The sequence below is a fragment of the Nonomuraea sp. NPDC050643 genome (assembly GCF_040654715.1).
GTDB lineage: Bacteria > Actinomycetota > Actinomycetes > Streptosporangiales > Streptosporangiaceae > Nonomuraea.
The window spans coordinates 1-57,671 of sequence record NZ_JBFAIM010000008.1; the positions used below are offsets into that span (position 1 = coordinate 1).

Genomic DNA, 57,671 nt, shown 5'->3' on the forward strand with positions numbered 1-57,671 from the left:
GCTCGTCCAGCGGCGGCCGGTGGCTCGCCCGCCGCCAGGCCGCCCGCCACGCGGCCAGCGGGAACGCCTGCGCGGTCGGCCGGTCCATGCGCAGGTCGATGAGCGGGCCCGTGGCCGGCGCGGGCTGGACGGGCTCCCGGTCGGCCGTCGGCCGCTGCCGTACCTCGGCCGACGGGCCGGACACGTACGTGCCCGAGCCATGCCGGCCGGCGACGTACCCCTCGGCCAGCAGGCTCTCGTACGCCGCCAGCGCCACCCCGCGCGAGACCCCCAGCACGCCGGCCAGGGTGCGGGTGGACGGCATCCGGGTGCGGGCGGCGAGCTGACCCCGGACGATGGCCTGGCGGAGCTGGGCGGCGAGCTGGTCGTGCAGCGGCTCGGACAGATTGCGATCAAGATGTATCGGAACGTTGAGCCTTTGCGGATGACGCATGAAATATCCCCCAGTGGAAGCTGGAACCGAACCCCCTCCCTCAGTAGGCGTGACATTCCGTTCCATCCGCGTGCCGCGCCTCACCGGGGCCGGTACGCGCAGCGCACCCCGGTCTGCACCGTGGCCCGCAACTCCTCGCCGATCGCCTGGTCCACCGCCGCGATGCGCGTCAGCGCCCGCCTGATCGCCTTGCCGACCGCGATCCTGGCGCGCTCGTCGTTCCCCGTGAACGGCCGCACCCGCCCGCCGATACCGGTCGCCGCCGACAGCTCGGCCACCAACCACTCGCGCTCCAGCCGCAGCGCCGCCGCCCGCTCGAGGTCGTGCATCGACTCCAGTTCCTCGATCTCCTCCTGCAACTGGGTCAGCCGCTGCCGGTAGGTGTCCCTGGCCAGGTCGTCGAGCAGCGGCTGGGCCGACTCGCCCTCCCGCGCCGCCGTCCCCGCCGCGAGGTCGGCCGCGAGGTCGGCGGCCAGGATCTCCCTGCCGGGGTTGGCGACCAGCGTGGACAGGTGCGCCATGCCGACGCTGTGCTCCACCTGTGCCAGCCGCCCGCCCAGCTCGACCTGCCAGTGCCGCCCGTGCCGCCGGATGCGGCAGACGCCGTGGGCCGTGGCCGTGCGCCCGGCCACGGCGGGCAGCATCATGCCCAGCTCCCTGGCCTCCTGCGCGGCGGTGGCCTGCTCGCGGCGGGCGGTCCTGTCCTGGGTGCCGTCGCGCAGCGCCAGCGCCTGCCCGAGGCGGCAGCGGGAGAGCGTGGCGGCCGGCCAGTGGCCCAGCGCCAGGTTGTCGTGCACGGCGCCGCGCAGGTGCTCGATGGCCAGGTCCAGGTCGCCGATGGTGAGCGCGGCCATGCCCAGCGCGTGGCGCACGGTGCCGAAGCAGGCCACGCCGATGCTGGCGATCACCGGCAGCCGCGCGTGGGGGAGGAGCAGCGCGTACGCGCGGGCGGCCGTGTCGGCGTCCTGCAGCATGTGGGCGGTCTCCACGGCGCAGAACATGGAGAACAGCCACGTGCTCGAGCTGGGCAGGTCGGCCAGGTCACGGCCGCGCAGCCGGGCCAGGTGCCCCGCCGCCCGCCGGTGGTCGCCCGAGATGGCGGTGGCCAGGGCCAGGCCCGCCAGGTAGGAGTGGTCGATGGGGCTGAGCGTGGGGGAGCTGACCAGGTCGGTCAGGGCGGGCAGCAGCTCGGCGGCGCGGCCCTGGTACCAGCGGATGGCGGCGATCTGGCCGCCGTACCAGCCGGTGGCGTCCAGGTCGCCGGCCTTGACGCCGCGTTCGAAGCACGTGCCCGCCAGTTTCTCCGCGTCGTCGAAGCGGCCGGCGCGGATGGTCAGCATGACGTCGATGGCGCTGGCCACGTACCCGATGGCCAGGTGGTGGTGGTCGTCCAGCAGGCCGCGCAGCTCCTCCAGGCAGCGTTCGGCGTGCGGGTCGGCGGCCAGGTAGAGGTCCACCGTGCGCCACAGCAGGCCCATGAGCAGATCGCCCCGGCGCTCGGTGACGGCGGCCTGGCCGATCAGCTCCCCGGACAGCTCCAGCCGGAGCTGCCCGTGCTCGGGGCCCAGCAGGCAGTGGTGCGCCAGGCTCAGCGCCTCCGCCAGCGCCAGCGCGTCACCCGAGCCTCTGGCCTGCGCCAGCAGCCGCAGCATGCCCGCGTGCTCGCCGGCGCGGTAGTCCTGCTCGCCGCGCATCCGCGTACGCAGCCGCAGCGCCAGTGACGAGCAGGGGTCGATCAGCGACAGCGCGTGCCGCTGGCGGGCCCGGACCATCTCCGACTCCGCGCTCGTCCGGTGCTCCTGGACCCAGATCCCGCTGAGCCCCAGGCTGGCCCGTGCCAGGCCGGGCGGATCGCCGCACGACTCCGCCTGCCGGTAGGCCGTGTCGAACCAGCGCCGCGCGGTCTGCAGATCCCCGTTCACGTACAGCGCGCGCTCGCCCAGCACGAGGGCCAGCCTGAGGTCCGAACATGGAGGTGGCAGCACTCCCACCTCTTGTGCAACGCTCACATCCGCTCCCCCCGGCCGGTCAATGTCATGGAGCGTCCGAACGGTCCCCCGAATACCGTTCTAGGTATAGACGTATGGGGCACGGGGTGGGGTTCAACGCCACGTACGCTGAATGCCATGATTCGTCCAGCAACACCCGCTGACGTGCCGGAGATCGTCAGCATGATCCGCGAGCTCGCCACCTACGAGAAGGCCGCCCACGAGGTCCGGGTGACCGAGCGGCAGCTCCACGACACGCTCTTCGGCGACCGTCCCGCGGCCTTCGCCCACATCGCCGAGCAGGACGGCGAGGTGGCCGGCTTCACCCTGTGGTTCCTGACGTTCTCGACGTGGCGCGGCGTGCACGGCGTCTACATGGAGGACCTGTACGTCCGCCCGCGCCACCGTGGCGGCGGCCACGGCCTGGCCCTGATGCGGGAACTGGCCGGGATCTGCGAGCAGCGCGGCTACCAGCGGCTGGAGTGGGCCGTCCTCGACTGGAACGAGCCGTCCATCGGCTTCTACGACAAGCTCGGCGCCGTGCGCCAGGACGAGTGGCTGAGATACCGGCTCACCGACGAGCCGCTCGAGCGACTGGCCGGCCGCCACGACTGACCGTGCACAAAGGTCAGGCAGGTCACGCACAGTGACGTGACCTGCCTGACATATCGGTTAAACGCCGGCGTGCGATCTTGTCCGCATGCCTTCGGCCTCGAACATGCCGGTTTCCTGCTCGTCCAGCTCGCGGTGGGTCTCCTCCATCCGGAGCGCGATTCCGAGCGCGAAGAACGTGGGCGCCCACTCCCCGATGAAAATCCCCCATCGGTCGGCCCGATCGAGGCCCGCCTGCTCGACGCTCCTCGACATGACCCACGTCCCCAAGGACAGAGCGATCGAGGCCACCCCCGCGGTGTACATGTGACTCGACCGGACGCCCATCTGATGCAGCTTCTTGATCATGATTCCCCCCTTGCTGTGAGTGCTGTTACCCCAGCCAGGAGCACGTAACCGATCATTACGGGCGTGTTTCGTCCGTGACACATGTGCGTGGCTTGTTACCGAGGTGAATCACCCGTAACGAACGCACAGCCACGCAGGGTCAAAGTGCGTAACGAGCGCTTCCTACCTTGGAGATCCCGGACGCCGAGTGTAGGAGAGTCGATGGCGCGCTGGATCGCCGAGTGGCACCCCGATGACCCAGCCTTCTGGGAGAGTTCAGGCAAGCGCGTCGCACGGCGCAACCTGATCTTCTCGATCGCGGCCGAACACCTCGGCTTCACCGTGTGGACGCTGTGGAGCATCGTGGCCACCAAGATGGGAGCCTACGAGTTCACCACCGACCAGCTCTTCTGGCTGGTGGCACTGCCGAACCTGATCGGCTCGGTCCTGCGGGTGCCCTACACCTTCGGCCCGGCCAAGTTCGGCGGCCGGAACTTCACCGTGGTCAGCGCGGTGCTGCTGCTCATCCCCGCCGTGCTGCTCGGGGTGGCGGTGAACAACCCGGACACGCCCTACTGGCTCTTCCTGGTGATCGCGGCCCTGGCCGGCTTCGGCGGCGGGAACTTCGCCTCCAGCATGGCCAACATCACCTACTTCTATCCCCGCCACAAGCAGGGGGTCGCGCTCGGGCTGAACGCCGCCGGCGGCAACATCGGCGTCAGCTCGGTCCAGCTCGTCATGCCGCTGGTGATCGGCTCGCTCGGCCTGGCCGCCGCGGGCTGGTTCTGGATCCCGTTCATCGTCGTGGCCGGCGCCTGCGCCTGGTTCTTCATGGACAACCTCACCAGCGCCAAGGCCGACCCGCGCGAGCAGCTCGCCGTGGCGGGCAGGGCCCAGACCTGGATCATGTCGTTCCTGTACATCGGCACCTTCGGCTCGTTCATCGGCTACTCCACGGCCTTCCCGCTGCTGAGCAAGAGCCTGTTCCCCGACGCGCCGTTCGCCGCGGTGGCCTTCGCCGGGCCGCTGATCGGGTCGCTGATCAGGCCCGTGGGCGGCTGGCTGGCCGACAAGCTCGGCGGCGCGCCCGTGACGCTGTGGAACTTCGCCGCCATGGGGGTGGGTGTGATCCTGGTCTGGCTGGCCAGCACCTCGGGCAGCTTCTGGCTGTTCTTCCTGGCCTTCCAGACGCTCTTCCTCACCTCCGGCATCGGCAACGGCTCCACGTACCGGATGATCCCGGCCATCTTCCAGGCCAAGGCCGTGGCCGAGCGCGGCGAGGGCGAGGAGGCCCTGCTGTACGGCAAGCGCCAGGCCTCGGCCGCCATCGGCATCATCTCGGCGGTCGGGGCGCTCGGCGGGTTCCTCATCAACCGGGCGTTCGGCATGGCGTTCGCCGCGGCCGGCACCCCCGCCCCCGCCTTCCTCGCCTTCGCCGTCTTCTACGTGTCCTGCTTCGCCCTGACCTGGTGGTGCTACACGCGCACGGTCGGCGTCAAGGTCGTGGCGAGCCTCGCCCACGTCAGGGTCTGACGTGACGGCGACGAAGACCCACTGCCCGTACTGCGCCCTGCAGTGCGGCATGGAGATCGGTCCCGGGCTGGCCGTCACCCCCAGGACCGACATCCCCGCCAACGCCTCGGGGGCGCTGTGTCAGAAGGGGTGGACGGCGGGCGAGCTGCTCACCAACGGCGAACGCCTGACCACCCCCCTCCTGCACGGCGAGCCCGTGGACTGGGACGTCGCGCTCGACTACGTGGCGGACCGGCTGGCCGCCCTCCGCGCCGAGCACGGCCCCGACGCCGTGGCCGTGTTCGGCGGGGGCGGGCTGACCAACGAGAAGGCGTACTCGCTGGGCAAGTTCGCCAGGGTCGCCCTCGGCACCAGCCAGATCGACTACAACGGCCGCTTCTGCATGTCCTCGGCCGCCGCCGCCTCGCTCAAGGCGTTCGGCCTGGACCGGGGCATGCCGTTCCCGATCACCGACCTGGGCGACGCCGACGTCGTCCTGCTGGCCGGCGGGAACGTCGCCGAGACCATGCCCCCGTTCGTGCGCCACCTGACGGGCCCGCGCGTGATCGTCATCGACCCGCGCCGCACCCCGACGGCCAAGCTGGCCTGGCTGCACCTGCAGCCCACGCCCGGCACCGACCTGGCGCTGGCGCTCGGGATGCTGCACCTGGCCATCGCCGACGAGCTGGTCGACGAGACGTACGTGGCCGCCAGGACCACCGGGTTCGACGAGGTGCGCACCTCGCTGGCCTCCTGGTGGCCCGAGCGGGTCGAGCGGATCACCGGGGTGCCCGTCCACCAGATGCGGCAGGCGGTCAGGGCGCTGGCCGCGGTGGACAAGGCGTACATTCTGACCGGGCGCGGCGCGGAGCAGCACGCCAAGGGCACCGACACCGTGAGCGCGTTCATCAACCTGGCGCTCGCGCTCGGCCTGCCCGGCACCCACGGCTCCGGCTACGGCTGCGTGACCGGGCAGGGCAACGGGCAGGGCGGCAGGGAGCACGGGCAGAAGGCCGACCAGCTCCCCGGCTACCGCAAGATCGACGACCCGGCGGCCAGGGAGCACGTCGCCGGGGTCTGGGGCGTGCCGGCCGACAGCCTGCCGGGGCCGGGGCGGTCGGCGTACGAGCTGCTGGACGCGCTCGGCACCCCGGACGGGCCGCGGGCGATGCTGCTCTTCGGGTCCAACCCGATCATCTCCGCCCCCGCCGCCGAGCACGTGGCCGAGCGCATCGCCGCCCTCGACCTGCTCGTCACCTGCGACTTCGTCATGTCGGAGACGGCGGCGCTGGCCGACGTGGTCCTCCCCGTGACCCAGTGGGCCGAGGAGGGCGGCACCATGACCAACCTCGAAGGCCGGGTCCTGCTGCGCCGCAAGGCCGTCACGCCCCCCGCCGGCGTCAGGAGCGACCTGGACGTCATCGCGGCACTGGCCGAGCGCCTCGGGCACCGCTTCGAGACCGAGCCGGTCAAGGTCTTCGACGAGCTGCGCCGCGCCAGCGCCGGCGGCCCGGCCGACTACTCCGGCATCACCTACGAGCGCATCGCGGACGAGACCGGCGTGTTCTGGCCCTGCCCCTCGCCGGAGCACCCCGGCACGCCGCGCCCGTTCCTCGACGCCTTCGCCACCCCCGACGGGCGGGCCAGGTTCGTGCCCGTCCAGCACCGGCCGCCGGCCGAGGAGACCGACGCGGACTACCCCGTCTACCTGACCACCGGCCGGGTGCTCGCCCACTACCAGAGCGGCGCCCAGACCCGCAGGATCGCCGCGCTCGTGCAGGCGGCCCCCGAACCGTTCGTCGAGCTGCACCCGGACCTGGCCGAGCAGCTCGGCATCGCCGCCGGGGACGTGGTGCGGGTCAGCAGCAGGAGAGGTGAGAGCAAGGCCGTCGCCAGGATCAGCGACGCGATCAGGCGCGACACCGTATTCATGCCCTTCCACTGGGAGGGCGCCAACCGGCTCACCAACCCGGCCCTCGACCCGACGTCGAGGATGCCGGAGTTCAAGGTCTGCGCGGTCAGGGTGGAGAGGGACTCATGAGGCTAGTCGTCGTGGGAAACGGGATGGCCGGGTCGCGGCTGGTGAGCGAGGTGCGCACCCGCGACCCGCACATGAAGATCACTGTTCTCGGCGCGGAGACGTGCCCGCCGTACAACCGGGTGCTGCTGTCGAACGTGCTGGCCGGCAGCTCGCGGCCCGAGCAGGTGCGCCTGCTCGACGCCTCCTGGTACGAGACCCACAACGTGACGGCCGTCTTCGGCAGCGCCGTGGCCCACATCGACAGGGAGACCCGGCACGTCGTGACCGAGGACGGGCGGCGCGAGCCGTACGACCTGCTGGTCCTGGCCACCGGCAGCGACGCGATCGTGCCGCCGCTGCCCGGGGTTGAGCGGGCCATCCCGTTCCGCACGCTCGGCGACTGCGAGCGCATCATGGAGCGCGCCCGGAGCGCCGGCCGGGCCGTGGTCATCGGCGGCGGCCTGCTCGGCATCGAGGCCGCCCGCGGCCTGGCCGGGCGCGGCCTGCCCGTCACGCTGCTGCACCTGGCCGGCCACCTGATGGAGCGCCAGCTCGACGTCGAGGCCGGCGAGGTGCTCGGTGAGACGCTGGCCGGGCTCGGCGTGGACATCCGCACCGGCGCCAGCGCCTGCGGCGTGGAGGAGGGCGGCGTCCGGCTCGACGACGGCGAGCTGATCGAGGGCGACCTCGTGGTGCTCGCCTGCGGCGTGCGCCCCGTGACCGGGCCGGCCGCCGATGCGGGCCTGGAGGTACGGCGCGGCGTCGTCGTGGACGACGAGCTGCGCACCGACGACCCGTCGATCTTCGCCATCGGCGAGTGCGCCGAGCACGAGGGCACCGTGTACGGCCTGGTCGCCCCCGCCTGGGAGCAGGCCACCGTGGCCGCGGACGTCATCACCGGCGGCAAGGCCCTCTACCGGGGCTCCCGGCTCGTCACCCGGCTCAAGGCCAAGAGCGTCGAACTGGCCGCCATGGGCGAGACCCAGCTCAGCGAGGAGCACGCCGAGGTGGTGCGCTTCAGCCACCGGGCCCGCGGCACCTACCGCAAGCTCGTCATCCGCGACGGCCGGCTGGTCGGCGCGATCCTGCTGGGCGAGAGCGACGCCGTCGGCACGCTCACCCAGCTCTTCGACCGGGGCGGCCCGGTGCCGGGAGACCGGGCGGGGCTGCTGTTCCCCGGGCTGTCGCCGGCGCCCGTGGCCGACAGCCCGACGCTGATCCCCGACGCGGCCAAGATCTGCCAGTGCAACAACGTCACCAAGGGCCAGATCAGGGCGTGCTGGGAGGCCGGTGCGCGGGACGTGGCCGGGGTGGCGGCCGCGACCAGGGCCACGACCGGATGCGGGACCTGCCGCGACGCCGTGGAGGGCATCGTCGGCTGGCTGTGCGAGCAGGAAGGGATCTCCGTATGAACAGGATCGTCGTCGTTGGATATGGTCCGACGGCTCACCGGCTCGTCGAGTCCCTCACGGGCAAGGGGTTCGGCGGGCGGGTCACCGTGATCGGTGAGGAGCCGCGGCCGGCCTACGACCGGGTGGCGCTGACCTCCTACCTGTCCGGCACCACCGCCGAGGACCTCACCTACGAGGTCCCCGCCGGGGTCGTGACCAGGCTGAACACCCGGGTCACCGGCATCGACCGGCAGGCCCGCCACGTCACGCTGGCGGACGGCGGCGTCGAGCCCTATGACGTGCTCGTGCTGGCCACCGGCTCCGCGCCGTTCGTGCCGCCGGTCCCCGGCGCCGAGCACGCGTTCGTCTACCGCACGCTCGAGGACCTCGACGCGATCAGGGTGGCCGCCAAGGACGCCGCCGAGGGCGTCGTGGTCGGCGGCGGGCTGCTCGGACTGGAGGCCGCCGACGCGCTGCGGGCGCTCGGGCTGAAGGCGCACATCGTCGAGATGAGCCCCTGGCTGATGCCGCGCCAGGTGGACGAGGGCGGCGGCTCGGTGCTGAAGGCGCACATCGAGGGCCTCGGGCTGAGCGTGCACGCCGGCGCCGGGGTGCAGGAGATCGTCACCGACGACGAGGGCCAGGTCCGCGGGCTGCGCAAGCCGGACGGCACGCTGGTCGAGGCCCAGGTCGTGGTGTTCTCGGCGGGCATCAGGCCGCGCGACGAGCTGGCCAGGTCGTCCGGCCTCGAGGTGGGGCCGCGCGGCGGCATCGTGGTGGACCCGGCGATGCGCACCTCCGACCCCTCGATCTACGCGGTCGGCGAGTGCGCGCTGGCCGGCGGCATGGTGTACGGGCTCGTCGGGCCGTGCAACACGATGGCCGAGGTGGCCGCAGACCGGATCACGGGCGGCTCCTCGACGTTCGAGGGCGCCGACATGTCCACGAAGCTCAAGCTGCTGGGCGTCGAGGTGGCGCAGTTCGGCGCCATGGAGGGGGCACTCGACGTCACCTACATGGACCCGGTGGGCGGCGTCTACAAGAGGCTGTTCATCAGCGACGACGCGCGGACGCTGCTCGGCGGCATCTGCGTGGGCGACGCCTCGCCGTACACGTCGCTGCGGCCCTTCGTGGGCAAGGAACTGCCGGCCTCGCCGTCGGACCTGCTGTTCAGCGGGGCCGGCGCGAGCCTCGACCTGCCCGACGAGGCGCAGGTGTGCTCGTGCAACAACGTGTGCGCGGGCGACATCCGCACGGCCATCGCCGACAAGGGCGTCACCGACGTGCCCGCCATCAAGGCGTGCACGCGGGCCGGGACGACGTGCGGCAGTTGCGTACCGATGCTCAAGCAGTTGCTGGAGAAGTCGGGCGTCGAGGTGAGCAAGGCCCTGTGCGAGCACTTCACGTACTCGCGGGCCGAGCTGTACGACATCGTCCGCGTACGCCGCATCACCACCTTCTCCGAGCTCATCTCCCAGCACGGGCACGGCCGGGGCTGCGACATCTGCAAGCCGGCCGTGGCCTCGATCCTGGCCTCCCTGCACAACGGCCACGTGCTGGAGGGCGAACGCGCCGCCCTCCAGGACACCAACGACGCCTTCCTGGCCAACATCCAGAAGAACGGCACCTACTCCGTCGTCCCGCGCATCCCCGGCGGCGAGATCACGCCCGACAAGCTCATCGTGATCGGCGAGGTCGCCCGCGACTTCGGCCTCTACACGAAGATCACCGGCGGGCAGCGCATCGACCTGTTCGGCGCCCGGGTCGAGCAGTTGCCGGAGATCTGGCGGCGCCTGGTGGAGGCCGGGTTCGAGTCGGGGCACGCGTACGGCAAGGCGCTGCGCACGGTGAAGTCGTGCGTGGGCTCCACCTGGTGCCGCTACGGCGTGCAGGACTCGGTGGGCATGGCGATCGCCCTGGAGCTGCGCTACCGCGGCCTGCGCTCGCCGCACAAGCTCAAGTCGGCCGTCTCCGGCTGCGCCCGCGAATGCGCCGAGGCCCGCTCGAAGGACTTCGGCATCATCGCCACCGAGCAGGGCTGGAACCTGTACGTCGGCGGCAACGGCGGCTTCAAGCCCCGCCACGCCGACCTGCTGGCCAACGACCTGACCACCGACGAGCTGATCAGGACCATCGACCGTTTCCTGATGTTCTACATCCGCACCGCCGACCGCTTGCAACGCACCGCCGCCTGGCTCGAGTCGCTGGACGGCGGACTCGACTATCTCCGTGAGGTGATCATGGAAGACTCGCTCGGCATCTGCGCCGACCTCGACACGCAGATGGAGCACCACATCGCCACCTACGCCGACGAATGGCAGGCCACCCTGGACGACCCCGAGAAGCTGAGCCGGTTCGTCAGCTTCGTCAACGCCCCCGGGGTGCCCGACCCGTCGATCGTGTTCGGCAGCGAGCGCGGCCAGATCAAGCCGGTGATGGCCCGATGAGCTGGACGAGGATCTGCGGCTTCGACGCCCTGCTGCCGGAGCGCGGCGTCTGCGCCCTGGTCGACGGCACTCAGGTGGCCCTGTTCCGCACGTACGAGGGCGAGCTGCACGCGCTGGCCAACCTGGACCCGTTCAGCGGGGCGTACGTGCTCTCGCGCGGCATCGTGGGCACCAGGAAGGGCGAGCCGACCGTGGCCTCGCCGCTGCACAAGCAGGTCTTCTCGCTGGTGTCGGGCCGCTGCCTGGACGACGTGACGGTGTCGGTGCCGGTCTACGCCGTACGGGTGGGGGACGACGGCCACGTGGAGGTCAGCCTCCAGCCCGCCATGGCCACCGTCTGACGGCCACGGCAGAGGGGATCTTCCCGGTCGGCCCCCCGTGAGCGCGGGGGGCCTTCGGCGCGAGCGCTTCCCCATGTGGATGACCCGGCATATGCTTTCGAAAATCTGCCGATGAGCGACGCCGAAGCCCCCAGGGGGACATGATGCCACGGCGATCTGGGCTGTTGCGCTGGTCAGCGGGCATTCTGGCGGTGGCGCTCGCGGCGGCACAGCCGGCCGCCGCCACGGCGGGCCCGTCCAGGGCGGACGACTTCGTCGTGTACGGCTTCAGCCAGTCGGACGTGCACGAGGAGGACCCGCAGGTCTACGAGCTCGACCCCGACACCACCATCCGCGCGATCGGGAAGTGGTCCACGGCGGGGGACGAGGCGGCCGACTACGACTTCGCGCAGATCGACCGCTACCACGCCCAGGGCATCACCTTCATGGGCAGCGGCACGGCGAGCGTGATCTTCCCGAAGGACTTCGCCACCGCCGAGATCTTCGACGACATGTCGACGCGCGACGCGGACGGCGTTCCGGTGCCGCATGACGAATTCGGTTTTCCCGAGCCGGCGCGGCGGGGCAACATCTTCAACCCGAAATACCGCGAGTACCTCCTGTCCTGGGCACGCATCCAGGTCGACGGCGGGGTCGACGGGCTCAACCTCGACGAGGTCAACGCCGGATTCAGCGGCGGGTCGAAGTACGGCTTCAACGGCAACGAGGGCTTCGACGACTACGCGATCGCCGACTTCAACCGGTATCTGCTGGCGAAATATCCGGCCTTCACCGCCGCGGACTGGACGTCGCGCTTCGGCATGACCGGCGACAACATCCTGCGTCGCGACGTGCCGGCCGGCGACCTGACGGCCAACTTCAACTACCGCGACTACCTGCGGGCCGGCGGCTGGAACCGCGACCCCCTGAACGCGGCGAACCCGCTGGCTCCCGAGTGGGGCCGGGTGGTCGCCAACCGCATGTACGCCGAGGACACGTCGTTCACCGCCACCTACATCCGCCGGTACTGGAAGGAGATCGTCGACGAACTGCGGGCGTACGCCCGGCGCACCCGGCACCGCGGCCTGCTCATCTCCTCGAACGGGCTGTGGCCCTACGTGGACTTCAACAGCGTCGGCATGTACCCGTGGAACCCGGACGAGCAGACGCCCGACTTCCGCGGCGCCGACTACGTGCCGGTGGTCGACGGCCACCTCGACGGCGCCAAGTCGCTCCAGTCGCAGTACCGCCACCTGAAGGAGCAGAGCGCCCGGATCGCGGGCCACGTGCCGGTCGTCGTGTTCATCGACTGGCCGAACGACATGATGACCGACTACCTCGCCCTGCCGCCGCAGGAGAGGAAGGACTACTGGCGGATCTTCGGCGCCGAGGCGTACGCGAACGGCATCTTCCCCGCCTTCCACCTGAAGGACACCGTCGGCAGCCCCACCGCGACGGACCTCGGCATGATGGACTTCTTCCGGACCCACACCCGCTTCTACAAGGACCATCGGGCGATCTTCAAGGACAACGCGATCGGCGCCCGGACGGTGCGGGCCGGGGCGGCCGGTGTCGCGGCGAGCCTGCTCGTGCAGCGCGGAACCGGCAGGCGCTCCATCCACCTCGTCAACCACAACTACGACCGGGGCATCGTGCCCCAGTCAGGGTTCACCGTGGAGGCCGACCTCGACTCCTGCCCGCGCCGCGTCTCACTCATCTCGCCGGATTTCGCGTCGCCGACGTCGCCGGCGTTCTCCTGCCGGCACGGCCGGCTGAAGCTGACCGTCGACCGCCTCGACTACTACGACGTCATCCGGCTGTAGCGCTCTGGGCGCCGTGACGCCGGGTGCTCCTGCGGCACGGATGTGCCGTCCCGGCCCGGTCACCGACGGTGACCGGTGATCCCGGTGGCGGGAGGGGCCGGGGCGCCCGGGACGGCGGTGGCCTTCGCCGGGCGGGGGAACCCTGGATACCGCGGTAGCCATGCCCGTGATGGTGGGGGATGCTCCCCGGCGCGGCCGTTCGTGCGGATCGGCTGCGCCGTGGGCGGGCGGGTGGCTACGCTCTGACCTCCACGGGCTTGGCCTCTACCGGCGGGTAGACGTGTGGGCTCCGGTGGGCCGTTGGCAGCACGCATCTCCGTCCGGACTCGACGCTTTCGCAGCGTTCGGCGTCCTCGCGCTGGGGCAGGGGTTCGGGATTCGCCTGGATTCGCGGCACTGGATGGACGCTATCGGCGGTCTCGGGCCAACTGGTCTCATGCTGGCAACGATCGAAGCACTGAACGGTCTCTCCAATTCCAGTGAAGCGTTACCGTGAGTAATACCCGGACCAGGTAAAGGCGTCGTGCGGAGTGCCTAAACCCCGCATTCGCCCAGGTTCGGCGGGGGCATCAAAGCGGCCATGAGCAAGATTTCTCAGCGCAGGGCACTCCTGCTGGCGGCGCTCGTCCCCGCCCTCCTGGTCGCGGGCTGCTCCGCGGGGAACAACACCCAGGCGATGAAGGGGGCGGCCAGCCCGGCGACGCCCACCGACATGGACTCCGGGATGTCACCCGAAGAGACCGACATGTCGACCGGCACCGCCTCGCCGACCGACACCGCCACCCAGGGTGGGGCCGGTGGTCAGGCCAAGGCGGTCGTCCAGGGGTACTTCACCGCGCTCAAGTCGGGCAACGCCGACCAGCTCGTCAGCTCGTTCACCGACAACGCGGTGGTCGCGCTGGACGGTGAGCCCACCGCGGAGGGCTCCCAGGCGATCCGCACGCTGTTCCAGGGTCAGATGCAGGGGTCGAACGACATGGGGCAGGCCACGCACACCATCGAGGAGGCGCGTACGGCGGGCAGCGAGGACGCGGTCGTCAGCTCGACGAGCAAGCAGGGGGACGACAACTACCGGGAGCTGTTCGTGCTCTCCCGTGACGGCGGTGAGTGGAAGATCTCGCACTTCATGAACAACCAGGCCGGCTGAGCCCGGGACCGAGGCCGGGAGGCCCGCTGCTTCCCGGCCGCTTCCCGAATACGTCCCGGCCGTACGCCTGCCGAATCCCTCTGGTGACCCGGCGGCGTGACTGAGCGTTTCGGCGCGGCGTTATGGTGCGGCATATCCAGAAATATGGGCTTGCGGATTGTGTGGGCTAATTTGTGGCGGTGTCGCCGGGGATGCGGGGGTTGATCCGGCGCTGATCGACCATCGCGAGGTAGACGGCGAAGGCGCCCCGCGTCCACGTTTCTGCCTGTCGGGCCGTCAGCCGGATCTCCTCGCCCTCGTGCGAGACGATCATGTATCCGCGCAGGGGCGCTCGTCGCCACGCGACCAATACGTTCTCGTAAACGAGCACGTCCAGCATCGCGGTCAGATATTCACGCCCGGCGGCGGACACGGCGCAAGCCTCCCTGCTCCTCGCCGAATTCTCGCCTTTCCTCCATTGTGCTCGCCCTATCGGGAAATGGCGCATTTTCTTGGTACGGCGGCCGCCCCGGCCGGGAACCTCCGTCCCGCCTCCGGTGTATCAACACCGGAGGTGGTCCCATGAGGATGATCCTGATCGCGCTGGCCGCCGTGGCCACGCTGGTCACCGGGGGTGTGCCCGCTTCGGCGGCGGGCGGGTGGGCGGTGACGTACCTGGACGCCCACACGTCGAGATTCGAGGCCGGCACGTCGTACACGGTGGGGTTCTGGGTGCTGCAGCACGGCACTCATCCGTTCGAGGGGAGCCTGGGGGCCGTCGGGCTGCGGCTCACCCGGGACGACGGGGAGAGCGCGCTGTTCGACGGCACGGCCCTGCCCGAGGCGGGGCACTATGTGACGTCCGTGGTGGTGCCCAAGGGCGTGTGGAAGGTGGAGGGGGTCCAGGGGCTCTTCCGGCCGTACGAGGTGGGCACGCTCACCGTGCCCGGCGGGCTCAAGGTCAACCCCGTGCCGCCGGACCTGGTGGCGGCCATCTCGGAAGGCGTCAAGGACTACTGGGGTGACGTACGGCCGCCGGGCTTCCCGCGTGGCGAACCGGCGACGGTGGCCGCCGCTCCTCCCGCCACCAGCGCACCTGTCACCGCCTTCCCCGCCGCCGGTCAGGCCGCTGTGGCCGCCGGCCGGGATGACGGTGGGGTGCCCGCGTACACGCTGGTGTTCGCCGCTCTCGGGGGAGCGCTGCTGGCGGTGGTGGGGCTGCGCCTGCCGCCTCTGGCGCGCGGGAAGAAAGATGAACCGGAGCCATCGGGGGCGGACACCATCGTGATTTCTGGGTAGGAGCCGGGGACAGACCGCCGGGGTGTGCCCGCGACGCCGTTTTCCCGAGCGGCACGCGTCGGGGCGCACTCCGGCTTTTTCCTGTGCGCCACCGCCTGGAGGAGGACCCATGCGACGCCTGACCGCGCTCGAACCCGCCGAGGCTCCCGGCAAGTCCCGCGAACTGCTGACCGACCTCGCCGAGAGGCACGGCTCGGTGGGGGAGATGGTCGCGACGATGGCCCACTCACCGGCCGTGCTGGCGGGATATCTGGGGCTGACCCGGGCCATGAAGGGGTCCGAGCTCCCTCGGCCCTTGAGGGAGAGGATCTCGCTGGCCGTGCAGGAGCGGCTCGGCTGCGAGATGTGCAAGCAGGCGCACGCGGGCGCGGCTCGCAAAGTGGGGGTGAGCGAGGACGACCTCGCGCTGGCCCGGCGGGGCACCGCCGCGGACGCCCGCGAGGCGGCGCTGATCGGGGTGGCGGTGCGGGTGCTCACCGAGCCCGCCTCGCTGACGGATCAGGACGTGGCCGATCTGCGGGCGCACGGGTGGAGCGACCGGATCATCACGGAGATCGTCGGGCTGGTGGCCCTCAACCTGCTGACCGGCGCCTTCAACCTCCTCGCAGGCATCGAACCGCCCACCAAGGCCGCCGAACCAGCCACCAAGGCCGCCGAACCGGCCACCCAGGTCATCGAACCGCCCACCAAGGCCGCCGAACCGACCACCAAGGCCGCCGAACCGACCACCAAAGCTGGCGAACCAGCCACCAAGGCCGGCGAACCGGTCGCCCAGGTCGGCGAATAGGCTTCCCAGGCTGGCGAATCGGTCGCTCAGGCCGGCGAATCGGTTGTCGCGGCCGATGGGCCGGGCGCGCAAGCCGGTGAACCGGACGGCGCCTCCTGACCGATCAGCCGGCGGCGGGCTTGCCGGACGGGTGCGCGGCGGACCGCGCCCGGCGGCGGCACCCGGCGGCGGCACCGGGCGGCGGCACCGGGTGGCGGCGACGCTCAGAGGTCGCGCTCCTGCTGGTCGAGGATGGCGACGGAGACGGCGATCGCCCGGGACGCGTCGCCGTCCTCGATCGCGCGCAGCAGGTCCTCGTGCGAGGTGTCCGGGTCGAGGGCCGCCTCCTCCTGGTCCCTGACGCTGTCGCGCAGCGCGTCGCTCATGCTGCGGTAGAGGTCGGCGAGCAGCGCGTTGTGGGCCGCGTCCGCCACCTGCAGGTGGAAGTCGACGTCGGCGTCGGCGAAGCCGTCGAGGTCGCCCGCCCGCCCGGCCGTGTTCCTGCGGGCCAGGGTCTCGCGCATCGCCGCCAGGTCCTCCTCGGTACGCCGGCCCGCCGCCAGCCGGGCGGCCACGAGGTCGAGCCCCCGGCGCACGTCGATGATGTCCATGGCGGCGGCCGTGTCGAGCCGCCGGCGCAGCGCGACCTTGGACTCGTCGGTCGCGGTCACGTACGTGCCGTCACCCTGCCGGGTGTGCAGCAGCCCCGCGTGGGCCAGGACGCGCACCGCCTCCCGTACGGACAGCCGGCTCATGCCGAGGCTCTGCGCGAGCTGGCTCTCGGATGGGATCTTGGTGCCGACGGGCCAGACCCCGCCGGCGATCTCCCGGCGGAGCTCGTCGATGGCGGCGTCCACGAGCGAGGTCCGAGCGACGTTTCGCATGCACCTTCTCCTCATCGGCTGAAGAAATCCACCCTAGACGCTGCCAAGGCTAGGGCCGGGCGGCCGTCACGGCGAGCCACGGCGCGGCAGTCGAGGCGACCGCCGCATCAGGGCCCGCATCAGGCCGCCGTATGAGGCTGCCGCATCAGGGCCCGCATGAGGCCGCCGCATCGGGCCGCCGCGTCAGGGCGCCGTGTCAGTGCGCCGTGTCAGTGCGCCGTGTCAGGGCGCTGCGGCGGCTGTGGCGAGGCGGTCGATGGTGGTGCGGCCCTCCAGCGGGCGCAGCCAGGGCTCGGGCAGGGCCGAGGGGCCGTGCAGGGCGCCCAGCAGGTTGCCGCACACCGAGCCCGTCGAGTCGCTGTCACCCGAGTGGTTGACCGACAGCAGCATGGCCCGCTCCACCGAGGGCTCGGCCAGGGCGCAGTAGACGCCGATGGCCAGCGCCTCCTCGGCCACCCACGCGCCGCCCAGCGACTCCACCCGCTCCGGCGAGTGGCCGCCCTCGGCCTGTGCCAGCGTCAGGGCGGCGCGCAGGGCGGCGCTGGTCTCGTCGTGGGCGGGGTAGGCGGCCAGCAGGTGCAGGGCGTGGTAGACGGCGGGCTCCAGGGCGTCGCCGGCCATCAGGCGGGCCACGATCGCCGCGAACGCCCCGGCGGCCAGGTAGCCGGTCGGGTGCCCGTGGGTGATCTGCGCGCAGACGGCCGCCAGCTCGAACGCCTCCTCGGAGCCGGGCGGTCCGGCGGCCGAGACGGTCATGAAGCCGAACGGGGCCGAGCGCATCACCGTGCCGCACCCCTTCGAGCGGGGGTTCACCGGCCCCGGCTCCCCGAACGGGGACGGCCCGGGGAACGGGCGGCCCAGGCCCGACAGGCAGGCGTTGCCGGGGGCGCGGCGTGAGTAGAGCCAGCCCTCCTCCCGCAGCGGGCCCGTGCGGTGCGGCCGGTCGGCGGGCGGGGGACCCGGGTGGTTCTGGGTGTCCAGCCAGCGCAGGTACGCCTGCCGGACCGCGTCGGAGGCCGCCCGCGTGCCGCCGGGACCTCTGCCGCCCGGTCGGCTAGCGTGAGCGGCGCGGGCGTTCAGCAGACCCTCGACCGTGAAGAGGGTCATCTGGGTGTCGTCGGTGATGAGGCCGGTTCTGCCACGCCATGTCGTGACATATCCGGCGACGCCCTCCGCTCCATGCTCACGGCGAATATCCCGCAACGACTGGAATTCGATCGGTGCGCCCAGCGCGTCGCCGATCGCGCCGCCCAGGAGGCAGCCCCGGACTCGATCCTGAACATCCATACCCCGGATCTTGCCAGGTCCCAGGCCGTCTGAGAGATTGCGAGTCATTGACTATAAAGTCCCGGAGGTCACGCGTGTCGCAATTACGCCCGGCCCTCTTCGCCGTCGCCCTCACTCTGGCGTTGGCGACCCCAGCCCAGGCGACCGCCGGTCCGGCGATCACCGTTCAGAACGGCCGTACGCAGCCGGTCTTCTCGTACGCGGACGCCATCCGCGAGCACGTGTACGTCGAGTCCACCGTCGACAGCGACCTGGACGGCGCCCTGGACAGGGTACGAGTGGACATCATCCGCCCCAAGGAGTCCGGCCCCGGGCTCAAGGTGCCGGTGATCATTGACGAGAGCCCCTACTACGACAACTCCGGCCGTGGAAACGAGGCAGAGCGCAAGATTTACGACGCCGCCGGAAATGTCACTAAATTCCCGCTCTTCTACGACAATTACTTTGTCCCGCGCGGCTACGCCGTCCTCAACGTCGACATGCTCGGCACCACCCGCTCCGACGGCTGCCCCGACATCGGCGGCAAGGCCGACGTGCTGGGCGGCAAGGCCGTCATCGACTGGCTGAACGGCCGCGCCAAGGCGCTCAGGCCCGACGGTACCCCGGCCGTCGCCGACTGGACCACCGGCAAGTCCGCCATGATCGGCAAGTCGTACGACGGCACCCTCGCCAACGCCGTCGCCGCCACCGGCGTCGAGGGCCTGAAGACCATCGTGCCCATCTCGGCGATCAGCTCCTGGTACAAGTACCAGCGCTCGAACGGCGTCATCTACAACTACGACTACGCCTCCTGGCTGGCCAACTACGTCGACACCGACCCCGAGGCCAAGTGTCAGCAGGTGCGCGACAGGATGGACGCCGAGGACGGCGACGACACGGGCAACCACAACCCGTTCTGGGCCGAGCGCGACTACATCAAGGGCCTGCTCGGCGACGCCTCCAAGGTCAAGGCCAGCGTCTTCGTCATCCACACGGTCAACGACCTCAACGTCAAGCCCGACAACTTCTCCACCTGGTGGAAGGCTCTGGCCGACCGGAACGTGCCGCGCAAGATCTGGGTCGGGCAGACCCAGCACGTGGACCCGTTCGACTTCGAGGGCCGCAGGACGCTGTGGGTGGACACGCTGCACCGCTGGTTCGACCACTGGCTGCACGGCGTGCGCAACGACATCACGCGGGAGCCCCGCGCCGACGTCGAGATCGGCCCGGCGCAGTGGATCACCCAGCGCGACTGGCCGGCCCCGTACGCGCTCAAGGCGTCGCTGCGCCCCGCGGCCGACGGCTCGCTCGGCCTCAAGCCCGCCGCCAGGAACAGCACCGCGTCCTTCACCGACGTCGCCATGAGCGAGACCGACATGGTGGCCGACGTGGGCACGCCGAACCCGGGCCGGGTGGCGTTCACCACGGGCGCGCTGCCGCTGAGCCTGCGCCTGTCCGGCACGCCCACCGCCGACCTGCGGGTCAAGCTCGACAAGCCCACCGCCAACCTGACCGCGCTCCTGGTGGACTTCGGTGACGAAACGCGGGTCGACTGGCGCCGCGGCCAGGGCATCACCACGCTCACCGAGGAGGACTGCCACGGCGAGAGCACGGCGGCCGACGACGCCTGCTACCGCAAGGTCGTCACGAACGTGGCCACCCGCCCGCTGGAGATCGTCGCCCGCGGCTGGATCGACGTGCAGAACCGCGACTCGCTCAGCCAGTCCAAGCCGCTGCCCGCGGGCACGTACGGCACGGTGAAGTGGTTGACGCTGCCGCAGGACTACACGTTCAGGAAGGGTCACCGGATCGGCCTCGTGGTCGCCGGCACCGACTCGACCTACACCGGCGAGGACGGCACCGGGGCGAACGTCACCGTCGACCTGGCCAGGAGCAGCGTGACCGTGCCGTTCGTGCTGGGCACGCCGCTGGCCGACGTGCCGAAGGACACGGCCAGGTTCCGCGGGCCGGAGCGGGTCGAGTTGCCCGAGCCCGAGCCCGGGTTCCACTTCTTCTAAAGGCGCCGTAGGGGTCCCGGAGCGGGGCCCCTACCCGCACACGCGCCAGAAGCCGTCGTCGTCGCCGGCGGCGACCGTCCAGGCCACGTTCATGGTCAGGGTGCCGCCGGCGGTGGTCGTGCCGCCGGTGTGCCGGCCGTCGCCCGTGGTGCTGCCCGTCCAGCGGACGGTGATCTTCCCGCGCTCCACGCTCGGTTCCTCGGAGCACCCGGAGCGCGACCGCGGCGCCTCGACCCGGAAGCGGGTCCCCGACACCGCGATGTCGTCCGTGGCGGAGGCCGAGGTGATCGCGCACCGCCCGGTGCACGCCAGCTCGAACGATCCGGTACGTGCCGAGCCCAGCCACGCCGACGCCGGCGACAACCGCGCCACCGGCGGCGCGGGCCTGGGCAGGTCGGCCTTCCGCGCCACGGCCCGCAGCCCGGACACGGTCGTGGCACCGGTCGTGGCATTCGCCCCCGCACCGGACTCGGCACCGGATGCCGCACCGGATGCCGCGCCGTTGGTGGTGACGTCGGCCACCCAGCGCGAGGGCTCCTCCAGCAGCGCGCTCGTCTGCGCGGCGGCCTTGGTGAGCGTCGCGGGGTGCTCGCGGGCGTTCATCACGGCCCAGATCAGGCCGGCCGCCAGCAGCCCCACGCCCACGATGAGCCCGAGCCTGGCTGCGGCCCTGATCGGGGTGCCGGTCTCGGGGTCGTCGTCCTCGGGCCGGTCCCGCCAGAACTCCTGCCACTGGACGCCGTCCCCGCCCGGCGGCTGCTCCAGGCCGGACAGGGTGATCCCGCCGTAGCGGATGATCGCGCCCTCGCTGGCGGAGCCGTTGCTCTCGCCCCTGGTGACGGCGCTGTAGACGAGCTTGTCGCCGTACGCGCCGCCCCGGAAGGCCCGGGTACGGCTCGGCGGGGTGAACGGGTGCCGCCCGCGTACGGCGGGAGCCGCGGGGTGCTCCTGGTCGGCGGCAGCCGCGCCCGCCGCCGACCAGGGCTTTCCCGAGGTCGCCGCCGTGGGGTCGGCGACCGGGGCGGGCGGCGTGGCGTCGGCGACCGGCGGCGCCGGCTCAGGGCCGGCCTCCACCAGTGTGCGGGCCTGCACAGGGAAGCCGTCCGCCCGCCAGATAGGCCCCTCGCCGGGCAGCGGCTGCGCCAACGCCAGCCGATTGGGAAGTGTGCCGGGCAGTGCCGCGATCGGCAGGCGGCGCAGCAGCGCCCCCGCCGTCATGGTCCTGGGCGCGGCCCGGCAGGTCGCGCAGGACTGGATGTGGCGGCCGATCCTGGCCCTGGCGCGGCGGCCGGGGGCCCTGACCCATTCCGCCATCCGGGCCGTCAGGTCGGGGCATCCGTCGCGGGAACGCGCGGCGATGATCGCGGCGAACCACTCCTCCAGGCCCTCGGCGGCCCGGGTGATGATGGACTGCACCTCGGCGGGGGGCAGCTTGAAGATCGCGCTGAGCTCGGCGTCCGCCAGGCCGTGCCGTACGGACAGGTCGAGCAGTTCGCGCTGCGGCCGGTCCAGCGACAGCAGCGCCTCGGGCAGCAGCTCCGACATGCGGCCGGGGCGCGACCACGAGCCGATGCTCGCGGGCTTGGCCACGACCGTCCGGTGGGCTCGTGCCACCGCGTACAGCCAGGGCCGCCGCAGGGCCGGATCGCCGACGCGGTCCGCGTACAGGTGCGCCGTGATCACGGCGCCGGCCACCGCCTGCTCGGCGTCGCCGGTGGCGAGTTCGGTGCGGCAGTAGTCGTAGAGACGGGCTCCATGCTGGTCGCACAGGTCGCGAATGGCCTGGCGCGCGTCGTCGGAAAGCGTTCGCCACATCCGATGTCACCTCCTCCAGTCGGTACGCGGATGGTTCAGGTCCTCCCCACGGGGTTCGGAACGGGGTCCAGGAGCGACGCCTGCGCCAGGTAGGCGCGCGTCGCGTCGGGGTCGCCGGCGATCTCCCGCAGCCCGGCCATGGCCGCCGCGAGCCGGGCGCTGTCGTGCTCGCGCACGCCCGCCAGCCGGGTCTCGCCGCGCGGGACCACCCGGTGCAGCAGCACCGAGCGCCGCCGCCAGGCCCACGCCTCCAGCGCGGCGGGCGGCGCGTAGCCGCCGATCACGGCCGCGATCACCTGGCCCACCTCGGCGGCGTCGTGGATGCCCGCGTTCATGTTGAGCCCGCCGACCGTCGAGGTCAGGTGCGCCGCGTCGCCCACGAACAGCACCCGCCCGCACCGGTACGAGGGCAGCACCCCCCTCGCCAGCCCGAACCGGTCGGCGCCGGTCACCCGGATCGGCTCCGAGGCCCCCGGCAGCGCCCTGCGGACCATCAGGGACAGGTTCGACGGCGACAGCGGCTCGTTGGCGTCGCAGGGGATCTTGAAGATGATCCGCCAGTGGTCCGGCAGCGCGAGCAGGGTGCACGACTGCTGCACGTCCCGTACGTACGTCAGCGGCGCCAGGCTCGGCAGCAGCCGGTCCAGCGGGGCGTCGGTGAACACCCGCAGCGCCTGCGCCGGATAGCCGGACCGGGGGAACGGCCGCCCGAGCGAGCCGCGTACGGTGCTGTGGGCGCCGTCGGCGGCGATCATGTACCGGGCCCGCGTCCAGGTGTGGCCGACGCGGACCCGGATCCCTGTGCCGCCCTCGGTCACGCCGTCCACGTGGGTGCCGAAGCGCACGTCCACGTCCGGGTAGACGTTCAGGGCCTCGAGCAGCAGCGGGGTCAGTGCGGCCTGGTCGGCGTGGATGCGGAACGGGTGCCTGGTCAGGCCGTCCAGCCGGTTCATGCCCATCTCGGCGAGCACGAGCCCGGACCGGTCGCGCCACTGCACGCGGTCCACGACGCGGCCCTTGGCGACGAGCCGGGCCGCCACGCCGAGGTCGGCCAGCAGGTCCAGAGTTGCGGGGTGGAAGGTGCAGGCGCGCGGGAGCCGGTTGAGCTCGCCGTCGCGCTCCAGCACCGTGACCGGGATACCGGCCCTCGCCAGCGAGAGCGCCGCGGTCAGGCCCGCGGGTCCCGCTCCGACCACGATGACACCGTTCATGCCGTCCGCTCCCCTCGCGTCGCCGTGGGGCGGCGATGGGAGGCGCGGCGGTAGGGCACACGGCTGAGCGTCACGTGCCGGCCGAGGGCCCGTGACAGGGCCCACCAGGCCGTGCAGAGGTTGGAGGTGAGCAGGACACGTTCGTTGCCGGCGCTGAGCGGGCCCAGCACGGGCAGTGTGGGCAGGCCGGTGCCGGTGAACAGCAGCACGGCGTCGCCCGGTGGCCCGGCCAGCTCGACCTGGGCGATCAGTTCGGCGGGGGTGACCTCGTAGGCGGAGTAGCCGTCCTGGGCCCGGATCTGGACGACCTGGGTGACGTTCATGCCGGCCGACTTCCAGAACCGCTCGGCCAGCTCCGTCACCCACGGCTGGTACGGCGAGACCAGCACGAGGTCGCTCACCCTGACGTGCTCCATGGCCTCGCGCGTGGCCAGCGTGGACGAGGCGAACGGGGTCCCGGTCGCGGCCTCCAGTTCGGCGCACTGGTCGCGGTCCTCGTCGGGGCCGAGCAGGTAGCGGGGCTCGCTGCAGACGGCGACCATCGCGTCGAGCCGTAGATCGTCGAACGCGCCGGTCATGGCCGGCAGGTCCTCGTTGTAGCCCTCCAGCCGGTCGGCCAGGGACAGCCCCGGGCGTACCGGGAGCCGGGTGACGTGCATGTCGGCGCGTGACCCGAGCAGCCGGGTCAGTTCCGGCTCCGCGGTCGGGTTCGCGGGCGCCACGATCACGCCGATTCTGCCGCGGCTCACTGTGTGCCCCGGACTGTGCGCATGAAGTTCCTCCTGCGAGGGGAAGGATGTCAAGGTCGGAAGACGCGGTTACCGCGGCGTCCGGCTGGTCAGGGCGCGGTTGGTCAGCACCCTGTCGATCAGCGCCCTGTCGATCAGGGCACGGTCCTTCTCGGCGATGGACTCGATGGACGCTCGCCGGATGCGGCGCAGCCGGTGCACCGTGCGCGCCGGTTCCGCCGGCGGCGGTGCGTCCTGGTCCTCGCCCCAGGACGGTGGCGGCGCGCCGGGCCGTAAGCCCCGGGCGTGCACTTCGTGTGGTCGTGACCTGAGCGTCTCGTCGGTGAGCATGACAGCTCCTTGCTATCTATATCGGGTGGGCAGAGCGCGGCCCGGTGAGGAGCCGGCGGAGCATCGCCGGCCCCTCTTCCGCCGCGCGTTGAGATCGACTTTCGGTCTCACGTCCCGTCGCCCCGGCGACCCGCACCAGCGCCGTGGCGGCGAGCAAGACGGCGGCCGGGGAACGGCCACCACCACGGAGGCGAACAGCGCCCAACCTCCGCCTCCAGCGGGGCCCTTTCGGCAGGCGATCCCGCGCATGTGAAACGAACCGGCCCCAAGCGCCACCCCTCGAGCCGGCCAGCACGCCAGCCGCTACCGCGCTGGCCGGCAACACCGCGCCGACTAAGTCGGGCACGTGCCGCACGGTGCCGGGGGGTTGGGGAAACGCCGGGGCCGGCGCCAGCAACGCTGCCATCAGTCCCGCACACGCGGTGAACGGGCCGAACCGGGCACGCCCGGCCGGTGACCGTCCGCCGCCGGACGGCAGCGCCAGCACTCCGGCGCCCGCGCCCGCGCACATGGGCGCGGGCGAGGCGGGGAACATCATCGTGACGCCGGTGCCCCGCGCCGCCCGGCCGCCCATCAGCACCTGACAGGACGCGGCCGTGATGACCGCGGTCGCGCCCAGGCGGCTGAGGGCCGGGCCGTACACGAGCACGCTCCACCGGCCGGAAGGACCGGCCCGGTGCTCGCGTGGGGGCGTCAGCGTCATCGCGCGGTCACCGCGCTCTTGCTCACGGTGGGCACGCTGTTGGGCACACTGACGCAGACCATGCGTTCGGTGAGCCCAGGTCGTGGTCCCGCTGCGCGCGGCCGGTCCGGCACCGCACCACCGGCCACCGTACGCGCGACCTTCGAGGCGAGCGCGAGATGCTCGCCGCAGCGACGGCACACCTTGGCCTCAAGCCCGGCCACCTGGGCCAGTCTGAGCCTCAGCGGCTCCAGTGACGACCTGCGTTCGAGGCCGTCGAGATCGGCCAGCCGGGCGGGCCAGCGCAGCGTGTCGCCGCAGCGAGCGACCACCTCGGCCGGAAGTTCCTCGCCCGGGAACCCCTCGTGACGCAGCCGGGTGGCGATCATGACGGCCATGAAGGCCGTCTTGTCGAAGTCGGCCAGCCGCCCGGACAGGGCGGCGGCCAGCATTCTGGCGCGATGGCTGAGGCAGACCGCACTCCAGCCGAGCAGCAGCAGCCGGTCGGGTCCCGTCTCGGTGTGCCAGCCGGACAGCCGCAGTTCGCGGGCCATCCGGTGGTAGAAACGCCAGCGGTGACGGGGATCGTCCAGCCAGACCTGGAGGCCGCCCAGCGGCAGGGTCGCGACGTGCACTCCGGGGCCGACCTCCGGCCCCGCCACGCGCGCGCAGATGCGCTGGACCACCTGTTCCTGCCCGGCGGAGGCCGGAGCTTCCGGGAACGGGAGACCGTCCGGGGATTCCATGGTCACGCTCGGCCACCTCCTCGCAGGAGAACTCTCCAGAACCCTGGTGCTGTTAAGCCTCACTTACCACGCGCTCCGATAGTCCGCTTACGGGCGGGGCTATGTCAACTGACAGTTTGCGCATAAGTTGATACCTGACCGCGGGACAGAGCTTGCCCGCATGGCAGGGGACAGTGCGGCCCGCGTCCCTTACGCTGGAAAAGTTCACGCGCCGTAGGAGGTGTGCCGTGGCGAACTTCGCCGAGCGGCTCGATCTCGCGCTGACCAAGCGCGGTTTCACCGGCGCGCAGGTCGCCTCCGCCCTGACGGAGGCCGGCATCCCGATCACCCGTGCCTATGTCAGCCAGCTCCGCACCGGCAAGCAGACCAACCCGACGCTCCAGGTGCTCCGCGCCCTGGCCTCCTGTCTTCAGGTGAGCGTCGGCTGGCTGGTCGGCGACGACTATCTGGAGTCGGGCGCCGTCGAGGATCTCCAGCTCCGGGCGGCCACCATCGGCCTGTCCGCCTCCGGCCTGTCCGAGGGCTCGCTGGCCGTCCTGCGCGGTGTGGTCGAGCTGGCCCGCAAGGCCGAGGGCCTGCCCGAGGAGCCAGAGCCCACCTCCGACATCCCCGAGGCGGTCGCGCCCCTGTCCGGCCCCCAGCGCCGCGCGCTCGGCCGGCGCCTGCACGGCCTGCGCCTGACCGCCCAGCTCTCCGTCGAGCAGGTCGAGACCGCGATCGGCAGAGGCGCGGCCGCGATCCCGGCCATCGAGGAGGGCCGGCTCGCCCCGGCGCCCATCACCGTCGAGCGCCTGCTGACCGTCTACGGCGTCGCCGCCCCGCCCATCCGCGAATACGTCCTGTCGCTGGCCCGGGGCGAGCGCGAGGCCGCCTGGTACGACGCGCAGTCGGTGCCCGTCTGGCTGGCCACCACCTACGCCCTCGAGCAGCGCGCCACGGTCATCCGCACCTATCACGGCCAGTTCGTCCCGCCGCTGCTGCAGACGGAGGAATACGCCAGGGCCGCCATCACCGTGGCCGGGCCCGCGATCCTCGGCCAGCCGACGGTGGAGGAGGCGCTCGCCCTCGTGCTGGCCCGCCAGGAGGCCGTCGGCCGCGACGGCGGCGTGGTGCTGTGGGCCGTGATCGACGAGAGCGTGCTGACCCGCTCGATCGTCGGGCCGCACGTCCAGCTCCGCCAGCTCGACATGCTGGTCGACCACGCCAAGCGGCCCAACGTCTCGCTGCACGTGGTGCCGATGGACGAGCCCGCCTACATGCCGCGCACCGGCCCGTTCACGATCTGGCGCTTCGCCGAGGCGTTCGAGCCCGACATCGCGTGCGCCCATGGCATCGAGTCGGACGAGCTCATCACCGACACGGCCGTGGTGGAGGCGTACCACCAGGCGTTCACGAAGTTGTCGGTGAGCACGACGACACGCGAAGAGACCTTTGAGATGGTGAATTACCACCGTGAAAGGCTTTCGCGTTCGCTCGGTAAGTGATCTGCCTACCCAAAAAGAGATCGTCTATTCGCGGTCCGGGTTACGCACATATACCCAAAACTAATAGCTTTTCCGGTTGTCTTTCGCCGTGTGGCGAGGATCATATGGTCTGGGTCATCGAGTGGGGTCCGTAAGGATCAGCTTTTCCCGAGATAGTGGGCGAGGGGAAAGGGGCAACACTCAATGCGTCAGCGTGCCATCCGAAACCTGGCGAAGCTGGAGATGACCCAAGCAAGGATCACCCGGATTCTCGACGCCGCCGCGGGTGGAAAGAACAACTTCGTGGCGGACAGAGACGCAATGCGCCGCTACGACCAGGCCGCTCCCATCACGACGACGGCCGCCAGGGCCGTGCTCCAATATTTATGCCGTGTGGTCCGTCATCTGGCGACCGAGGGAGTGGACCAGTTCGTGATCGTCGGGAGTGGTGTCCCGAGCGGTCTGCCCGCGGGAAGACAGTTGCATGACATCGCCCGAGACGCCCTGGGCGCCTCGGTGCCCCGTGTGGTCTACGTGGAGAACGACCCGATGGTGCTCGTCGGAGCCCAGGCGACCATTGAGCCCGTCACCGACCTCGTACGCGTTGTAGAGGGCGACGTACGCGAGATCGACGACATCCTCGATGGCCGGGTCCTGCAGACGTTCCTCGATTGGGACCGGCCGATGGCCGTGCTGCTGCTGGCGACCCACAGCCTGAACGACGACGAGTACTTCCACTACGTGATCAAACGCATTCGGCAGGTGGTCCCGGAGAGGAGCTACCTGTCGCTGCTGCAGACCACGTTCGACGCCATTCCGCCGGAGCTGCTGCCAGCCATTCACGACCTGCTGGCGATGACGCTGCCCGGCCACGCGATTCGCACCCGGGAGGAGGTTGAGGCGTTGCTCGAAGGCCTGGTGCTGGTGGATCCGGGACTGGTGTGGGTGCCGGACTGGCGGCCGAACGGCCACGACACCGCCTGTGTTGAGCAATCCAGTGCGTCGGGGACCTACGGAGCAGTGGCCCGGATTCCCTGACATCTCAGCGTTCGCGGGTTCGGCCGGTCCGCCGGCCGGGCCCTTGGACGCGGCCGGGCGTTCAGTCCCACCAGAACGACCAGGCGTGCAGGCCGATGATCTGGTGGGCGTACGTCTCCAGATCGCCCGGTCCTTGCACGACGTTGTCGGGACAGAAGGCCCAGTGCTCGGCCGCCACGTGTAAGGCGTGCTCGGGATCGACCGGTGGCGCGGCCACGCTCAGGTCGAGCGTGTTGAACCCCACGCTCACCACCCGTGCCCCGAACCGGTCCTCCCAGCTCCGCACCACGGCGGCCATCGGCACCATCCACTCGTTGTGATGCAGCGCTCCCTGCCAGCCCATGACCGCCAGCGCGTCCGCGCCGCTGGTGGCGGCGACCAGGCCGAGCGGCATGCCCTTGGCGGCCAGCTCGCCGGCGAGCCAGTCGGCCACCGCCCCCGGAGCGGCCTTGAACACGCCGGGCGCCGCCGGGCCCGGGCAGATCGCGCCGAACGGCTCCAGCTCGGCCAACGCGTCCTGCGGCATCTGCGCCACCCATTCCTGCCACACCTCGGTCATGAACCCCTCAGCGGTGAAATGGTGGATCTGCCGGGGATCGTCCGGCACGACCTGCCCGACCGCCCAGGGCTGCGCCGACTCGTCCATCAGGATCGGCCACAGGCCGCTGTCCGGGTGGCACTCGCGCAGCAGCGCCCAGTCCGCGCCGCTCACCGGCTCGTCGCTCATCCAGAACGCCGGCCGCTGCGCCTCACCCTGCCCGGTGTAGCCGGGGTCCGGCCAGACCACGTCGCCCGGCGGCAGCACGACGGGCAGCCGCCGCCCCCTGCCGCCGTCGGCGAACAGCTGGCACAGCTCGCGTGGCAGCCGGTGATCGCTCATGCCCTACCGTTCCGATGCCGAATCCTGTCTCGGAGATGGTAGTGCCGACGGTCGCCCCAGCACCTGTGGCGGCCCCGTCCAGAAGGCACAATGGTGCACTGTGATCCCTTTTGACGCGGTTCTGTGCGACTTCGACGGAGTGCTGCGCCACTTCGACCACGCCGCCCAGGCCGACATCGAGGCCCGTTACGGCCTGCCGCTGATGAAGACCGCCTTCGACCCCGACCTGATCCTGCCGCCGACGCTCGGCCAGGTCACCGAGGAACAGTGGGTGGAGTCGATCGTGGCGGCGCTGGGCGGGGACGAGCGCGCCCGCCAGGCCATGGCGGAGTTCGTGACGATCGGCTTCTGGGTGGACGAGGAGGTCAGGGCGCTGCTGGCCGAGGCGCAGCAGCACGTGCCCGTGATCCTGGTGACCAACGCCATGGACACGCTGGAGGAGCACCTCGACCTGCTGGGGCTGACGTACTTCGCCGACGACGTGGTCAGCAGCGCCAGGGTCGGCGTGGCCAAGCCGGACCGGCGGATCTACGAGATCGCGGCGGAGCGGGCCGGGGCCGCGCCCGAGCGCTGCCTGTTCGTCGACGACCGGCTGCAGAACGTGGAGGCCGCCAGGTCCCTCGGAATGACCGGCGTCCACTATCGGTCATTCCAGGACCTGGCGGCCGTACTCCGCTAGCTCCGCCCTGCCGCCATGTCGAAGAACGCCCGTTCGAGCTCGACCGCCCGGCGGAACACGCCGAGCACCTCGGCGCGCCGGCCGGCGTCCAGATCGTCGTCCAGCCCGGCGCCCAGGCGGTCGAGCTCGCCGCGCAGGAAGGCGACCCAGGCGCGGAACTCCGCGCCCTCGTGCAGGTCGATCCACTCCCGGTGCACGAAGCTCTCCGGCAGCGGCTCCTCGGCCCGCGAGGCCCAGCCGAGGTAGCACCACTCGGCCACACAGAGCACGGCGGCGATCAGCAGATAGTCCTGTCGCTCCCGCACCTCGTCCATGAGGTCCCTGAACGCGGCCGTGACCGGCTCCAGCGGCACCTCGGTCCTTCCGCCCAGTTCGGCCAGCGCCCGGTGGAAGTAGGTCTTCTCCTCCGTGGTCGCCACCTGCCCGAGGAACCTGCCGTACGGCACTCGCGCCTCGAACGTGTCCGCGCTCGCCACGGCCGCCCCGAGCAGGGCCGTGAAGGAGTCCACGAACTGGAAGTCCTGCTCCAGGTAGCGCCGCATCTGTGCGTCGGGCACGGTCCCCTCGGTGATCGCCCTGGCGAACGGGTGCGTCACCACCGACGTCCACTCCGGCTCGCACCGCCGCCTGAGCCACTCGCTGAAAGATCGCTCACTCACGGCCCAGACTGTAGCCCCAGGTTGTTTCCGGCGCGGCTCGCGCCAGCCGCGCCGGAAACGTCATGGGACCGCCGCCCCCCGCCTCTGTGGGCGAGCTGCGCTTCTCGCCAGGCTGGGGGCGGCGGCGTTTCCGAGCGCCTGTCAGTACCCGCCGTAGGGATTCTGGGAAGAAGGCGAGGTAGTGGCCGGGCTCGTCCGGTGGCCCGAAGGGTGTTGCGTCGGGCTGGCCGAAGGGGTGGACGACGGCGTGCCCGACCCGCTCGAGCTCACCTTTGTGCCCTGCGGGGCGATCACACCGATGAGGCCGTGCTTGGCGCCGTCGATGCCCGCCGAGAACCACAGGGAGCTCTCGCCGCCGGTCGCGGCGGTTCCGGGCTCGAGGTCCCACAGGCCGGGCAGCTTGATCGCCTTGCCGTCGGACGAACGCAGGGAGCCCAGGTGACGGCCGCTCCGGTAGGCGTGCACGGTGCCGTCGCCGAAGTTGCCGACCAGCAGCGCGCCCTCGTACTGTCCCCAGCCCTTCGGCGCCGCGGTCAGGCCCCAGGGGGCGTTGAGCCCGGTCCTGGAGATGCGGCCGGTGAGCCGCCCGCTGGCGTTGAAGCGGCTGATGAAGCCCTTGCCGTTGCCGAAGACCGGCTTGCCGGTGTTCGGGTCGCGCAGTGCGTAGGCGACCCAGATGTTGCCGTTGGCCACCGCGACGTTGTACGCGTTGTAGCCGTCGGGGAGCGCCCGGTCCTGGAACTGCCAGCGGCGCAGGGAGATACGTTCGAAATCCTCGTCGAAGGCGTGGATGCGCCCGCTGGCGAAGTCGGCGGCCAGCAAGAAGGAGCCGTCGTCCTCGGTCTCAACGAGCTCCAGCCCCTTGTAGTCGGCGCCGCGCGTGAAGGCCGCGATGATCGCGTTGGCCGGGTCGACCTCCGCGTTCCAGCCGGTGATGGCGCCGCTCGGGCTGGAGAAGATGAACGTGGCGGGCTTGCCCTTGACGGTGAAGCCATCGCTTGAGTTGAACACCTGGCCTGTCGGGGCTCCGCCCGGAATGGCCACTTCGGTCTGCTCCTTCTTTCCCGTGCCGGAGTAGACGGTGGCGCTGCCGGTGCCGGTGTTCGAGACCCACAAAGTCTTGCCCATGGCCAGGCCCCACGGGTTGACGACCTTGGGGTCGGTGACAGGGGCTTTGCCCTTGACGTCCGACACAAGGTTGATGACGTCGAAACGAGTCCTGGTGGTGGCGTGTGCGGGAGTGGTGAGAGTCGCTCCCAAAACGACCGCAACAGCGCAGAGTGTGATGATGCGTGGCCGCATCCGTTGCCTCCTAGTTAGCGCTTGTGACGCGAGATACGCGGAGGGCCGTGGACGGGTTCAGTCGGGTCCGGAAATAGGGTGGCGGGAGTTTTTCGTCGCTGGCGGGGGAGAGAGAGCACCATGAACGTGTTGGGCATCGACATCGGCGGCTCGGGCATCAAGGGCGCGCCGGTCGACACCGAAGCCGGCGAGCTGGTCGAAGAGCGGCTGCGCATCCCCACGCCCGAGCCGTCGGTCCCCGATGAGGTCGCCAAGGTCGTGGCGTCGATCGTCGAGCATTTCGACTGGAACGGTCCGGTCGGGGTCACCTTCCCCGGGGTCGTGGTCGACGGTGTCATCAGGACGGCCGCCAACGTCGACCCCTCGTGGGTGGGAGTGGACGCGGGCCGGTTGTTCGGCGGCGCGACGGTGCTGAACGACGCCGACGCGGCCGGCATGGCCGAAATGACCTTCGGTGAGGGCAAGGGGCGCAAGGGCACCGTGCTGGTGCTGACGTTCGGCACCGGGATCGGCAGCGCGCTGTTCACCGACGGTCTGCTCGTCCGCAACACCGAGCTCGGCCACCTCGAACTCCGGGGCAAGGACGCCGAGCACCGGGCCTCGGCGCGGGTCCGGGAGGAGCACGAGCTGAGCTGGGACAAATGGGCCGAGCGGGTGGAGGAATATCTGCGCCACGTCGAGATGTTGTTCTCACCATCGCTGATCGTCATCGGCGGCGGTGTGAGCAGGAAGGCCGAGAAGTTCCTGCCGCACGTGAAGATCGACACGCCCGTGGTCCCCGCGGGTCTCCAGAACGAGGCCGGCATCATCGGCGCCGCCCACGCCGCGGCCACCGGGGCCTCTTAGTGTGCCGCGATATTGAGATGCGCGAGGAGGCTCGGTCAGGCAGCATGGGCGGTTGGCTCCGAGGCCGCGGGGCTCAAATATCCTGAAAGCAGTATGGGAACGCCTTCGTTGTCCTCTCCACTCGCCGACCTCCAGTCCCGCCTGCCCGAGCTCATGCCGCGCGATCAGCGGCGACTGCGGCGCAGGCTCGACGGCATGCGCCGGGTGCGCTCCCGGGACGCCCGGGACAAGATCGTCGCCGAGATCCTCGCCGATGTGGAGCGGGCGGAGCAGCGACTGGTACGACGCCGCGAAGCCGTACCTGTCGTGCGATATCCGGAAAACCTGCCCGTCTCCCAGCGTAGAGACGACATCCTCGAGGCCATCCGCGACCACCAGGTCGTGATCATCGCGGGCGAGACCGGCTCCGGAAAGACCACCCAGATCCCCAAGATCTGCCTTGAGCTGGGCCGGGGCGTGCGCGGGCTGATCGGCCACACCCAGCCCCGCCGCATCGCCGCCCGCACGGTCGCCGAGCGCATCGCCGAGGAGCTCGGCACCGAGCTCGGCGAGGTGGTCGGCTACAAGGTCCGCTTCACCGACCAGGCGAGCGACCGCACCCTGGTCAAGCTGATGACCGACGGCATCCTGCTGGCCGAGCTGCAGACCGACCGGCTGCTCGACCAGTACGACACGCTGATCATCGACGAGGCCCACGAGCGCAGCCTCAACATCGACTTCATCCTCGGCTACGTCCGGCAGCTCCTGCCCAAGCGCCCCGACCTCAAGGTCATCATCACCAGCGCCACGATCGACCCCGAGCGGTTCTCCCGCCACTTCGACGACGCGCCGATCATCGAGGTCTCGGGCCGCACCTACCCGGTCGAAGTGCGCTACCGGCCCCTCGACGAGGACGACGACCAGACGCAGGGCATCGTGGAGGCGTGCCGGGAGCTGATCGGGGAGGGCCCCGGCGACGTCCTGGTGTTCCTGTCCGGCGAGCGGGAGATCCGCGACGCCGCCGACGCCCTGGCCAAGGCCGAGTTCCGCAACACCGAGATCCTGCCGCTCTACGCCCGCCTGAGCGCCGCCGAGCAGCACCGCGTCTTCCAGCGCCACACCGGCCGCCGCATCGTGCTGGCCACCAACGTCGCCGAGACCTCGCTCACCGTCCCGGGCATCAAATACGTCGTCGACCCGGGCTTCGCCCGCATCTCCCGCTACAGCCACCGCACCAAGGTGCAGCGCCTGCCGATCGAGCCCATCTCGCAGGCCAGCGCCAACCAGCGCAAGGGCCGCTCGGGGCGCACGTCCGACGGCATCTGCATCCGGCTCTACGAGGAGGAAGACTTCCTCAACCGGCCGGAGTTCACCGACCCGGAGATCCTGCGCACCAACCTGGCCTCCGTCATCCTCCAGATGACCTCGATCGGGCTCGGCGACATCGAGGCGTTCCCGTTCGTCGAGCCGCCCGACCGCCGCCAGGTCAAAGACGGCGTCAACCTGCTGCACGAGCTGGGCGCGTTCGACGCCCAGGGCAATCTCACCGGCGTCGGCCGCAAGCTCGCGGGCCTGCCCGTCGACCCCCGGCTCGGCCGGATGGTGCTCGAGGCGGAGAAGAACGGCTGCCTGCGCGAGGTCATGGTGATCGCCGCGGCCCTGTCCATCCAGGACCCGCGCGAGCGTCCCTCCGAGAAGCAGCAGGCGGCCGACGAGAAACACCGCCGCTTCGCCGACCCCGAGTCCGACTTCCTGGCCTACCTCAACCTGTGGAACTACCTGCGCGACAAGCAGAAAGAGCTGTCCTCCAGCGCGTTCAGGCGGCTGTGCAAGGGCGAGTTCCTCAACTACCTGCGCGTCCGCGAGTGGCAGGACATCTACAGCCAGCTCCGCCATTCGCTGGGGGCCCAGCCCAACAGCCAGCCGGCGGAGCCGTACCACGTGCACGTGTCGCTGCTCGTCGGCCTGCTGTCGCACATCGGCGTCAAGGACGTCATGGACAAACAGCGCGGGCAGGACGGCCGCCGGCCCATCCAGGAATACCTGGGGGCCCGCAACGCCCGCTTCGCCGTCTTCCCCGGCTCGGCGCTGGCCAAGAAGCAGCCGCAGTGGGTCATGTCGGCCGAGCTGGTCGAGACCTCCCGGCTGTGGGCGCGGGTCAACGCCAAGATCGAGCCCGACTGGGTCGAGCCGCTGGCTCAACACCTGGTCAAACGCACCTACTCCGAGCCGCACTGGGAGAAGAACCAGGGCGCGGTGATCGCCCTGGAGAAGGTCACCCTCTACGGCGTGCCGCTCGTGGTCGGCCGCAAGGTCAACTACGGCCACATCGACCCCGACCTGTCGCGCGAGCTGTTCATCAGGCACGCGCTGGTCGAGGGCGACTGGGACACCCACCACCGCTTCCTGAAGGACAACCGCCGGCTGCTCGAAGAGGTCGAGGAGCTGGAGAACCGCGCCCGCCGCCGCGACATCATGGTCGACGACGAGGCCCTCTACGACTTCTACGACCAGCGCGTCCCGGCCGACGTGGTCTCGGCCCGCCACTTCGACTCGTGGTGGAAGAACACCAGGCAGGAGCAGCCCGAGCTGCTCACGTTCTCGCCGGAGATGCTGGTCAACGAGGGCGCCGACGTCAGCACCCACGACTACCCCGACACCTGGAAACAGCTCGGCCAGCGGATGCGGCTGACCTACCAGTTCGAGCCCGGGACCGACGCCGACGGTGTCACGGTGCACGTGCCGCTCCAGGTGCTCAACCAGGTCAGCTCCGACGGCTTCGACTGGCAGATCCCCGGCCTGCGCGAAGAGCTCATCACCGCGCTGATCCGGTCGCTGCCCAAGCACCTGCGCCGCAACTTCGTGCCCGCCCCCAACTACGCCAAGCAGGTGCTGGGCGGGGTCAAGCAGGGCGGGGAGCCGCTGCTGGAGGCCGTGGAGCGCGAGCTGCTGCGGCTGACCGGCGTACGCGTGCCGCGCGAGGCGTGGCAGCTCGACCAGGTGCCGGAACACCTGCGGATCACCTACCGGGTGATCGACGAACGCAAGCGCACCGTGGCCGAGGACAAAGACCTCGACGCGCTCAAGCGCCGCCTCGCGCCGCGCCTGCGGCAGACGCTCTCGCAGGCGGGCGACGACCTGGAGCAGAGCGGCCTGCACACGTGGAGTTTCGGCCGCCTGCCCAAGGTGTTCGAGCAGGGCCGCATGAAGGGCTATCCGGCGCTGGTGGACGCCGGCGACTCGGTCTCCATCAAGATCTTCGAGACGGAGGCCGAGCAGCGCCGCTCCCACTGGCCCGGCGTACGCCGCCTGCTCCTGCTCAACGTCACCAACCCCGCCAAGTCCCTGCTCGGCGGCCTGTCCAACCAGGCCAAACTGGCCCTGTCACGCAGCCCGCACGGCGGGGCGGTGGCCCTGTTCGACGACGTGGTCAACGCGGCCGTCGACCAGCTCATGCGCGCCGCCGGCGGCCCGGCCTGGGACCCTGTCGCCTTCGACCGCCTCTACCAGCACGTGCGCGCTCACCTCTACGACACCTCGAAGGACGTGCTGGCCAAGGTGGAGCAGATCCTGAGCGTCTGGCACGAGGTGGGCGCCCGCCTCGACGCCCTCCGGGCGAGCGCGGCCACCGAGGACGTCCGCGATCAACTGGGCAGGCTCGTGTACGCGGGCTTCGTGACAGCCACGGGCTATCAGCGCATGTCCGACATTTTGCGATACATCCGCGCGATCGACCGCCGTCTCGCCAAGCTGCCCGAGGAGCCCTGGCGAGACCAGGAGTGGATGGACCGGGTGCACAAGGTCGAGGACGACTACCACGACACGCTGGAGCGGCTGCATCCGGCCCGGCGCGGTGATCCGGAGGCGGTGGAGATCCGGTGGATGATCGAGGAGCTGCGGGTGAGCTTCTTCGCCCAGACGCTCGGCACGCCGACCCCGGTATCGGAGAAACGGATCGCGAAGGCGATGGAGAAGCTCACCCCTTGACGGTCGGCCCCTGAAGATCGGCCCCTGAAGATCGGCCCCTGAAGATCGACGGCTGAAGATCGACGGCTGAGGACCTCGCCCTGACCGGCCGCCTGTGCTCGTGGTGGAGGCGGCCGGTTCGCGGGCGGTGTCAGGCCGGGACGCTGGACACGTCGCGCTCGTAGAAGCGGTGTCCCGCCACCGCCTCGGTGAAGGGCCGGCTGATGTCGTCCCCGACGATCACCCCCACGTCGTTGGGCAGGCCGGCCGCCTCCACGAGTTGCCGGCCCGAGCCCACGGCGCCGATGGCCTTGCCGTGCTTGAATGCCTCCAGGACGAAGAAGCGGGCCTGGCCCGTCGCCGCCAAGGCCGCCCCGTCCGCCGCCACCACCGCGTCGTAGAGGACCGAGCCGGCCGCGCTGAGCCGGCGGTCCACCGGGAGGTCCCCGACCGTGCCCTCGTCCGGGGCGACGATCTCACAGATCGCCCCCTGTGACTCCAGCGCCTGGCGCAGGCCGGAGACGGCGGTGGCGTCGGTGCCGTCGGCCATGAGGATGGCGATCTTCCGGGTGGCGATGCCGCGGGGCTGGCCGGTCATGCTGAGGGCCGGCGAGGTGTTCGAGTGGACCTGGCCGCCGCCGGGCGTGGGCAGGCCGAGGCCCTTGGCCACCTGCGCGCCCAGGTCGGGGTGGATCTTGCCGAGGTGGGCGAGCACGCCCTCCTTGATGGGCCGGCGCTCCACGTGCCCGAGCTCGAACAGGAACGCGGCCACGATGTGCTGCTTCTCCCAGTCCGCCATGCTGTTCCAGAACAGGGTGGCCTGGCTGTAGTGGTCGGAGAAGCTGGGGCTGCGCATGCGGATCTTCGCGCCTTCCACCTTCTCCTGGTAGTGCTGGTAGCCGTCCCCGGGCTTCGGGCGGTTGCCGCTGATGCTGTTGGGGGAGTAGCTGGTCTGCGACTCGTGGATCTGGTGCTGGTGGAAGCCGTCGCGCTGGTCGTTGCGTACCTCGTTGACGGGCCGGTTGACCGGGATCTGCGTGAAGTTGGGGCCGCCCAGGCGCAGGAGCTGGGTGTCGAGGTAGGAGAAGTTCCGGGCCTGCAGCATCGGGTCGTTGGTGAAGTCGATGCCGGGCACGACGTTGGCGGTGTGGAAGGCCACCTGCTCGGTCTCGGCGAAGAAGTTCTGCGGGTTGCGGTTGAGGGTCATCCTGCCGATGGGCCGCAGCGGCACCTGCTCCTCGGGAATGATCTTCGTGGCGTCGAGCAGGTCGAAGTCGAAGTCGTGCTCGCGCGACTCGGGCACGAGCTGCACGCACAGCTCGTACTCGGGGAAGGCGCCGCGCTCGATCGCCTCCCACAGGTCGCGGCGGTTGAAGTCGGGGTCGTTGCCCTGGATGCGCAGCACCTCCTCCCACACCAGCGAGTACGTCCCCAGCACCGGCCGCCAGTGCCACTTGACGAACGTCCCCTGCCCCGAGGCGTTCACCAGCCGGAACGTGTGCACCCCGAAGCCCTGCATCATCCGGTAGCTGCGCGGGATCGCCCGGTCCGACATCAGCCACATGACCATGTGCAGCGACTCCGGCTGGAGCTGGACGAAGTCCCAGAAGGTGTCGTGCGCCGACTGCGCCTGCGGGATCTCGTTGTGCGGCTCCGGCTTGACCGCGTGCACGAAGTCGGGGAACTTGGCGCCGTCCTGGATGAAGAAGACGGGGAAGTTGTTGCCGACGATGTCGAAGTTGCCCTGGGTGGTGTAGAACTTCGTGGCGAAGCCGCGCACGTCGCGTACGGTGTCGGCCGAGCCGCGCGAGCCCGCCACGGTCGAGAAGCGCACGAACGTCGGGGTCTTGACCGAGGTGTCGTTCAGGAACGCGGCGGAGGTGAGGTCGGTGAGCGGCTCGTACAGCTCGAACACCCCGTACGCGCCCGAGCCCCTGGCGTGCACCACCCGCTCCGGGATGCGCTCGTGGTCGAAGCGCGTCATCTTTTCCCGGAAGTGGAAGTCCTCCATGAGGGTGGGGCCGCGGGTGCCCGCCTTGAGCGAGTTGTCCGTGTCGTCGACCGGCACGCCCTGATCCGTGGTCATGGCGTGGTCGTCCAGCGGCACGCGGTACTCGTCGAGCTGGCGGTCTTTCGCGTCGCGCTCTGGTTGCATGAAAAAATCCCCCTTGCAGGTGTTCGTCCGGTGGTCACCTATGCCCGGATGGACACGGTGAAACAGGGCTTTTCGAGCAGGGGGATCGATGATCAAGGCTGTGGTGTTCGACGTCGGCGAGACGCTCATCGACGAGACGCGCATCTGGTCGCGCTGGGCCGACCGGCTCGGGGTGAGCAGATTCGTGCTCATGGGCGCGCTCGGCGGCATGGCGGCACTCGACCGCCCGCACGGCGACGCCTTCCGCCTCGTACGCCCCGGCTTCGACCTGCGTGCGGAGGAGGCCGCCTGGGAACGCGACGAGCCCGGCGGCCTGCGCAACCACTTCGACGCCGACGACCTCTATCCCGACGTGCGCGAGGCCCTGGCCGCCCTCCGCGCCGCCGGATACCAGGTCATCGTCGCCGGCAACCAGCCGAAGCGGGCCTACGACGCGCTGCTGGCGATGGACCTGCCGGCCGACTCCCTGCACACCTCCGAGGGATGGGGCGTGGCCAAGCCGGACCAGGGGTTCTTCGCCAAGGTCGCCGCGGTCGCCGGGCGGGAACCGGCCGAGATCCTGTACGTGGGCGACCGGCTCGACAACGACGTGCTGCCGGCCGCCAGGGCGGGCATGCGTACGGCGCTGCTGCGCCGCGGCCCCTGGGGCTACCTGCACGCCGAGCGCCCGCAAGCAGAGGCCGCCGACGTGATCGCCGACGACCTGCACGCCCTCTTGCCCGCCCTGCGGCGGCTCGGCTGACGGTCTCATTCGGGGTCGATGCGAACGGCGCGATCCTCCGCCGACAGATCGTCGGCCGACTCGTAGTCGACGCCGATCTCCTCGTCCTCCGTGTCGGGCCCGAGCCCCTCGTCCGGTTGAACCAACTGGTGCTTGGGGCGCGGCTCGCGGAGCTTCTCGGGCGCCTCCCGCCGTAGCCGCTCGTCCAGGGAGTCACGGTGCTGCGGGTCGTCAGGCACGATCTCGTGACGCATGCCGAGGTCGTCGTTCCACTCCTCGACCTCGATCTCCTGCTCGTCGCTGTAGCCGTACCGGTCCGGAGGTTGTTCGGTCATACGCGGACCCCTACCCCAGGATCAGACCGAAATCCTAGGACTTGGCATCCCTAGGGCCTGGGTGAACTCTTCCTTGTCCATCGGGCGTCCATCGGGCCGTTCATCGGAGGCTCAGCGGCCGATCGCCGCGCCGACCAGGGAGCGCGGGTCGGCCGCCCCGGCCAGCATTCCGTCCGCGCGCACGTCGATCAGGTGCGCGTGGCCGAACGAGCCCCCGTACGGCAGGGCCGCCACCCGGTGCCCGAGCGCCGCCAGGCCGTCGGCCCAGGCCGAGCCCTCCTCCAGGTCGAGGACCGCGTCGTCGGGGGAGTCCCAGGTGTCGAACCCGGTGCCGCCGGTGCCCAGCCGCCAGCGTCGCGCGGAGATCGCCTGCCCCGGCTCCTCGCCGTGCCGCAGCAGCCGGGTGATGACCTGCAGCAGGATCTGGGGCTGCGCGTCGCCGCCCATCGTGCCCACCACCGACCTGAGCGTGCCGTCGGGACGGGTGATCAGCGCGGGCGTCAGCGTGTGGGGCGGGCGGCGGCCGGGGCCGTATTCGGCCGGGTGGCCGGGCCTGAGGGAGAAGCCGATGCCGCGGTTGTGGAGGTTGATCCCGGTACGGGGCTCGAACACCATGCTCCCGAACCCGGACGCGTTCGACTGGATGAGCGACACGCCCATGCCGTCGCCGTCCACCGCGCACAGGTACGTCGTGTCGCCCCGCTCGCTCAGCCCGCGCAGCCGCAGCCGGGACCGCGGGTCGATCAGCGCCCGCCGCCGCGCGATCTCGGCGGGGTCGAGCAGGTCCTTGGCGGTCTCGTGCAGCACGTCGAGCCGGTCGTGCCCGGCGACCCTGGCGGCCTCGGCCAGCAGGTGGGCCCAGGCGGGGTGCTGCGGGGAGCCGGGCAGCCGCAGGCCGTCGGCGATGCCGAGCGACATCAGCAGCAGATAGCCCTGGGAGTTGGGCGGCATCGACCAGACGTCGTGGCCGAACGCGCGGACCCTGAGCGGCTCGGCCCAGTCGGCGCCCGGCGCGGCCAGGTCGGCCTCGGTGTATTCGCCCGCGCCCACCTCGATCAGGCCCTGGCCGAACTCGCCCAGGTAGAAGCCGTCCCTGCCGTGCTCGGCCACGGCCCGCAGCGCGCGGGCCAGGCCGGGCCTGGTCACGCGGTCGCCCGCGGCGCGTACCCCGGCGAAGTCGCCGCCGCCGGGACGGCGGGCCGCGTTCATGGCGCCGGCCACCATCAGCGGCGAGGCGGGGAACCCGTCGCGGGCCAGCCGGATCGCCGGCCCGAGCAGGTCGGCCATGGCAAGGCGGCCGTGGCGGCCGTGCAGCGCGAGCCAGCCGTCCACGCAGCCGGGCACCGGCACCGACCTGATGTCGTGCAGGTGCGGCATGCGCGTGTGGCCTTCGGCCCGCAGACGCGCGGGATCGGCACCGGAGCCCGCCCGGCCGGAGGCGTTCAGCGCCGTGACCTCGCCGTCGTGGACGAGGGCGAACAGGTCGCCGCCCAGGCCGCACATGTGCGGGGCGACGACGGACAGCACGGCGTTGGCGGCGACGGCCGCGTCCGCGGCCGACCCGCCCCGGTCGAGCATCGCCAGCCCGGCCGCCGAGGCCAGGTGATCGACGCTGCACACCATTCCGGAGGGCGCGTATCTGGTGTTGTGCACGTCCAAGAGCGTACGCGCGCCCGCCGGGTCAGGCGTTCTCGAGCCGCGTCCGCGGCCGGACCGCCTGCCTCATCGTCCGGCCCGAGAGCCGGGCCAGCGCCATGGCCGCGAGCAGCGCGGCCGCCACGCACGCCACGCCGCCGGCCTGCAGCGCGACGTGCGGGCCGAGGGTGTCGCTGAACCAGCCGAGCAGCGGCCCGCCGAGGGCTCCGGCGCCCGCGCTGACGATGGACAGCGCCGCGATGACCCGGCCGCGCATCGTCTCGGGGCTGTCGAGCTGCGCCCGCGCGGAGACGGTGGTGTCGAGGGCCACCGCGCCGGCCGCGATCGGCAGCATCATGGCGGCGAACGTCCACAACGACGGCATCAGCCCGCTCAGGGCCTGCGCCACCCCGGTCACGAAGGCCATGATCAGCAGCAGCCGGATCGTCAGGTGGGGTCGGGTGGCGGCGAGGAGGCCGCCCAGCACCGTGCCGACGGCGAAGACCGTGGACAGCAGGCCGTACCCGCCCGCGCCCGCCTCCAGGGGTCCGGCGCTCATGGCGGCCATCGTGACCTGGTAGTTGCGGCCGACGCTGCCCGAGACGAACCACAGCGCCAGGATCACCAGCAGCCAGGGGGTGCGCAGGACGTAGCGCAGGCCGTCGAGCACGGCGCCCGGCTGCCGCTCGGACGCGGCCAGCGCGTGGAACTCCGCGCGCCGCATGGCCGCCACGGCCGCGATCACCACGAAGAAGCTGGCGGCGTTGATGACGAAGAGGCCGCCGTTGCCGGTGAAGGGCAGCAGCGCGCCGGCCAGGCTCATGCCGAGGATGCGGCCCGAGGAGTTCAGGATCGAGCCGAGCGCCATCGCGTTCGGCAGGTCGGCGGGCGGCACCACCTCGGCGCCGAAGCGGCCGAGCGCGGGCCCGCCCAGCGCGGTGACCACGCCGCCGGCCAGCGCCACCCCGTAGATGGGCAGGATCGACCGGACGTCCGTCAGCGCGATCACGGCCAGCGCGGCGGCGAGCGCGGCCTGAGCCACCTGCGCGGCGATCACCACGGGCCGGCTCGGCAGCCGGTCGGCCAGCGCTCCGCCCCACATGCCCAGCAGCATCGTGGGCAGGGCCTGCATGACGAGGCTCAGCCCGACGCCGGCCGCCGAGCCCGTCATCGTGAGGATGAGCCAGTTGACGCCCAGCACCTGCATCCAGGTGCCGGTCACGGAGACGATGTCGGCTCCCGCCCAGAGCCGGTAATTGTGATGACGCAGGGCTCTGAACGTGGAGGAGGAGAGAGACAAAACCGATCCTTGCCTTGACGATGCACCGGGGGGTCAACACGCTCCTCCGGAAGCAGGATTCCGGCCTGACCGGAATGTGAGGCAAGACACGGTTTAAAACCGGCTCAGACGAGTTCCATCGGCTGGTCGCGGCTGACCAGCGCCGCGTAGTGGCCGCCCCGCGCCATCAGCTCGTCGTGGGTGCCGCGCTCGGCGATGCGCCCGTGGTCGAGTACGACGATCTGGTCCGCGTCGCGGACGGTGGACAGGCGGTGGGCGATGGTGATCGTCGTACGCCCCCGCGCCAGCGTGTCGAGCGCCTCCTGCACGGCCCGCTCGGTCTGCGTGTCCAGGGAGCTGGTGGCCTCGTCGAGGATCAGCACCGGCGGGTCGCGCAGCAGCGTACGGGCGATGGCCAGGCGCTGCTTCTCGCCCCCCGAGAACCGGTAGCCGCGCTCGCCCACCACCGTGTCGTAGCCGTCGGGCAGCGCGTCGATGTGGTCGTGGATGCGCGCCGCCCGCGCGGCCTGCGCCAGCTCCTCGTCCGTGGCCGAGGGCCGGGCGAAGCGCAGGTTGTCGGCGATCGAGGCGTGGAACAGGTAGGTCTCCTGCGACACCACGCCGACCGCGTCGCTCAGCGTGTCGAACGTCAGCTCCCGGACGTCCACCCCGTCGATCGTGACCCGCCCGCCGGTGACGTCGTAGAGCCGGGGGAGCAGGTAGCTGAGCGTGGTCTTGCCCGAGCCGGTCTCGCCCACGATGGCCAGGCTGGTGCCGGCCGGCACGGTGAGGTCGACGCCGGTGAGGGCAGGGGCCTCGCCGTAGGAGAAGTCGACGTGGTCGAAGCGGACCTCGCCGCGTACGTCGTCCAGGGTCCGCGTGCCCGGGTGGATGTCGACCGGCAGGTCCAGATACTCGAAGATCCGCCCGAACAGCGCCATCGAGACCTGCACCTCGACGCCCAGCCGCAGCAGCGAGACCGCCGGCCGGAACAGGGCGGCCTGCAGCGTCGTGAACGCCACCAGCGTGCCCACCGAGATCGAGCCGGTGTGCCCGACCGCCCAGTAGATCATCGCGGGCATCGCGGCCATGACGAACTGGATGGTCGACTGCCGCCAGCGCCCCGCCATGCCGGCCTGCACGCCCAGCTCGGCCAGTTCGTCGGAGGCCCGGCCGAAGCGCCTGGTCTGCTCGGCGGAGCGGCCCATGGTGCGGCCCAGCAGAATGCCGCTGATCGACAGCGACTCCTGGACCATGGAGGCGATGGTGGCCAGCTTGCGCTGCCGTTCGGTGGTGATGCGCTTGCGCTCCGCGCCGACCTTGCGGCTGAGCCACACGAACACCGGCAGCAGCAGGAGCGAGACCACGGTCAGCCGCCAGTCGAGCGCCAGCATGGCGACGATCGTGGCGATCACGGTGGTGAGGTTGGAGATGATGGCGGCGGCGGTCGTCGTGACGACGGACTGCATGCCGCCGATGTCGTTCGCGATGCGCGACTGCACCTCGCCGGTCCTGGTCCTGGTGAAGAACGCCAGCGACATGCGCTGCAGGTGCCCGTAGAGCGCGATGCGCAGGTCGTGCATGACCCGCTGGCCCACCGTGGTGGAGACCAGCGTCTGCAGCACGTCGAACACGCTCGTCGTGACCGCCACCGCGATCATGCCCAGGGCCAGCAGCGTGAGCAGCTCGACGTCCCTGGCCGGGATGGCCACGTCGAGCACCTCGCGCAGCAGGAACGGCGAGGCCAGCGACACCAGTGAGGACAGCAGGATGAGGGAGCCGACCATGGCCAGGCGGCCACGGTAGGCGGTGAAGAGTTTGATGATGCGCCCGAGCGGCGCGCGGGGTTCGTCCGCCAAGTGGTGCTCCTTTCAGATGTCCACTCAAACAGAGGTTAACTCATATTTACTCCGGCTAAGCTTGCTGAGTATGGGAGAGATGGAGCTCGCCGAGCTCTTGCACCTGGTCGGCAGGCGGTTGCGGCATGGCTACGTACGGCGGCTGGTGCCGCTCGGGCTCAACCCCGGCCAGGCGCGGGCCCTGTGGGCGCTGGCCGGGGCCGACCGGCCGCTGCGGATGGTGCAACTCGCCGAGCAGCTCCGGATCGTGCCGCGCTCGCTCACCCCCGTGGTGGACGCGCTGGAGGAGGCGGGGCTGGTACGCAGGGAGGTCGATCCGGCCAACCGCCGCTCGACCCTGGTCGTGCTCACCGCCGAGGGCCACGCCCGCTATGAGCGGGCGCGCGACGCGCGCAGGCAGGCGGGGGAGGATCTGTTCGCGGTGCTGTCGGGGGAGCAGCGCGAGCAGCTCGGCGGGCTGCTGAGCCTGGTGGACGAGCAGTTCAGAGTCGGACGGGAGTGACCCGCGCGGCTCGGGCCGTCAGGCGGCGGTGACCACACCGCCGATGACGGTGCCGAGGCAGGGGGGCCGGCCGAGTAGGGCGGCGTACGGATAGCGGCCACGCGCGTCGAAGATCGCGAAGTCGGCGCGGGCGCCGGGGGCGAGCGACCCGATCCGGCCCCGGCCCCGGTCCATTCCCAGCGCCTGGGCCCCGCCCAGGGTGGCCGCCTCGACCAGTCGGCGGTCGAGCGCCCGGGGACGCAGCCCCAGCTCCCGCGCGTGCCGCCGCACCGCCGCCGCCAGCCCGAGCGGCCCTCCGGCGTCGAGCGGGCCGGCGGGCGGCCAGGGCATGTGGCCGCGGGTGCCGAAGGCGACGGTGTTGCCCTCGTCCAGCAGGGCCAGCGCGTCACCGGCGGGCCCGGGGCCGGGCGGGCACAGGGCCACCACGGTCCTGCGCAGCCTGAGCAGCTTGCGCTCGCCCGGGTCCAGCGGCCGGGCGCACACGACGTGGCACAGCGGCCCCAGCACCCCGGCCTCGTCCAGCGCCGCGGGGGAGTGCCGGGTCAGGTCGACCAGCAGCCGCAGCCCGAACGTCCTGGCCAGCACGGCCACGTCCTCCAGCACCTGCGGGTCCGGCGTGTGCGCCGCGATGCCGACCGCGCACGGCCGGTCGACCTCGCGGATCGCGGTGATGACCGCGTCCCGCTCGGTGTCCTCCCACTCCTCCTCGCTCCCGCTGGACACCTCGACGTAGGAGATGCCGGGCGGCGCCGTGGGATCGGCCAGGTCGGAGACGACGCTCGCCCGCGCGGTCACGCCGGGAGCGGTCGTGAAGGCGGTGGCGCAGGCGTCCACCATCCCCGCCACGATCATCCCCTCCCACCGCAGCTCCTCGGAGCCGGGAAAGGAGGAGCACAGCTCCGCCCGCGAGCCCACCCGGAGCACACGATCGCCTCTGACGGCCACGGCGCCGTCGCGCAGCGGGGCGGCGCAGACGGGCAGCACGAGCGGCGCGGAATGGACCACGACGGGCGCGGGCGCACGCCGGCTCTCGACCGTTTTGGCGCGCTTCGCAGACGGCATCAGGACTCCCGTCGGATCTTCCCTTAGCGCATTAAACGTGACGCGGGGATAGGGATGCAATCAGGACGCACTGTGAGAATCCCTAGGTAAGTAGCGCCCGGAGAGCCGCGCCAGCTTGAGGCTGAGGTGCAGGGCGAGCCGCTCGCCGCCGTCCTTCAGATCCGTGCGCGCCAGCTCCTCCACCCGCTGCAACCGGTAGTACAGCGACGTCCGGTGCAGCCGCAGCGCCCGCGACGTGGCCACCGCGCTGCCCGCCAGATCCAGGTACGTCTCCAGCGTCTCCAGCAACGGCAGATACTGCGCGTCCGCCAGCAGCCGCTCGAGCCCCGGATGCAGCTCCTGGTCGGGCAATTGGGTGAGCATCCGGTAGACGCCCAGCCGCGCCCACTCCGCCGTACGCCCCAGCCCCGGCACCCGCGCGGTCACCTCGGCCGCGTGCCTGGCCTCCTGGTACGACCCCGCCGCCTCCGCCAGCGCCGGCCGGCTGCGCCCGACCCCGACCACCACCGGCACCGGCATGGCCGCGTGCAGGTCGTCGGCCGGGACGGGCGGCCCCGCCGTGAGCAGCACCGCGTGGTCGTACCGGACCAGGTGCAGCGGGTGGTGCCCGCTCAGCCGCCGCCGCAGCGCCAGCAGCCCCTGCTCGAGCGCCAGCCGGAGCGCGTCGGTGGGCTCGGCCGTACGCGGCCTGGCCACCTGTACGGTCACCGGCTGCGCCTGCGGGAACGCGCCCGCCTCGATGAGCTGCGTGGCCGCGTCCCGCTCGCCGAGCAGCAGCCCGGTGACCGCCTCCAGTTCCCGGTGCGAGGCGAGCCCGCTGGCCAGGCTCTCGTGGAACAGCGCCACCGCCACGGCCGGGGTGGCCGCCGCCGCCTCGCCGACGTGCGCGCCGGACATGGGCGGGTCCGCGTCGATGAACCACAGGAAGCCGAGCAGGCCGTCGGAGTGGCGTACCGGGACGCAGACGCGCGGCAGCAGCCCCAGATGCGGCGCGCCCTCGGTGCGCAGGGGGCCGGTGGCCTCGTGGATGCCCGCCGCCCGCAGCCACCGCCGCACCTCGGGCGCGGTGTGGCGGCGCAGGATCGAGTCGCGGCGGATGTCGTCCATGGCGCCGCTCTGCTCGCTGTAGGCGACCACGCGTTGCACGTGGTCCTCGAGCAGGAGGGGGCGGTCGAGACGGGCGGCGAGCTCGTCCACGATCCGCTGAAGATCCGCCACGGCCACACCTTCACATGGATGTTTCAACAAATGTCGGAAACGTCAGTACAGGTCTTCCCTACAACTGCTCGGTGATCTCCGTCAATAACGTCTATACCGTCAATCCGTGAACGCCCCGAAGAAGCTGCTCAAGGGTTTACTGGCGGCCATCGTGCTGATCCCGGTGACCCTGCTGGCGACCCCTGCTTCCGCAGCACCCCCCACTGACGATCCCGAGTATCCATGGCGGCAGAACCACTGGCCGCAAACGCAGCCCTGGCAACGCGACGCACGCGCCGACGGCCAGGCCCTGCGCACCCGCCCGCCCGGCGGCATCCAGCCCATCGACCCGCAGAACTGGGAGAACCCCGACCACATGACGTGGGCGGACTACAAGAAGCCGCCCGGCACCTCCTGGAACGACCCCGCGGTGAAGGGGTCGAAGCGCACGTTCAAGGGCGCCCTCGTGCTGCTCGACTACCCGAACCAGGCGTTCGTGGTGACCCAGCCCAAGGGCTCGACGATCTACGCGAACCCGAGCGCCGAGGCCCACGACGTCCCGCGCGAGCAGGTCGCCAAGTTCTACCAGGACTTCCTCAACACCCCGAACGACCTCAACAAGGGGCACACCATCCACGAGTACTGGATGGAGGACTCCGGCGGCCGGTACGGCGTCGACCTGACAGGCTTCGGCCCGTACACGATGCCGGGCAAGGACCACGAGTACGCCATGGAGCCCAACTTCAACGGCACCGAGTCCTGCCCCGCCGGCGACGCGTGCGAGAAGGACCTGCGCGCCGACGGCAACGCCGCCTGGCTGGCCGCCGTCGGCCCCGAGGTGGCCGCGCAGTTCGACTTCGTCTTCTACCTCAGCGCCGGCCAGGACGAGTCGTCCACCTGGCAGGAGTTCGGGATGATGAAGTTCCCCACGAAGGAGGACGTGCCCGACGAGTGGGGCCCGCCGGACCCCGCGCTGCCCAACTGGATCCCGACCCGCTACGTCGAGTGGTCCTCCTGGCAGGCCGGCTCCAACTTCTGGCCCAACGCCCGCTTCGGCGTCGACTCGGTGCAGGCCGAGAGTTCCGGCATGGCGGTCTACGCCCACGAGCTGAGCCACATCATGGGCATCGCCGACAACTACAACAACCCGTACAGCGTGCCGCCCCGACGGGCGTACACCGGCATCTGGGAGATGCTCAGCCGCGGTAGCTTCAACGGCCCCGGCGGCCCGCACTCCCGGTGGCTGATCCCGCCCACCAGCGGCGCGTCCATGGGCGCCCAGCACATGCTCCGCAACAAGATCAAGCTGCAGATGGTGGACGAGCAGAACGTCCTGCGCCTGTCGCGAGAGGCGCTCGACGAGTCCGGCCTGGTCACCGCCAAGGTCGTGGCCCGCACGGTCCAGCCGGGCAAGAACGAGCTCGCCGGCGTCAACATCGCCTTCGACGGTCCTGACAAGAGCTCGTGCCAGTCCGCCGATCCGCTCTGCGACCGCGGTGGCTACGAGAACTACACGGTCGAGGTCGTGGACCGCATGGGCAGCGACTCCTTCACCCCGGACGCCGGCGTCCTGCTGGCCAAGACCAAGAACGAGGACCGGGCCCCGTTCGAGTGGGTGATCGACGCCAATCCGCAGGACATCGGCATGACCGACTACGTGATGCCCGACGGCACCCAGGTGCCGATCACGATCGGCGACTACCGCCAGCTCTCCGACGCCCTCTTCCACGCCGGCACCGACTCCGGCAGCGAGTACGAGTACGTCGACGAGGCCAACCGCCTGCACTTCTACATCACCGACGTGCACCGCAACCGCGACGGCGAGCTCTCCTACAGCGTCGCGATCCGCTCGCTCGACGGCGCCGGCCCGCAGAAGCGCGGCGTCAAGGTGCTCCCCACGGCCGGGATCCCCACCGGCAAGAACCTGTCCACCTGCAAGTTCCCGCTGCTCAACACCGGGAGGAAGGCCCCGGCGCAGGGGCAGCACCCGGAGGACGTCAGCGCCTACCTCAACTCCGACCTCTACCGGCTCAAGGCCGAGGTCCAGGGCAAGGGCTGGACCGCCCAGCTCCCCAACGCGCTGGCCACGGTCGCCTTCGGCAAGCAGTCGCTCGTGTCCGTCAACGCGGTCCGCGCCTCCGGCGGCGACCGGCTGGCCAAGGTGAAGCTCACCGCCACGTCGGAGAGCGACCCGACCAGGACCGTGACGGCCACCTGTCACGTGATCGGCTTTTAGGTGAACGATGGGGTACGGCTGGCGCGAGCCGTACCCCATCGGCTTGAATCACCCCCAAAGGGGGTGTTCGTTGACAGGGGACAACCTGCCGGACAAACCACGACGACGCAGGAGGATGTCGTGGGCCGCGCCCGTTTCGGCGGGGCTGGCCGCCGCCGCGGCGAGCGTGCTGGCGGCGTCGGTGGAGTGGGAGATCCCGCCCGCCGCCAAGATCGGCGTGACCATGGCCGCGGCCGTCCTCGTCGGACTGACCACCTGGGCCACCACCGAGACCCGCCGCCCCAAGCGGCAGGCCCGATTAGAGCCCGGCCCGCTCTTTCCCGACCAGTGGCCGCCCGTTCCCGAGCACTTCACCGGCCGCGCCAAGGCCCTCGCCGAGCTGCGTGAGGTCTTCACCACCCGCCGGAGCTCCTCCGACGTCGCGCCGCCGCTGGTCGTCTCCGTGTACGGCCGGGGCGGCGTCGGCAAGTCGGCCCTGATGACCAGGTTCGGGCAGGAGGTGGCGGGCTGGTTCCCCGACGGCCGTCTCTACGCCGACCTGCGCGGCAGCCTGGACGCCCCGGTACGCCCCGACGAGGTGCTGATCGGGTTCCTGCGCGCGCTGGACGTCCGCCTGACCACCGACCCCGGCGGCCTGGAGGAGCTGCGCAAGCTCTGGCTGACCTGGACCAAGGGCCGCAGGATCCTCATCGGCCTGGACAACGCCCATGACGCCGCCCAGGTCAAGCCCCTGATCCCGGCCGAGCCGGGCTGCGCGGTGCTGGTAACCTCGCGCGCGCCGCTGTTCCTGAACGGCACGCACGACACCCGGCTCGGCGTGTTCAGCGAGGCTCATGGGGTGGAGCTGCTGGCCAGGCTGGCCGGGGGCGCCAGGATCGTCGAGGACCTCGAATCGGCCAAGGAGGTCGTCCGGCTCTGCGACTACCTGCCGCTGGCGATCAACATCTGCGGCGGCCGGCTGGCCACCCGGGAGCAGTGGACGATGCGCGAGATGGCCGGGCGGCTGGCCGACACGCGGCGCCGGCTCGACCAGCTCGAGGTGGCCCAGACGGTGGACAAGAGCGTGCGGGCCTCCGTACAGCTCAGCTACGACGACTGCACCGGCATGCAGCGCCGCCTGCTGCGCCTGCTCAGCGCGCTGACCGCGCCCGACGTGCCCGGCTGGGTGGCCGGGGAACTGCTCGACATCTCCGGGCTCGACGGCGCCGACCAGCTCGAGGCGCTCATCGACGCGCAGCTCGCCGAGTGCTCGGGCACCGACCAGACCGGCGTGATGCGCTACCGGCTGCACGACCTGGTCAGGGTGTTCGCCGCCGAGCTGGCGGACCAGGACGAGGGCGAGCGGCGCACGGCCGCGATCGAGCGCGTGCTCTACGGTTACCGTCGCCGCGCCGAGGAGGCCGCGCAGAACCGCTGGCCGCAGGACTGGAGCAGGGGCGGGCGCCGGTCGAGCGCCGACGGGCAGCTCAAGGCCGGCGACTGGCTCAACGCCGAGCGGCTCTCGTTGCTCGCCATGATCAACCTGGCCCACCAGCTCCGGCTCTGGGAGCTGACGTGGGGGCTGGCCAGGGCGTTCTGCTCGCTGTGCCACTCGCTGCGGGCGTACTGGTCGGACTGGGCGGCCGTCGCGGAGCTCGGCTGCGAGGCCGCCGGGCGCAGCGGCGACCGGCGCTCCCTGGCCATCGCGCTGCTCGACGCCGCCTCCGTGCACGGCGGCCTGGGCCTGCGGGAGCGGGCGCTGGAGGAGGCGGAACGCGCGCTGGGGATCTTCACCGAGCTGGGCGAGTCGTGGTGGGCCGCCAGGACCATGCGCACGGTCGGGATGACGCTGTTCAGCGACGGCCACCTGGACCGGGCGCAGGACTTCCTCATCGGGGCCATCACCGCGTTCAAGGGCGAGGACGACCTGTGGTGGATGGCCCGCACCCAGCGCAACCTGGCCGAGATGCGCATGGCCGAGCGGCGTCCCGAGGAGGCCAGGGAGCTGCTCGAGGACGCCCTGGAGATCTTCAAGCGCGACGGCAACCGCTACTCCGAGGCGCAGACCCTGCGCGTCTACGGGGAGGTGCTGGCGGCGCAGGCGCGCGGCGAGTATCGCGCCGGTGACCACCGGCAGGCCGCCAACCTGTTCACCAGGGCCGGGTTCAGCCTCGACCGGGCCTCCGAGATGTTCAAGCAGCGCGGGGAGCTGTGGGAGGAGGCCCGGTGCCTGCGCGCGGCCGGCGAGGTCGGCGACCCGGCGAACGGGCTGCGCGAGCTGGACTACGTCCGGCGGGCCGAGGCGATCCTGGTCGCGCTCGGCGACTCGTGGGGGGTGGCGCGCAACGCGGTCTCGGCCGGGCGGGCGCTGGCCAGGCTGGAGCGGGTCGAGGAGTCCGAGCTGGAGCTGCGGCGGGCGGTGCGGGGCTTCGAGGAGCTGGAGGACCGGTGGTGGATGGCCAGGAGCCTGCGCTACCTCGGGGAGGCGCACCTGGACGCCGGTGGGCGCGGGGCCGCCGTGGAGCCGCTGGAGCAGGCCAGGGAGATCTACCGCAGCCTCGGTAACGAGGCCGGCATGCGCAGGACCCTGGAGCTCCTGCGGCGGGCCGCGCTCAAGTGAGCGGGCTCCGCAGTAGCTCGCCCGCCGCCTGTCTGGCCTGCAAGATGCTCTCCTCGAACAGCTTGCGCACGTGCGCGGCCTGGTCGGCCAGCTCCCGGATGCGCGCGTGGGCCAGCTCGTCGCGTACGGTCTCGGCGATGAGCTGCTGGTAGTCGGGGGTCCTGGCGGCCAGCGCCTCCAGTCGCATGTGGGCGTGGTAGACCTTGTCGGCCTTGAGCACCTGCTTGGCGTACTTCTCCAGGTGGCGTACCCGCTGCGACAGCGAGGTCCAGGCGGCGTCGAGCGCGCTGGTGTAGGGCTTGAACGCGTCCTCCATGCCGGGCGGCAGCTCACGCGGGATCAGCTTGCCGTGCTCGGCGTGCATGGCCGACAGGCGCCGCAGCCGCTCGCCGATCTGCCAGACCTCCTCCGGCAGCGACACCTGGTTCTCGATGCTGTCGATCAGGCCGGACCTGTGGACCTTGGAGTGCAGGATCGCCTCGACGGCGTTCTGCGCCCGGCGCAGCAGCATCTGACAGGGACGATCGAGGTCCTCCGGCAGGATGTAGCGGTCCGCGTGGGCCTGGGCCAGGCGAAGTCTTCGTTTGGTCGAACGATATGAGCTGTCCAGCGCCATCCATCGGATCAGGACGATCAGTCCGATACCGACACCGGCGACAAAGAATTCGGTCCAGCCGGCCACCAGGAGGATCATCACCAGGAAGCCGGGCAGGACGAACATCAGGGCGGGGTTCTTCGTGGTGTCCATTCGCGCGCCCACTCGGGCCTGGCGGAGAAGGTGCGGGCTCGAGCGCAGCTCGGCCAAGGTCTCCGGGGGCAGCGATGGATCGATCACCAGCCGTGGAGGCAGAGCTCGTGGATCCATACGTTCATGCTGCGTTATGAACCTCGAATCCGCTCATGTTTGGCGGACATATAGGGTCGTAATAATGAGTGAGATGACGCGTTGGATTGATCTGGAAGGCGCGGTCAACGTACGTGACCTGGGCGGACTGCCCACGAACGACGGTGGCCGCACTCGTCGGGGGCGGATCCTCCGCGCCGACAACCTGCAGGGCCTCACGCCCGGTGACGTGGCCGTGCTCGTGGGTGAGCTGAATCTGCGGCACGTGGTGGACCTCCGTTCGACCGCCGAGGTGTCCCTGGAGGGCCCCGGGCCGCTGACCTTCGTGCCCGAGGTGCGCCACCACCACCTGACGCTGTTCGCCGAGGGCGGCCGGCACACCGACGTGGAGGCCGACACGGTCGACAACACGGTCGACACCACGGTCGACAACACGGTCGACAACACGGTCGACATCGACCGGGTGCTGCCGTGGGCGGATCGGGCGCTGGACGAGGAGCTGCGGGTGACCGGCTTCTACTTCGGCTACCTGCGCGACCGGCCGGACTCCGTGGTGGCGGCCCTGCGCGCGATGGCGCTGGACGACGGGGCGTCGCTGGTGCACTGCGCGGCGGGCAAGGACCGCACCGGGGTGCTGTCGGCGCTGGCGCTGGAGATCGCGGGGGCGACCCGGCAGGCCATCGTCGAGGACTACGTGGCCACGGGGGAGCGGCTGGAGCTGATCCTCAAGCGGCTGCGGGGCACCAGCACGTATCAGGGCGACCTCGACTCCCGCCCCGCCGACGACCACCGGCCGCGGCCCGGCAACATCGAGCAGTTCCTGAGCGTGCTCGACGAGCGGTTCGGCGGGCCGATGGGCTGGCTGGTGCAGCACGGCTGGACGTCGGCCGACACGGAGGCCATGCGAGCCCGCCTGCGCGACTGAACGCGGTCAGCCGATGTGCACGACGATCCGCTGGGTCGCCGACAGCCGGGCCGCCTCGATGACGGCCAGCGTCTCGACCGCGCTCTCCGGATCCACCGGCGGCGGTGCGCCCTCGCGCAGCGCCGCCGCCACGCCCCGGTAGAACTCCAGGTACGTCCCCGGCTCGGTGCGCACGAACCGCTGCTCGTCGTCCGTGCCCAGGAGCCCGTAGCGGCTCTCCTCGTCGTCGCCGAACCCCGGCGCGTCGGGCGGCATCCCCGTCCGCAGCCGCTCCTCCTGCACGTCCATCCCGTGCTTCACGAACGCCGCGGACGACCCCAGCACCCGGAACCTGGGCCCGAGCCGGGCGGCCACCGAGCTGACCCACAGGTGCGAGCGCGCCCCGCCCGCGTGGGTCAGGGCGACGAACGTGTCGTCGTCGGAGGCCACCCCGTCACGTCTGACGTCACTCTCGCAGTAGACCTCGCGCGCCGGACCCAGCAGGTGGAGAGCCTGGTCGACCAGGTGGCTGCCCAGGTCGTAGAGCAGGCCGCCGACCTCCTCCGCGCCCCCGGTCTCGCGCCAGCCGCCCTTGGGCACCGGCCGCCACCGCTCGAATCGCGACTCGAAGCGCAGCACCTCACCCAGTTGCCCCTCGCCGACCAGCCGCCGCACGGTGCGGTAGTCGCCGTCCCAGCGCCGGTTCTGGAACACGGTGAGCATGAGCCCGCGCTCCTTGGCCAGGCGCACCAGCTCCCGGCCCTCCTCGGCGGTCCTGGCCAGCGGCTTGTCGACGACCACGGGCAGGCCCGCGGTGAGCGCGGCGGCGGCCGTGGCCACGTGCGTCTTGTTGGGCGAGGCGACCACGACGAGGTCGCACCGGTCCCACAACTCCTGGACGTCGCCCAGCCCGGCCGCGCCGTATCTGCCCGCGACCTCGGCCTGGCGGTCGGGGTTGCGGGTCACGACGGCGGACAGGGTCAGGCCGGGGGTGGCGTGGATCAGCGGGGCGTGAAAGTACTGGCCCGCGGTGCCGTAACCGACCAGCCCGACCCGGATGTCACTCATCGGCCCAGGTTAACGGTTGGCCACGGAGCGGGCCCACAGGGCGCTCCGTAACGGCGGCGCGCCACTGAAGGGTCAGCGGGCGTGCCCCTGGAAGGCCCTCCGCCGGAGTGCGGCGGAGGGCTCAGAGTGGGCGGAGCCGTAGGGGAGGGGAGCCCGGATTTCTCAGAGCCGCACGTTTCGAGGGCCGCGCGTCAGCGGAGCCGCGCGTTTCGGAGCCGGCACGTTAGCGGGGCCGCGCGTTAGCGGGGTGGGTCGGCGGGCGGTGGTGCGTGGCCGGTCATTCGTCGTCGCGTTCGGCGAGGAAGCGTTCGAACTGGGCGGCCAGTTCGTCGCCCGTGGGCATCGGGGTGGTCTCGGCCATCAGGTTCTCGCGCTCCGCCCCGCCCGCGAAGGCGTCGTACTGCTGTTCCAGCCCGCTGATCGCGGTGGACAGCTCGCTGGAGGCCTGGATCTGCTCCTCGATCTCCGTCGTCGTACGGCGGGCCGCGTCGCGCAGCGCGTCCATCGGGAAGACCAGGCCCGTCCCCCTCGTCACCGCCTCCAGGCCCGTCACTGCGGCGGTCGGGTATTCGGCCTGCGACAGGTAGTGCGGCACGTGCACCGCGTAGCCCAGCGCGTCGTGGCCCTGCGCGCCGAGCCGCAGCTCGATCATGGCCGCCACGCTGCCGGGCACCTGCACTCGTCCGAACGAGCTGGTCTGGGCATTGATCAGCTCGGGCCGGCTGGCGTGCATCGTGATGCCGAGCGGCCGCGTGTGCGGGACCGCCATCGGGATCCCGTGCAACGTCACGAGCTTGCTCACCTTCAGCCGGTCCACCAGCGCCGCCACGGCCTTGGTGAACAACTCCCACTCCCGGTCGGGCTCGGGGCCGCTCATCAGCAGGAACTGCGTCCCCGTCGAGTCCTTGGCGACATGCACGGCCAGCTCGGGGCTTTCGCACTCCACCCACCGGTCGGTGTCGAACGTCATGATGGGGCGCCGCGACCGGTAGTCGAGCAGCCGGTCCACGTCGAACGTCGCCACGACCCGGTGCTCCAGCTCGGCCAGCAGGTGGCCCAGTGCGAGGCGTCCGGCGCCGCCCGCGTCGACGAAGCCGTCGAAGTGGTACAGCAACACCGGATCGGGCAGCTCGGGCGCGTCGTCTGCGAGCTCGTAGAGATCCTTCGGGTCGAACACGGTTGGACAGCCTTTCCCTAGGTACTCTCTCCAGAACCTACGGCGTGTCGGAACGATTCCGTGCACGGCACCCTATCGAGGCACAATGGGTGCATGGACGCGGACCCGGAGCTGGAAGAGTTCGCCACGAAGCTGTTCGACCTGGCCAGGGCCGGCGACACGGAGACCTTGCGGGCCTACGTGGAGGCCGGGGTTTCGGCCGACCTGACCAACGGCAAAGGTGACACTTTGCTGATGCTGGCGGCTTATTACGGTCACGCCGAGACCGTACGCATGCTTGTAACATGCGGCGCCGATCCCGACCGGGCCAACGACCGTGGGCAGACGCCGCTCGCGGGCGCGGTGTTCAAGAAGGAGTCTGCCGTGGTCAGGGCGTTGCTGGATGGTGGCGCCGACCCGGACGCCGGTCGGCCGTCGGCGATGGAGACGGCGCGAATGTTCGCGAATGACCAGTTTATCCAATGGTTCACGCAAAGAGATTCATAGTATGAAATAAGCATTAAAGGCCTCGAAGTTGCCGAGTGTGGCCTTTCGAACAGTCCATCGTCATGCTGGTGACGTGGCTACTTCTGCGCACTCCTTCAGTAGGCGACCGCTCCACATCCCTCCGCTGCCATGTCCGTTTCCGAATGAGATCAACGTTCATGCCTCGGAGGTCGACGCGGAGAGCCACGCATGGCTGGCCGCCTCAAACATGCTCAACGGGGCCGAAACCATCGAGCACTTCCGGCGCTCGAAGATCGGCCTGCTCGCCGCACGGACCAATCCCACCGTGCCGCGTGACAGCCTCCGGCTGATCAATGACTGGTACAACTGGCTCTTCGCCTTCGACGACGCGTTCTGCGAGGGCGAGCTCATGGGGCACCGGGCCTCCGCACTGGCCCGCGCCCTGCCTCCCCTGCTCGAGATCCTCGACGACCGCAGGGAGCCCGAGGCCCGCGACGCGTTCGGGCTCGCGCTCAACGAACTCCTGCGCCGGATCTCCAGGACCGCCACCCCCGCACAGGTCGACCGCTGGCGGATCACCGTGAAGGAGTACCTGTTCGCCCAGATCTGGGAGGCGGCCAACCGCGAGGTCGACCTCATCCCGACCCCCGAGGACTACGTGCTGATGCGCCGCATCACCGGGGCCACGTACACCTGCTTCGCCCTCATCGACGCCGGTGGCGGCTATCGGCTCGAGGCCGAGGAGTGGCACCACCCCGACGTGCGCGCGCTGTCGGACCTGGCCTGCGACCTCATCGGCTGGGACAACGACCTGCTCTCATACGCCAAGGAGCGCGGCAACGACAAGGCCAGGCACAATCTGGTCACGGTCCTGGCCACGCACAAGTCCCTCACGCTGCAGAACGCGTTGCGCGAGGTCGCACAGATGCACAACGACGCCATCGCGGCCTTCATCGACCGGCGCGCGGCCCTCGACCAGTGGGCCCCGCTGCCCGTCCGCAAATATGTCCGCGGCCTCGAGCACTGGGTGCGGGGCCACATCGAGTTCTCCCTCGGCAGCGCACGCTACGTGCA

At 71.1% G+C, this 57,671-nt stretch carries 48 protein-coding genes (1 of these 48 running past the window's edge); 24 read left to right on the plus strand and 24 right to left on the minus strand.

Going from position 1 to position 57,671, the window contains the following annotated elements:
• A partial coding sequence (locus AB0I15_RS12260; protein ID WP_358093677.1) for a winged helix-turn-helix domain-containing protein occupies positions 1–433 on the minus strand: 433 nt, incomplete at its 3' end.
• Positions 434–513: 80 nt separating this feature from the next.
• On the minus strand, positions 514–2,442 hold the full coding sequence (locus tag AB0I15_RS12265) for a hypothetical protein (protein WP_358093680.1): 1,929 nt from the start codon (positions 2,440–2,442) through the stop codon (positions 514–516).
• A gap of 117 nt (positions 2,443–2,559) precedes the next feature.
• Here AB0I15_RS12265 and AB0I15_RS12270 point away from each other — a divergent pair, with 117 nt between their 5' ends.
• Positions 2,560–3,036: a GNAT family N-acetyltransferase gene (locus AB0I15_RS12270; protein WP_358093683.1), complete on the plus strand. Its 477-nt coding sequence runs from the start codon at positions 2,560–2,562 to the stop codon at positions 3,034–3,036.
• 57 nt (positions 3,037–3,093) lie between these two features.
• Here the strand turns inward: AB0I15_RS12270 and AB0I15_RS12275 are convergent, their stop codons facing one another.
• Complete coding sequence (locus tag AB0I15_RS12275) at positions 3,094–3,381, minus strand: hypothetical protein (RefSeq protein WP_358093686.1); 288 nt, start codon at positions 3,379–3,381, stop codon at positions 3,094–3,096.
• Between the two features lie 201 nt (positions 3,382–3,582).
• Between AB0I15_RS12275 and AB0I15_RS12280 the strand changes: the two genes are divergently transcribed.
• The 7 genes from AB0I15_RS12280 (at position 3,583) to AB0I15_RS12310 (ending at position 14,020) form a co-directional block, all read left to right on the plus strand.
• Positions 3,583–4,893 (plus strand): MFS transporter, encoded by a 1,311-nt coding sequence (locus tag AB0I15_RS12280; RefSeq protein WP_358093689.1) that lies wholly within the window; start codon positions 3,583–3,585, stop codon positions 4,891–4,893.
• 1 nt (position 4,894) lies between these two features.
• Positions 4,895–6,913, plus strand: a complete 2,019-nt coding sequence (locus AB0I15_RS12285; RefSeq protein WP_358093692.1) for a molybdopterin-dependent oxidoreductase — start codon at positions 4,895–4,897, stop codon at positions 6,911–6,913.
• Entirely contained in the window at positions 6,910–8,304 is a 1,395-nt protein-coding gene (locus AB0I15_RS12290) for an FAD-dependent oxidoreductase (protein ID WP_358093695.1), read from the plus strand. The genes AB0I15_RS12285 and AB0I15_RS12290 overlap by 4 nt, the downstream gene beginning before the upstream one ends.
• Positions 8,301–10,730 carry a nitrite reductase large subunit NirB gene (gene nirB, locus AB0I15_RS12295; protein WP_358093698.1) on the plus strand — a complete coding sequence of 810 codons (2,430 nt, stop codon included), beginning with the start codon at positions 8,301–8,303 and terminating at the stop codon, positions 10,728–10,730. Before AB0I15_RS12290 ends, nirB begins: the two co-directional genes overlap by 4 nt.
• Positions 10,727–11,071: a nitrite reductase small subunit NirD gene (gene nirD, locus AB0I15_RS12300; protein ID WP_358093701.1), complete on the plus strand. Its 345-nt coding sequence runs from the start codon at positions 10,727–10,729 to the stop codon at positions 11,069–11,071. The genes nirB and nirD overlap by 4 nt, the downstream gene beginning before the upstream one ends.
• A 143-nt stretch (positions 11,072–11,214) precedes the next feature.
• Positions 11,215–12,873, plus strand: a complete 1,659-nt coding sequence (locus AB0I15_RS12305) for a hypothetical protein (RefSeq protein ID WP_358093703.1) — start codon at positions 11,215–11,217, stop codon at positions 12,871–12,873.
• A 580-nt stretch (positions 12,874–13,453) separates the two neighbouring features.
• Positions 13,454–14,020 (plus strand): nuclear transport factor 2 family protein, encoded by a 567-nt coding sequence (locus AB0I15_RS12310; protein WP_358093706.1) that lies wholly within the window; start codon positions 13,454–13,456, stop codon positions 14,018–14,020.
• A 166-nt stretch (positions 14,021–14,186) separates the two neighbouring features.
• Here the strand turns inward: AB0I15_RS12310 and AB0I15_RS12315 are convergent, their stop codons facing one another.
• Positions 14,187–14,432, minus strand: coding sequence for a hypothetical protein (locus AB0I15_RS12315; protein ID WP_358093709.1), 246 nt, complete (start codon positions 14,430–14,432; stop codon positions 14,187–14,189).
• Between the two features lie 149 nt (positions 14,433–14,581).
• On the opposite strand from AB0I15_RS12315, the gene AB0I15_RS12320 reads away from it, so the two are divergent.
• A complete protein-coding gene (locus AB0I15_RS12320; RefSeq protein ID WP_358093712.1) occupies positions 14,582–15,298 on the plus strand; it encodes a hypothetical protein in 717 nt (238 codons plus the stop codon).
• A 109-nt stretch (positions 15,299–15,407) separates the two neighbouring features.
• Positions 15,408–16,085 carry a carboxymuconolactone decarboxylase family protein gene (locus AB0I15_RS12325; RefSeq protein WP_358093715.1) on the plus strand — a complete coding sequence of 226 codons (678 nt, stop codon included), beginning with the start codon at positions 15,408–15,410 and terminating at the stop codon, positions 16,083–16,085.
• Between the two features lie 203 nt (positions 16,086–16,288).
• Here the strand turns inward: AB0I15_RS12325 and AB0I15_RS12330 are convergent, their stop codons facing one another.
• Both AB0I15_RS12330 and AB0I15_RS12335 read right to left on the minus strand, forming a co-directional pair.
• Complete coding sequence (locus AB0I15_RS12330) at positions 16,289–16,948, minus strand: FCD domain-containing protein (RefSeq protein WP_358093718.1); 660 nt, start codon at positions 16,946–16,948, stop codon at positions 16,289–16,291.
• A 222-nt stretch (positions 16,949–17,170) separates the two neighbouring features.
• Entirely contained in the window at positions 17,171–18,235 is a 1,065-nt protein-coding gene (locus tag AB0I15_RS12335; RefSeq protein ID WP_358093721.1) for an ADP-ribosylglycohydrolase family protein, read from the minus strand.
• 74 nt (positions 18,236–18,309) lie between these two features.
• Between AB0I15_RS12335 and AB0I15_RS12340 the strand changes: the two genes are divergently transcribed.
• Positions 18,310–20,232 (plus strand): Xaa-Pro dipeptidyl-peptidase, encoded by a 1,923-nt coding sequence (locus tag AB0I15_RS12340; protein ID WP_358093724.1) that lies wholly within the window; start codon positions 18,310–18,312, stop codon positions 20,230–20,232.
• 30 nt (positions 20,233–20,262) lie between these two features.
• Here AB0I15_RS12340 and AB0I15_RS12345 read toward each other — a convergent pair whose 3' ends face one another.
• The 4 genes from AB0I15_RS12345 to AB0I15_RS12360 form a co-directional block, all read right to left on the minus strand.
• A complete protein-coding gene (locus tag AB0I15_RS12345; RefSeq protein WP_358093727.1) occupies positions 20,263–22,047 on the minus strand; it encodes a hypothetical protein in 1,785 nt (594 codons plus the stop codon).
• A gap of 35 nt (positions 22,048–22,082) precedes the next feature.
• Positions 22,083–23,258 carry an FAD-dependent oxidoreductase gene (locus AB0I15_RS12350; protein ID WP_358093729.1) on the minus strand — a complete coding sequence of 392 codons (1,176 nt, stop codon included), beginning with the start codon at positions 23,256–23,258 and terminating at the stop codon, positions 22,083–22,085.
• Positions 23,255–24,007, minus strand: coding sequence for a hypothetical protein (locus AB0I15_RS12355; RefSeq protein WP_358093732.1), 753 nt, complete (start codon positions 24,005–24,007; stop codon positions 23,255–23,257). The genes AB0I15_RS12350 and AB0I15_RS12355 overlap by 4 nt, the downstream gene beginning before the upstream one ends.
• A gap of 69 nt (positions 24,008–24,076) precedes the next feature.
• Positions 24,077–24,337: a hypothetical protein gene (locus tag AB0I15_RS12360; protein ID WP_358093734.1), complete on the minus strand. Its 261-nt coding sequence runs from the start codon at positions 24,335–24,337 to the stop codon at positions 24,077–24,079.
• Positions 24,338–24,759: 422 nt separating this feature from the next.
• Between AB0I15_RS12360 and AB0I15_RS12365 the strand changes: the two genes are divergently transcribed.
• Positions 24,760–24,921 (plus strand): hypothetical protein, encoded by a 162-nt coding sequence (locus AB0I15_RS12365; RefSeq protein ID WP_358093737.1) that lies wholly within the window; start codon positions 24,760–24,762, stop codon positions 24,919–24,921.
• A gap of 115 nt (positions 24,922–25,036) precedes the next feature.
• Here AB0I15_RS12365 and AB0I15_RS12370 read toward each other — a convergent pair whose 3' ends face one another.
• A complete protein-coding gene (locus AB0I15_RS12370; protein WP_358093739.1) occupies positions 25,037–25,771 on the minus strand; it encodes a hypothetical protein in 735 nt (244 codons plus the stop codon).
• A gap of 221 nt (positions 25,772–25,992) precedes the next feature.
• Here AB0I15_RS12370 and AB0I15_RS12375 point away from each other — a divergent pair, with 221 nt between their 5' ends.
• Entirely contained in the window at positions 25,993–27,249 is a 1,257-nt protein-coding gene (locus tag AB0I15_RS12375; protein ID WP_358093742.1) for a Scr1 family TA system antitoxin-like transcriptional regulator, read from the plus strand.
• Positions 27,250–27,432: 183 nt separating this feature from the next.
• Positions 27,433–28,266 (plus strand): SAM-dependent methyltransferase, encoded by an 834-nt coding sequence (locus AB0I15_RS12380; RefSeq protein WP_358093745.1) that lies wholly within the window; start codon positions 27,433–27,435, stop codon positions 28,264–28,266.
• 61 nt (positions 28,267–28,327) lie between these two features.
• On the opposite strand, the gene AB0I15_RS12385 is transcribed toward AB0I15_RS12380, so the two are convergent.
• Positions 28,328–29,146: a DUF4253 domain-containing protein gene (locus AB0I15_RS12385; RefSeq protein ID WP_358093748.1), complete on the minus strand. Its 819-nt coding sequence runs from the start codon at positions 29,144–29,146 to the stop codon at positions 28,328–28,330.
• Positions 29,147–29,246: 100 nt separating this feature from the next.
• On the opposite strand from AB0I15_RS12385, the gene AB0I15_RS12390 reads away from it, so the two are divergent.
• Positions 29,247–29,825 carry an HAD-IA family hydrolase gene (locus AB0I15_RS12390; RefSeq protein WP_358093751.1) on the plus strand — a complete coding sequence of 193 codons (579 nt, stop codon included), beginning with the start codon at positions 29,247–29,249 and terminating at the stop codon, positions 29,823–29,825.
• On the opposite strand, the gene AB0I15_RS12395 is transcribed toward AB0I15_RS12390, so the two are convergent.
• On the minus strand, positions 29,822–30,484 hold the full coding sequence (locus tag AB0I15_RS12395; RefSeq protein WP_358093754.1) for a TenA family protein: 663 nt from the start codon (positions 30,482–30,484) through the stop codon (positions 29,822–29,824). The two genes, AB0I15_RS12390 and AB0I15_RS12395, sit on opposite strands and share 4 nt — an antisense overlap.
• Before the next feature lie 141 nt (positions 30,485–30,625).
• Positions 30,626–31,678, minus strand: a complete 1,053-nt coding sequence (locus AB0I15_RS12400) for a TIGR03118 family protein (protein ID WP_358093757.1) — start codon at positions 31,676–31,678, stop codon at positions 30,626–30,628.
• Positions 31,679–31,906: 228 nt separating this feature from the next.
• On the opposite strand from AB0I15_RS12400, the gene ppgK reads away from it, so the two are divergent.
• Positions 31,907–32,632, plus strand: a complete 726-nt coding sequence (ppgK, locus tag AB0I15_RS12405; protein ID WP_358093760.1) for a polyphosphate--glucose phosphotransferase — start codon at positions 31,907–31,909, stop codon at positions 32,630–32,632.
• 93 nt (positions 32,633–32,725) lie between these two features.
• Positions 32,726–36,598: an ATP-dependent RNA helicase HrpA gene (hrpA, locus tag AB0I15_RS12410; protein ID WP_358093762.1), complete on the plus strand. Its 3,873-nt coding sequence runs from the start codon at positions 32,726–32,728 to the stop codon at positions 36,596–36,598.
• A gap of 130 nt (positions 36,599–36,728) precedes the next feature.
• On the opposite strand, the gene AB0I15_RS12415 is transcribed toward hrpA, so the two are convergent.
• The gene (locus AB0I15_RS12415) at positions 36,729–38,732 is read right to left on the minus strand and encodes a catalase (protein WP_358093765.1); all 2,004 of its coding nucleotides are present in this window, start codon (positions 38,730–38,732) and stop codon (positions 36,729–36,731) included.
• A gap of 88 nt (positions 38,733–38,820) precedes the next feature.
• Between AB0I15_RS12415 and AB0I15_RS12420 the strand changes: the two genes are divergently transcribed.
• Entirely contained in the window at positions 38,821–39,474 is a 654-nt protein-coding gene (locus AB0I15_RS12420) for an HAD family hydrolase (protein ID WP_358093767.1), read from the plus strand.
• 5 nt (positions 39,475–39,479) lie between these two features.
• Here the strand turns inward: AB0I15_RS12420 and AB0I15_RS12425 are convergent, their stop codons facing one another.
• From AB0I15_RS12425 to AB0I15_RS12440, 4 genes are all read right to left on the minus strand, one after another.
• A complete protein-coding gene (locus AB0I15_RS12425) occupies positions 39,480–39,788 on the minus strand; it encodes a DUF5709 domain-containing protein (RefSeq protein WP_358093769.1) in 309 nt (102 codons plus the stop codon).
• Positions 39,789–39,899: 111 nt separating this feature from the next.
• Positions 39,900–41,441, minus strand: coding sequence for a gamma-glutamyltransferase (locus tag AB0I15_RS12430; RefSeq protein ID WP_358093770.1), 1,542 nt, complete (start codon positions 41,439–41,441; stop codon positions 39,900–39,902).
• Positions 41,442–41,469: 28 nt separating this feature from the next.
• The gene (locus AB0I15_RS12435) at positions 41,470–42,723 is read right to left on the minus strand and encodes an MFS transporter (RefSeq protein WP_358093773.1); all 1,254 of its coding nucleotides are present in this window, start codon (positions 42,721–42,723) and stop codon (positions 41,470–41,472) included.
• A 104-nt stretch (positions 42,724–42,827) separates the two neighbouring features.
• Positions 42,828–44,561, minus strand: coding sequence for an ABC transporter ATP-binding protein (locus AB0I15_RS12440; protein ID WP_358093776.1), 1,734 nt, complete (start codon positions 44,559–44,561; stop codon positions 42,828–42,830).
• Between the two features lie 70 nt (positions 44,562–44,631).
• Here AB0I15_RS12440 and AB0I15_RS12445 point away from each other — a divergent pair, with 70 nt between their 5' ends.
• Positions 44,632–45,063, plus strand: coding sequence for a MarR family transcriptional regulator (locus AB0I15_RS12445; RefSeq protein WP_358093778.1), 432 nt, complete (start codon positions 44,632–44,634; stop codon positions 45,061–45,063).
• Positions 45,064–45,081: 18 nt separating this feature from the next.
• On the opposite strand, the gene AB0I15_RS12450 is transcribed toward AB0I15_RS12445, so the two are convergent.
• Both AB0I15_RS12450 and AB0I15_RS12455 read right to left on the minus strand, forming a co-directional pair.
• Positions 45,082–46,125, minus strand: coding sequence for an amidohydrolase family protein (locus AB0I15_RS12450; protein WP_358093781.1), 1,044 nt, complete (start codon positions 46,123–46,125; stop codon positions 45,082–45,084).
• A gap of 60 nt (positions 46,126–46,185) precedes the next feature.
• Positions 46,186–47,343 (minus strand): helix-turn-helix domain-containing protein, encoded by a 1,158-nt coding sequence (locus AB0I15_RS12455; RefSeq protein ID WP_358093784.1) that lies wholly within the window; start codon positions 47,341–47,343, stop codon positions 46,186–46,188.
• 106 nt (positions 47,344–47,449) lie between these two features.
• Here AB0I15_RS12455 and AB0I15_RS12460 point away from each other — a divergent pair, with 106 nt between their 5' ends.
• Both AB0I15_RS12460 and AB0I15_RS12465 read left to right on the plus strand, forming a co-directional pair.
• Positions 47,450–49,558, plus strand: coding sequence for a M6 family metalloprotease domain-containing protein (locus tag AB0I15_RS12460; protein WP_358093787.1), 2,109 nt, complete (start codon positions 47,450–47,452; stop codon positions 49,556–49,558).
• Positions 49,559–49,628: 70 nt separating this feature from the next.
• The gene (locus AB0I15_RS12465; protein WP_358093790.1) at positions 49,629–52,157 is read left to right on the plus strand and encodes a tetratricopeptide repeat protein; all 2,529 of its coding nucleotides are present in this window, start codon (positions 49,629–49,631) and stop codon (positions 52,155–52,157) included.
• On the opposite strand, the gene AB0I15_RS12470 is transcribed toward AB0I15_RS12465, so the two are convergent.
• Positions 52,150–53,022 carry a hypothetical protein gene (locus AB0I15_RS12470; protein ID WP_358093793.1) on the minus strand — a complete coding sequence of 291 codons (873 nt, stop codon included), beginning with the start codon at positions 53,020–53,022 and terminating at the stop codon, positions 52,150–52,152. The genes AB0I15_RS12465 and AB0I15_RS12470 overlap by 8 nt on opposite strands.
• Positions 53,023–53,095: 73 nt before the next feature.
• On the opposite strand from AB0I15_RS12470, the gene AB0I15_RS12475 reads away from it, so the two are divergent.
• Entirely contained in the window at positions 53,096–53,926 is an 831-nt protein-coding gene (locus AB0I15_RS12475) for a tyrosine-protein phosphatase (RefSeq protein WP_358093796.1), read from the plus strand.
• Positions 53,927–53,932: 6 nt separating this feature from the next.
• Here the strand turns inward: AB0I15_RS12475 and AB0I15_RS12480 are convergent, their stop codons facing one another.
• A complete protein-coding gene (locus tag AB0I15_RS12480; RefSeq protein WP_358093799.1) occupies positions 53,933–54,973 on the minus strand; it encodes a Gfo/Idh/MocA family oxidoreductase in 1,041 nt (346 codons plus the stop codon).
• 277 nt (positions 54,974–55,250) lie between these two features.
• Complete coding sequence (locus AB0I15_RS12485) at positions 55,251–56,150, minus strand: PAC2 family protein (RefSeq protein WP_358093802.1); 900 nt, start codon at positions 56,148–56,150, stop codon at positions 55,251–55,253.
• Positions 56,151–56,243: 93 nt separating this feature from the next.
• On the opposite strand from AB0I15_RS12485, the gene AB0I15_RS12490 reads away from it, so the two are divergent.
• Positions 56,244–56,636 (plus strand): ankyrin repeat domain-containing protein, encoded by a 393-nt coding sequence (locus tag AB0I15_RS12490; protein ID WP_358093805.1) that lies wholly within the window; start codon positions 56,244–56,246, stop codon positions 56,634–56,636.
• Between the two features lie 208 nt (positions 56,637–56,844).
• On the plus strand, positions 56,845–57,671 hold the 5' portion of the coding sequence (locus AB0I15_RS12495; RefSeq protein WP_358093808.1) for a hypothetical protein. Its footprint extends 40 nt past the window's final position; the window shows 827 of its 867 coding nt (coding positions 1–827); the start codon lies at positions 56,845–56,847; its stop codon lies beyond the right edge, outside the window.

Bases quoted from the DNA above. Each gene is read 5' to 3' on its own strand.
- AB0I15_RS12270 (WP_358093683.1), top strand. From the start codon at position 2,560: ATGATTCGTCCAGCAACACCCGCTGACGTGCCGGAGATCGTCAGCATG.
- AB0I15_RS12275 (WP_358093686.1), bottom strand. From the start codon at position 3,381: ATGATCAAGAAGCTGCATCAGATGGGCGTCCGGTCGAGTCACATGTAC.
- AB0I15_RS12280 (WP_358093689.1), top strand. From the start codon at position 3,583: ATGGCGCGCTGGATCGCCGAGTGGCACCCCGATGACCCAGCCTTCTGG.
- AB0I15_RS12290 (WP_358093695.1), top strand. From the start codon at position 6,910: ATGAGGCTAGTCGTCGTGGGAAACGGGATGGCCGGGTCGCGGCTGGTG.
- nirB (WP_358093698.1), top strand. From the start codon at position 8,301: ATGAACAGGATCGTCGTCGTTGGATATGGTCCGACGGCTCACCGGCTC.
- nirD (WP_358093701.1), top strand. From the start codon at position 10,727: ATGAGCTGGACGAGGATCTGCGGCTTCGACGCCCTGCTGCCGGAGCGC.
- AB0I15_RS12305 (WP_358093703.1), top strand. From the start codon at position 11,215: ATGCCACGGCGATCTGGGCTGTTGCGCTGGTCAGCGGGCATTCTGGCG.
- AB0I15_RS12310 (WP_358093706.1), top strand. From the start codon at position 13,454: ATGAGCAAGATTTCTCAGCGCAGGGCACTCCTGCTGGCGGCGCTCGTC.
- AB0I15_RS12320 (WP_358093712.1), top strand. From the start codon at position 14,582: ATGAGGATGATCCTGATCGCGCTGGCCGCCGTGGCCACGCTGGTCACC.
- AB0I15_RS12325 (WP_358093715.1), top strand. From the start codon at position 15,408: ATGCGACGCCTGACCGCGCTCGAACCCGCCGAGGCTCCCGGCAAGTCC.
- AB0I15_RS12330 (WP_358093718.1), bottom strand. From the start codon at position 16,948: ATGCGAAACGTCGCTCGGACCTCGCTCGTGGACGCCGCCATCGACGAG.
- AB0I15_RS12335 (WP_358093721.1), bottom strand. From the start codon at position 18,235: ATGGATGTTCAGGATCGAGTCCGGGGCTGCCTCCTGGGCGGCGCGATC.
- AB0I15_RS12345 (WP_358093727.1), bottom strand. From the start codon at position 22,047: ATGTGGCGAACGCTTTCCGACGACGCGCGCCAGGCCATTCGCGACCTG.
- AB0I15_RS12350 (WP_358093729.1), bottom strand. From the start codon at position 23,258: ATGAACGGTGTCATCGTGGTCGGAGCGGGACCCGCGGGCCTGACCGCG.
- AB0I15_RS12360 (WP_358093734.1), bottom strand. From the start codon at position 24,337: ATGCTCACCGACGAGACGCTCAGGTCACGACCACACGAAGTGCACGCC.
- AB0I15_RS12380 (WP_358093745.1), top strand. From the start codon at position 27,433: ATGCGTCAGCGTGCCATCCGAAACCTGGCGAAGCTGGAGATGACCCAA.
- AB0I15_RS12385 (WP_358093748.1), bottom strand. From the start codon at position 29,146: ATGAGCGATCACCGGCTGCCACGCGAGCTGTGCCAGCTGTTCGCCGAC.
- ppgK (WP_358093760.1), top strand. From the start codon at position 31,907: ATGAACGTGTTGGGCATCGACATCGGCGGCTCGGGCATCAAGGGCGCG.
- hrpA (WP_358093762.1), top strand. From the start codon at position 32,726: ATGGGAACGCCTTCGTTGTCCTCTCCACTCGCCGACCTCCAGTCCCGC.
- AB0I15_RS12415 (WP_358093765.1), bottom strand. From the start codon at position 38,732: ATGCAACCAGAGCGCGACGCGAAAGACCGCCAGCTCGACGAGTACCGC.
- AB0I15_RS12420 (WP_358093767.1), top strand. From the start codon at position 38,821: ATGATCAAGGCTGTGGTGTTCGACGTCGGCGAGACGCTCATCGACGAG.
- AB0I15_RS12425 (WP_358093769.1), bottom strand. From the start codon at position 39,788: ATGACCGAACAACCTCCGGACCGGTACGGCTACAGCGACGAGCAGGAG.
- AB0I15_RS12445 (WP_358093778.1), top strand. From the start codon at position 44,632: ATGGGAGAGATGGAGCTCGCCGAGCTCTTGCACCTGGTCGGCAGGCGG.
- AB0I15_RS12450 (WP_358093781.1), bottom strand. From the start codon at position 46,125: ATGCCGTCTGCGAAGCGCGCCAAAACGGTCGAGAGCCGGCGTGCGCCC.
- AB0I15_RS12470 (WP_358093793.1), bottom strand. From the start codon at position 53,022: ATGGATCCACGAGCTCTGCCTCCACGGCTGGTGATCGATCCATCGCTG.
- AB0I15_RS12475 (WP_358093796.1), top strand. From the start codon at position 53,096: ATGACGCGTTGGATTGATCTGGAAGGCGCGGTCAACGTACGTGACCTG.
- AB0I15_RS12480 (WP_358093799.1), bottom strand. From the start codon at position 54,973: ATGAGTGACATCCGGGTCGGGCTGGTCGGTTACGGCACCGCGGGCCAG.
- AB0I15_RS12490 (WP_358093805.1), top strand. From the start codon at position 56,244: ATGGACGCGGACCCGGAGCTGGAAGAGTTCGCCACGAAGCTGTTCGAC.